Here is a 56,991-nt window from a genome sequence, read left to right on the forward strand (position 1 = left end):
GCGAGGTGTTCGTCGCCAGGCGCTCCGGGTCGGAGGCCGACTGGCAGATGCCGCAGGGCGGCGTCGACGACGGCGAGGATGCCCGTACCGCCGCCTTCCGCGAGTTGGAAGAGGAGATCGGCACCGCCAAGGCGGAGTTCATCGCCATGACCGCATCCCCCCACCGTTACGACCTGCCCGACGACCTGCTGGGGAAGGTGTGGAAGGGCCGCTGGCGCGGGCAGGAGCAGATGTGGATGCTGGCCCGTTTCACGGGAACCGAGGCCGACATCCGGCTCGACACCGATCATCCGGAATTCGACGCCTGGAAATGGATCGACGCGGAAGAATTGCCGGGTCTGATCGTCGCCTTCAAACGGCCGGTCTACGAATCGGTGCTGGCGGAATTCCGTCCGCTGATCGCACGGGCAAAGGGCTGATCCACATACCTCTGTACTGGCCCCTGCACCGATCCCGGCGGCATGTCCCAATTTTGACTGCGGTTATCCCCAACTTCCCAACGATGCCCGGTCCATCCACCACGTCCGCTTAACGAATCCTTGAGACGCCTTCTGGCAACGTCGCTCCTGCAACCGGAGTGCGCAGGAGCGGGCCGGCATTGGACGGAGGGGTGGCGTGTCGCTGATCAAGTGGACGGAGGAGGATGACGGGCGCATTCGCCTGGGCCTGCCGAGCGACCTCGATTTGCCCATGGCGCAACCTCTGCTCGACAGCCTGCGCGCCGCCTTCAAGGCGTCGGTGGACATCAGCGTCCAGGCGGACGCGGTGGAACGCATCAGCGTCGCCTGCGTCCAGGCGCTGGTCGTCGCCGCCCGCGATGCGGCGGAACAGGGAAATTCCTTCGCCATTCTGCGCCCGTCGGAGGTCCTCGCCGATGCCTGCGAGGATCTGGGGCTGGCCGGCTGGCTGAAGCAGTGGAGGCGTGCGTGAAGAAGAAAGTGATGACGGTGGACGACTCGCGGACCATGCGCGACATGGTGTCCTTCACCCTGCGCGGCGCCGGTTATGAGGTGGTGGAGGCCGCCGACGGCCAGCAGGCGATGAGTGCCATCGCCGCCACCAAGGTCGATCTGGTCATCACCGACCTGAACATGCCGGTGATGGACGGGCTGACCCTGATCCGCAAGCTGCGCGCCATCCCGGCCCACCGCACCCTGCCGATCCTGATGCTGACCACCGAAGCGGACGAGAGCAAGAAGGCCGAGGGCCGCGCCGCCGGCGCCACCGGCTGGATCGTGAAGCCCTTCAACCCCGACAAGCTGGTGTCGGTGGTGCAGAAGGTCTGCGGCTGACCGCGAGCCGTCAGCGAAGGAAGGGGTACAGCCGTGGACGATCTCAGCCGCTTCAAGCAGACCTACTTCGACGAAAGCGCCGAATTGCTGGCCGTCGCCGAGGCCGGGCTGCTGCGCCTCGCCCCCGGCGAGGTCGACATGGACGAGGTGAACGCGATCTTCCGCGCCGTCCATTCGATCAAGGGCGGCGGCGGCGCCTTCGGATTCAACGATCTCGTCGCCTTCGCCCATGAATTCGAAACGGTGATGGACGGCGTGCGCAACGCCGAGATCCCCGTCACCACCGAACTGGTCGACACACTGATCCGCGCCAACGACCTGCTGGCGCGCCTGCTGTCCCATGCCTCCGACGAGACGGAGGCGCCGGCCGGCACCACCGACGACACCGTCGCCGCCCTGCGCCGCTTCCTGGGCAAGGCCGACGCGCCTGCGGAGAAGGCGCCCGCAGCGCCGCCACCCGCCACGGTCTATCCCGACGACGAGGATGACGAGGCCGGCATCTTCGGCGACGCGCTGGCCGCCATCCAGGCCGCCCGCGACGATCACCCGGCCCCCTCCGGCCCGGTCCCGGAGGGCAAGGTCCGCTGGACCATCGTCTTCCGCCCGAAGGCCGAACTGCTGCTGTCGGGCAACGAGCCGACCTACATGCTGCGCGCCCTGCGCCGGCTGGGCGAGGCGGAGGTGGTCTGCCATCTGGACCAGCTGCCGTCTCTGCGCGACCTCGACGCCGAGTTGCTGCACCTGTCCTGGACGGTGACGCTGCTGGCCGACCCGCAGGTCGACCGCGCCCAGATCGACGACGTGTTCGAATTCGTTGCCGACGATTGCGACATCCGCATCAGCGCAGAAGCGCCGCCGCCCGCGATCATCGCGCCGGCGGAACCCGCCCCGGTCCCTCAAGCGGCTCCCGTCCCGGCCGCCGCCAACCTGCCGGAACCGGCCGCCCCAACGGCTCCGCCGACCACCCCGGCCGCCACCACCTCCGGTTCGGCGAAACCCGGCGACGGCGCCAAGCGCCCCAATGGCGGTGCTGGCGGCACGGGCGGCGGCGACCATACCGGGCCGACCACCCACACCATCCGCGTCGACCTCGACAAGATCGACCGGCTGGTCAACATGGTCGGCGAGATGGTCATCACCCAGGCGATGATCGCGGAGCATCTACGCGACCTGCCGCCGGGCCAGTTCCAGGAGCTGCTGGAAGGGCTGGAAGGCCTCGCCCAGCACACCCGCGAACTGCGCGAAAGCGTGATGTCGATCCGCGCCCAGCCGGTCTCCAGCGTCTTCTCGCGCATGCCGCGGCTGGTGCGCGAATGCGCCGCCATGACCGGCAAGGAGGTGATGCTGGTCACCTCGGGCGAGACGACGGAGGTCGACAAGACGGTGGTGGAGAACCTCGTCGATCCGCTGACCCACATGATCCGCAACTCCATCGACCATGGGCTGGAAGGCCCGGAGGAGCGGGAGCGCGTCGGCAAGCCGCGCGCCGGCACCGTGCATCTGTCGGCCGCCCACCGGTCCGGCCGCATCGTGATCGAGGTGACCGACGACGGCCGCGGCATCAACCGCGCCAAGGTGCTGTCCAAGGCCATCGAGAAGGGGCTGGTCCAGCCCGGAGCCAGCCTGTCCGACGAGGAGATCGACCACCTGATCTTCCTGCCCGGCTTCTCCACCGCCGACCAGGTGTCCAACCTGTCGGGCCGCGGCGTCGGCATGGACGTGGTGCGGCGGAACATCTCCAGCCTGGGCGGGCGCATCGGCGTCTATTCGACGCCGGGCGAGGGCTCGCGCTTCGTCCTGTCGCTGCCGCTGACGCTGGCGGTGCTGGACGGCATGGTGATCTCGGTGGGGGAGGAGCGCTTCGTCCTGCCGCTGACCAACATCGTGGAAAGCCTGCGGCCGAAGCCTGCCGACCTGCATGGGCTGGTCAACAAATGCGACGTCATGATGGCGCGCGGCGAATATGTCCGGCTGGTCCACCTGCACCGGCTGTTCGGCATCCCCAAGGCCATCGACGACGCCACCAAGGGGCTGGTCGTTCTGGTGGAGACGGAGGACGGCTCCCGCCTCGGCCTGGTGGTGGACGAGGTGCTGGGCCAGCAGCAGGTCGTCATCAAGAGCCTGGAAGCCAACTTCCGCCGGCTGGACGGCGTCGCCGCCGCGACCATCCTGGGCGACGGCCGGGTCGCCCTGATCCTGGACGTGGCGGGCCTGCGCGAAATGAGCCGCCACGGCACCGGCGGAGAGGCCGCCGGCATGGCGGGCGGCACCTCGAACCAGTCCAATCCCCCGTCCCTGCCCGCCCCGGCGGACAGGTCCGATCAGCGTCAACGCCAAACGGTTTGAGGCCCAGCGATGAGCAGTTCCACCGCAATCGCCCCCGTCAGCTCCCGCACCGATCTCCAGTCCGCCGGCGCCGCGAACGGGATCGAGGAGCAATACGTCACCTTCACGGTCGGCAGCGAGGAATATGGCGTCAACATCCTGGCCGTGCGTGAAATCCGCGGCTGGACACCGGAAAGCCGCCTGCCGAACCTGCCCGACTATGTCCGCGGCGTCATCAACCTGCGCGGCATCATCATCCCCATCTTCGACCTGCGCGCCCGCTTCGGCGGCGGCCTGACCCAGGTGACGAAGCGCCATGTCGTGGTGGTGATGCAGGTGGGCGAGCGCACGCGCGGCATCCTGGTCGATGCGATTTCCGACATCCTGGCCATCGGGCATGACGCGATCAAGCCGCCGCCCGACGTCGACAGCGGCCTGATCGACGCCGAATATCTCAGCGGCCTCTACACCGCCGAGAACCGCATGGTGACCCTGCTGAACGTGGGCAAGCTGTTCGCGGGCGAGCATGTCGACCAGGACGCCATCCCCCGCGCAGCTCTGGAAACGACCTGACCGCTGCAGGCTGCCGCGCCCCCGGCAGGCAAGCCGCAACGAAAAGCAATAAAATGAGGGAACGTCACCGATGGCCACCGACGGTACGATCGCCAAAGCCGGCACCTTCCTCAGCAACATGCGCATCGCCAAGCGGCTGTGGCTGGCCTTCGGCCTGCTGCTGGTGCTGATCGCCGCCCAGTCCGGCACCGGCATCTACGGGCTCGACGGGCTGAACCGCCGCGTCGACGGCGTCATCGCGTCGGGCGACCTCGCCGTCTTCGCCAAGGATCTGGAAAGCCGTCTGGCCGCCGAACGGCTGCAGACCCGCGAGTACATCAACATCGGCTCGACCGAGGCGCTGGACCGGCTGCGCGTCCTGCGCGGCGAGTTCGACCAAGCGATGGCGGCCCGGCAGGCCAAGTTGAAGGCCTCGCCCCAGGCCGCCGCCTTCGCCGAACTGAGCAGCCTGCACACCGGCTACCATCAGCGGTTCGAGGCTGTGCGCGCCGTGCGCGAACGCGCCGACCGCCTGCTGCACGAGCGCATGGACCCGCTGGGCGCCCAGGTGACCAAGCGGCTGGAGGACATGGTGTCCGCCTCCGAGACGTCGGGCGACAAGGACTTCGCCTTCGGCGCGCAGGAGGTGGAGAACCGTTGGCTGATGACCCGCTTCCAGGCCAACCGCGCCATCGGCCTGCGTGACGCCGCCGCGGCGGCGCAGGTCGAGGCGGTGGGCAAGGCGATGAGCGAAAGCATCGCCCGGCTGTCGTCGGTGGTCCGCAGCAATGGCGACCTGCTGGCGGCCCTGCGCGAGATCGACGCCCGCGCCGGCGATTACCGTGCCGCCTTCCGCGACGCGATGGCCGCCAACGACGAGGCGAAGCGGCTGACCGACGACCTCGCCGCCGCCGCCACCGCGATCAACCGCGCCATCGACGGCATCGTCGCCTCCATCGCCGCCAGCGCCAAGGTGACGGAGGCCGAGGCCGAGACCGAGGCCACCTTCACCATCCGCCTGACGCTGGGTCTTGGCCTGCTGTCGCTGGTGATCGGCATTGTCGCCGCCAACCGCATCGCCGCCTCGATCATCGGGCCGGTCACCGGCATCCGCCGGGTGATGGCAGACCTGACCGAAGGCAAGCTGTCGGTCAGCGTCCCCCACACCGGCCAGCAGGACGAGCTGGGCGACATGGCCCGCGCCGTCGCCGCCTTCAAGGACGAGGCGGTGGAGGCCCTGCGCTCCCGCATCGCGCTGGAACGGGTATCGGCCAACATCATGATGGCGGACGTCGATGGCCGCATCCTCTATGCCAACGATTCGATCATGGCCATGTTCCGCCATGCCGAGGCGGACCTGCGCGTGTCCCTGCCCGGCTTCGACGCCAACACGCTGGTCGGCCGCAACTTCGACGTCTTCCACCGCGATCCCGGCCACCAGCGCCGTCTGCTGGCCGACCTGACCCAGACCCACCGCGGCTGGGCCAAGACCGGCGGCCGCAGCTTCCAGGTCATCGCCAACCCGGTGGTCAGCCGCCAGGGCGAGCGGCTGGGCACCGTCGTCGAATGGCGCGACCTGACCGAGGAGCTGGCGATCGAGGCGGAGATCGGCGCGATGGTGGAGAATGCCGTGCGTGGCGATTTCACCCACCGCATCGAGCTTGACGGCAAGACCGGCTTCTTCCGGCTGGTCAGCGAGGGCATCAACCGGCTGTCGGAGAACATCGCCGGCGTCACCGAGGAGCTGGCTTCGGTGCTGGAGGCGCTGTCGCAGGGCGATCTGACCCGCCGCATCGACAAGCAGTATGAAGGCGTGTTCCAGCGGCTGAAGGACGATTTCAACGGCACGGTCGGCCGTCTGTCGGAGATCGTTCAGCGCATCGATCAGGCCGCCGGCTCCATCGCCGTCGCCAGCCGCGAGGTGGCGGAAGGCAGCCTGGACCTGTCGGAACGGACCGAGCAGCAGGCCTCCTCGCTGGAGGAGACCGCGGCCAGCATGGAACAGCTCGCCGCCACCGTGCGCTCCAACGCCGACAACGCCCAGCAGGTCAACGGCTATGCCACCGAGGCGCGCGGCGCGGCCTCGCGCGGCGGCGAGGTGGCGACCAGCGCGGTGGAGGCGATGCGGCGGATCGAGCAGTCGTCGCAGAAGATCTCCGACATCATCGGGGTGATCGACGAGATCGCCTTCCAGACCAACCTGCTGGCCTTGAACGCGGCGGTGGAGGCGGCGCGGGCCGGCGACGCCGGGCGCGGCTTCGCCGTGGTGGCGCAGGAGGTGCGGCAGCTCGCCCAGCGCTCCGCCCAGGCGTCGAAGGAGATCAAGGCGCTGATCATGGACAGCGGCGGGCAGGTGCGCGACGGCGTCGATCTCGTGCGCTCCGCCGGCAGTTCCCTGACCGAGATCGTGTCGGGCATCGGCCGGGTCGCCGATCTGGTGTCGGAGATCGCGCGGGCGACCGCCGAGCAGGCGTCCGGCCTGGACGAGGTCAACATCGCCATCGCCCAGATGGACGAGATGACCCAGAAGAACGCCGCCCTGGTGGAGGAAAGCACCGCCGCCGCCCGCTCGCTGGAGGAACAGGCCGACCAGTTGCGCCACCAGATGACCTTCTTCACCCTGGACCGCCAGTCCGCCTCCCGCCAGTCTGCCTGAGGACGCCACCGGTGCCGCGATGACCGACCGCTCGCCCGCCTTATCGACCGAACCCGCGACGCCGCGGCGCTCACCCGCCGCCCCTCCGGCCGCCCCACCGGCCGCGGTGTTCGGCGGTGCGCGCGAGTTCCGGTTCGAGCGGCACCATTTCGACCTGATCGCCGGGCTGCTCTATCAGCTGGCCGGCATCGCGCTGGCCCCGCACAAGGCCGAGATGGTCTATGCCCGGCTGGCGCGGCGCCTGCGCGAGTTGCGCCTGCCCGACTTCGACGCCTATTGCGCCCTGCTGCAGAGCGAGGACGTGGCGGACGAGATCGGCTTCCTGGTCAATGCGCTGACCACCAACCTGACCAGCTTCTACCGCGAATCGCACCATTTCGACTTCCTCGCCTCCACCGTCCTGCCGGAGGTGCGGGAGCTGAACGCCCACCAGTCGAAACCGCGCCTGCGGCTGTGGTCGGCCGGCTGTTCGTCGGGGCCGGAGCCCTACACCATGGCGATGGTTCTGGTCTCGACCATGGGCGCCGATCTGCGCCGCTGGGACGCCCGCATCCTCGCCACTGACATCGACACCCACATGGTGGACACCGCCCGGCGCGGCATCTATCCGCTGTCGGGCGCCACCGGCATCCCGCCACAGGTCCGCCAGCGCTTCACCCAGGACGTGAAGCTGGACGGCGAGCCGGCGGTGGCGATGGGCGAGGAGCTGAAACGCCTCGTTACCGTCAAGCCGCTGAACCTGCTGGAACATTGGCCGATGTCCGGCCCCTTCGACGCGATCTTTTGCCGCAACGTGCTGATCTATTTCGACCGCCGCGGCCGGATGCAGGTGATAGAAAACTTCGCCCGGATGCTCCGCCCCGGCGGGTATCTGTTCCTCGGCCATTCGGAGAGCCTGTATGGCGTGTCGAACCTGTTCCGCCAGGCCGGTCCGACGATCTACCGGAGGGACTGAGCGATGAACGCCGTCCCCCTTCCCCGATCCGGATCCAACCGGTCCGCGACGCACCGGCGCCTCGGCAGCGGGCGCTACTTCAACCAGGAATTCAAGGTCGACACCGTCAAGATCGCGCTGGGCCAGCAGGCGGTCAGCGACCGGCCCGACCTGATGATCGCGACGACGCTGGGGTCCTGCGTGGCGGCCTGCATTCACGACCCGGTGCGCCGCATCGGCGGCATGAACCATTTCATGCTGCCCGACCTGCCGGAGATCGAGCTGGAGGGGGCCGGCGTCGCCGCGCGCTACGGCTCGGTGGCGATGGAGCGGCTGATCAACGCGCTGCTGGCGGCGGGCGCCGAACGCCGGCGCCTGCAGGTCAAGCTGTTCGGCGGTGGCCGGGTCATCGAGTCGAGCTACGACATCGGCGGGCTGAACAGCCGTTTCGCCCTGGATTACGTGCGGGCGGAGGGGCTGACGCTGGCAGGCCAGGACCTGGGCGGCGGCTCCGCCCGGCGGCTGCATTACTTCCCCCACAGCGGCCGGGCGCTGCGGCGCCTGCTGCGGCCGGAGGCGGCGGCCGACACCGTCACCCGCGAACGGCGCTTCATCACCCACCTGAGCCAGAGCCCCGAGGAAGGCGAGGTCGAACTGTTCGCGCCCGCCGATCCGGGAGGGAGCTGACCGATGCCCAGACCGATCCGTGTCGTCATCGTCGACGACAGCGCCCTGATGCGCGAAATGCTGAAGGATATCCTGAGCCGGGAGGCGGGGATGGAGGTCGCCGGCGTCGCCCGCGACCCCTTCGAAGCGCGCGAGGTCATCAAGGCCACCAACCCCGACGTCATCACCCTGGACGTCGAGATGCCGAAGATGGACGGCCTGTCCTTCCTGGAGAAGATCATGACCCTGCGGCCGACGCCGGTCATCATGGTCTCCTCCCTGACCCGCGAAGGCTCCGACGCCGCCATCCGCGCGCTGGAGCTGGGGGCGGTGGACTGCGTCGCCAAGCCCGGCGGCTCCGACGGGCACGGGTTCGAGGCGACGGCGATGGAGCTGGTCTCCAAGATCCGTGTCGCCGCCACCGCGCGCCTGACCATGCGCCGCCCGGCCGCCGTGCATGGCGTGCTGCCGACGCCGCGCCGCGCCGGGTCGGGGAAACGGCTGATCGCCATCGGCGCCTCGACCGGCGGGGTGGAGCGCATCCGCGACGTGCTGGCCGCCATGCCGGCCGATTGCCCGCCCATCGTCATCACCCAGCATATGGGGCCGAGCTACGTGCCCAGCTTCGCGGCCCGGCTCGACCGGCTGTCGGCGCCCACCGTCCGGGTGGCCGTCCATGGCGACCGGCCGGCCCAGGGGCTGGTCCTGATCGCCCCCGGCGACCGCCATCTCGCCATCGTCCGCGACGCCACCGGCTTCGTCTGCCACATCCAGGACACGCCTGCGGTCAGCGGCCACCGCCCGTCGGTCGACGTGCTGTTCGCCTCGGTCGCCAAGGCGGCCGGCGGCAATGCGGTCGGCGTCATCCTGTCCGGCATGGGCCGCGACGGCGCCATCGGCATGAAGGCGATGCATGAGGCCGGCGCCTTCACCATCGGCGAGCAGGAATCGAGCTGCGTCGTCTATGGCATGCCGCGGGCGGCCAAGGAGGCCGGCGCGGTCGCCGTCGAACTGCCGCTTACCCAAATTCCCGCCGAAATGCTGCGCGCCTTCGACGCCGTCGGCGAGCGCCCCCGTACCGCCTGATCCGACCGGGCATCCGGGCAGAGTATTCCCGGGCAGAGTTTCTAAGGAGCACCAGTATGTTTACCCCCGCTTCCCCCGATGCCGTGCCCGCGACGCCGGACAATTTCCAGGACGGAGCCCAAGGCGGAAACGCCAAGGTCGCGGTCACTGCGGAGCTGCTGTCGACATGGCTCGGTTTCGCCGATGTGCAGCGCCGCACGCTGGACGTCGTGCAGGGCGAGCTGACGCGGACCTCGAACCATGTGGAGACCTCCACCCTCGACCTGTCGGACCGCTTCCGCGAGCTGGCCCAGAAGGCGCTGGAACAGTCGGAACGGGTGGCCCAGATCGTCGCCATGGCCGGGTCGGTCGACATCGACGGCGAACGGGTGCCGCTCGACACGCTGGTCGTCGGCATGCAGGACGTCATCACCGACATGGTGACCAACATCGTCACCCTGTCGCGTCACGCCATGAGCATGGTCTATCTGCTGGACGACGTGCAGAAGGACGTGGCCGAGCTGGAGAAGTCGATCGGCGACATCGACGGCATCAACCGCCAGACCAACTTCCTGGCGCTGAACGCCACCATCGAGGCCAGCCGCGCCGGCGAGGCCGGGCGCACCTTCGCCGTGGTGGCGCAGGAGGTGCGCCACCTCTCCCGCTCCACCGGCGAGCTGGCCGAGCGCATGCGCAGCAAGGTCACCGCCGTGGTAAAGGGCGTCCGCAACGGCCACGACATCCTGCGCCAGATCGCCAACACCGACATGTCGCCGCAGATGCTGGCCAAGGAGCGCGTCGACAAGACGATGGACAGCCTGGTGGCGCAGACCAACCATTTCCAGTCGGTGCTGGAAACCGCTGCCTCGGTGTCGTCCGACATGTCCGCCACCATCGCCCATGTCATCACCGGCATGCAGTTCCAGGACCTGACCAAGCAGCGGATCGAGGCGATCAACGACAGCCTCGCCATCATGGGCGCCGGGCTGGGAGAGCTGGAAACCCAAATCCGCGCCCAGGTGCCCGCCGGCATCGGCGCGCGGGAGCCGGAGGAATGGCTGAACCAGCTGATGGGTCGATTCACGCTGAGCGAGATGCGCGAGCGCTTCGTCCGCAAGCTGCTGCTGGAAGGCACCGCGCTGGACGAAAACGGCGTGCTCGACCTCAATGCCGCAGGGGGAAGCGGCTCGGGCGGTGATATTGAACTCTTCTAGCGCGGTGCGCCCGCCGCCTGTACAGTGAACCACTTTTCCGGAAAGACGGGCCTATGGATTACGGCATAGAAGTGCGCGACCAGGAGGCGGTCGTCCGCCTGCGCGGCCGGCTGACCTTCAACGATCATGCAAAGTTGCGGACCCTGATCGGCGAAATGGGGCAGAACAAGCTCAAGCGCCAGGTGCTCGACCTGTCGTCGCTCGAGTTCGTCGATTCCGCCGGCATCGGCATGCTGCTGATCGCGCGGGAGGAAATGGACCGCGCCGCCAAGCAATTCGTCCTGCGGGGCGCCGCCGGCCAAGTGAAGCGGGTGCTGACCGTGGCGCAGATCGCCAAGATCGTTGCGATGGAGGACTGATCCCGGTGAGCGACGGGACGGCCCAGAGCATGGCCCAGAGCGCGGCCGACAGCGCGGCCCGGGGCGCGACCGGGACGGTCGGATGCCGCACCCGCTTCGCCGGCCTCGCGGCTCCGGGGATGCCGGCCGAACGGCTTGGGCGGCTGGCTCAGGGTCTGGGTCTGGCCCCGGTTGCGGAGCCCGCCGGGCCGGCGGCGCTGGCTGTCCTGCTGACCGGAGCGGACCCCGGCGCCGACGAGCTGTGGCTTCCCCCGGTCGCCGCCTGGATCGAACCGCCGGACGGCAGCGATGCCGCGGGGCTGGTCCCGCTGCTCGCCGAAGCGGCGGGCAACGACCTCTACCTCAACCTGACCACCGCGACCGCCCATGACATCCAACTCGGCGGGCGGCTGCTGGCCGCGCTGAACGCGCGCCATCGGCTGGACGGGGACCGCCGCGACGATCTGGAGCTGGCCCTGCACGAGGCGGTCAGCAACGCGCTGGTCCATGGCAACCTGGGCGTCGCCGGCATGAAGGAGCTGAGCGCGCAGGAACTGGAACGCTTTTCCCGCGACCTGGGCGATCGTCTGGCCGACCCGACCCTGGCCGCCCGCCGCATCGTCATCGCGTTGCGGATCGATCCTGCGGAAGATGGGCTGGCAGAAGATGACCGCGCGCTGGCGACGGTGGAGGTCACCGACGAAGGCGAAGGCTTCACCCCCGGCCCGCGCACCAGTTCCGGCGCCTCCGGCCGCGGTCTGGACCTGATCGGCAACATCGCCGAAGAGCTGGAGATCGCAAATGGCGGCCGCAGCATCCGCCTGAGGTTCCGGCTGTGACCGCGGTGGGATGGCATAGCCCCGGCTGCACGGCCGTGTCGGCGCCGCCGGACGGGCTTGCCAATCCGCAGCGACCGGACGGCCGCGCCTGCGAATACCAGGACCCCGACTGCACCATCCTCGATTGCCCGATCCTGGTGGTGGACGACACCGCCTTCAACCGCACCCTGATCGGCGCCTTCCTCGCCGAGGCCGGCTTCCGCAGGGTCTCCTTCGCCGCAAGCGGGCTGGAGGCCCTGGCGATGATCGAGGCCGCCCTCCCCGACCTGCTGATCCTCGACATCATGATGCCGGGAATGGACGGGTTCGAGGTCTGCCGCCGCCTGCGCGCCATGCCGGAGACCGCCGACCTGCCGATCCTGGTGCAGACCGCGCTGTCGTCCGGCGAGGACCGCAACCGCGCCTTCGCTGCCGGCACCACCGATCTGGTGTCGAAGCCGCTGGAGCGCACCGAGTTGCTGGCCCGCGTGCGCATCCATCTGGAAGACCGGGTGCTGATCCGCCGTCTGCAGGCCTATCGGGCGCGGGTGGAGGCGGAACTGGCCATCGCCCGGTCGATGCACGAGCACCTGCTGCCGACCCCGGCGCAATGCGACGCGGTGGCCGCCGCCGCCGGCTGTCGCCTGCGGGCCCACAGCGCGATCTCCCCCCATCTCGGCGGCGACCTGTGGGGGCTCCTGCCGCTCGGCGGAGGGCGCTTCGGCGTCTATCTGCTGAATGTCGCCGGCCGCGGGGTTTCGGCGGCGCTGAACGCCTTCCGCCTGCATACCCTTCTGCAGGAGCTTGGACCCGTTCACGGCCAGGATGCCTCCGGCCTGCTGACCGCGCTGAACGACCGCGCCGCCGGGCTTCTGGCAGCGGGGGAAAAGGCGACCATGACCTATGGGGTGGTGGACGGCAAGGCCGGCCGCTTCATCCACGCCTCGGCCGACGGCGCCCCGCCGATGATCCTGGATGGTGACGGCGGGCCGCATTTCGGCCTGGCCACCGGCCTGCCGATCGGCATCGCCCCCGGCACCCGCTATCGCAGCGAAATGATGGAACTGCCGCGCGGCGGCGTGCTGGCGCTCTACTCCGTCGCTGTGCTGGAAGCGCTGGACGCCGGCGGGACCGGAATCGGGCTTGGCTGGATGATCGCCCGCGCGGTGGCGGAAGGCGAGGGTTTCGACGCGGTGGTCCGTTCGCTGGGCTTTGCCCTGGGCCGGGCCAGCGGCGACGACCACACCTTGCTGTGGATCGAGCGGGAGTCGGCGCCATGACCGGTTCGCCGCCACCCGGCCTGCTGCCGGTCGAGACGCGCGATGCCTTCGACGGGCTGGCCGGCGCCCGTGTGCTGGTCGTCGACGACAACCGCATCAACCGCCATCTGCTGCTGGCATTACTGGAGCGCGGCGGCATCACCCTGATCGAACAGGCGGAGGACGGGCACGACGCCCTGGTCCGGATCGAGCGGTTCAAGCCCGACCTCGTGCTGCTCGACCTGATGATGCCGCAGATGGACGGGTTCGAGATGTGCCGGCGCCTGCGCGCCGATCCGCGCTGGAAATCGCTGCCGGTCCTGGTGCAGTCCAGCCTGAACCGGGCGGAGGATCGCGCCCGCGCCTTCGCCGCCGGGGCGACCGACTATGTTACCAAGCCGATCAACGCGGTGGAACTGCTGGCCCGCGTCCGCATTCATCTGCGCAAGCGCACCATGCTGCGCGACCTGCAGCAGTATCACGGCCGCACGGAAGCCGAGCTGGAGCTGGCCCGTGCCATGCAGGCCCGGATGCTGCCCGGCCCCGACCGCCTGGCGGAGCTGGAGGCGGCGACCGGCATCGCCATCCACACCCATTTCGCCCCCTCGTCCGAGCTGGGCGGCGATTTCTGGGGAATCAATCGGCTGCCGGACGGCCGGGTGGCCATCTATCTGGTCGACTTCTCCGGCCATGGCGTCGGGGCGGCGCTGAACACCTTCCGGCTGGACGCCATCTGTCGCCAGATCGGCAGCACGGAACTGAGCCCGGCGGAGTTCCTGGCCGCCGTCAACCGCCGGCTGTGCGGGCTGCTGCCCTGCGGCCAGTTCGCGACGATGCTGACCGGCGTGATCGACCCGGCGGCCGGCCTGTTCCACTATGCCTCGGCCGGATCGACGGCGCCGATGATGTGGCATCCGGGCGATGAGGCGCCGCGGCTGGGCGACGGTAGCGGCCTGCCGCTCGGCCTGCTGGCGTCGGCCAGCTACGACAGCCGCCTGATGCCGATGCCGCCCGGCGCCCGCCTCTTCCTCTATTCCGACGCCGCCATCGAGATCCCGATCGGCGGCGAGGACAGCCACGAGGTTCTGGACGAATACGGTCTCGCCACCCTCTTCGCCCGCCGTCTGCAGGAGCCGGACGACGCCGCCCTGCTGTCCGGCTTGCTCGGCGACCTGAAGGCGACCGGCCCCATCGACGACGACCTGACGGCGCTGCTGCTGACGCGGCGGAAATAACACCGCATGCGGGAGGGACCGCATTGGCAAGCGACCAGCTGAAAAGCAAAAAGGCCGCTCCCGAGGGAGCGGCCTTTCGCGTTCGGCGGGAGCCGACCGATCAGCGCGAGTAGAACTCGATGACCAGGTTCGGTTCCATCTGGACCGGGTACGGAACGTCGGCCAGCAGCGGGGCGCGGACGAAGCGGCCCTTCAGCGCGCTGCTGTCGACTTCCAGGTAATCGGGGATGTCACGCTCGCCGGAAGCGGAGGCTTCCAGGATCAGCGCCATCTGCTTGGACTTGGCGCGCACCTCGACGGTGTCGTTGTCCTTGATGCGGGCCGACGCGATGTTCAGGCGGCGGCCGTTGACCAGGATGTGGCCGTGGTTGATCAGCTGGCGCGCGGCGAACGGGGTCGGCGCGAACTTCATGCGGTAGACCACCGCGTCCAGACGACGCTCCAGCAGACCGACCAGGTTCTCGCCGGTGTCGCCCTTGCGGCGGACGGCCTCGGCATAAATGCGGCGGAACTGCTTCTCGCCGATGTTGCCGTAGTAGCCCTTCAGCTTCTGCTTGGCCATCAGCTGCAGACCGTAGTCCGACGGCTTCTTGCGGCGCTGGCCATGCTGGCCCGGGCCATACTCGCGCTTGTTCAGCGGGCTCTTGGCACGGCCCCACAGGTTGACGCCAAGGCGGCGGTCGATCTTGTACTTGGACTCTTGACGCTTGCTCATAACTCTCAGGCCTCGTTGGACACGAGTTGATGTTGTCCCGGTAGTTCCGTCCGCCTTGTTACAGGCGGCGGACGGGGCGTCAAAGATTGCGCGCGCCCGCTTTCCCAGGAGGTGAAGGCGCGCACAATACCCATTGGCGGGCCGGAGTCAAGCCTGACGGCATATCCGGAACTTCTTGCGCACGCCCCTTCTTTGCGCTCCCCTTCCCGGCACAAGATTCGGCAGGCAGGAATAGGCGCGATGGAACGGGTGGAGTGCGTGGTCGTCGGCGCGGGCGTGGTCGGGCTGGCGGTGGCGCGGCGGCTGGCGCAGGCCGGGCGCGAGGTGATCGTGCTGGAGGAGGCGGACGCCATCGGCACCGGCACCAGCTCCCGCAACTCCGAGGTTATCCATGCCGGCATCTATTATCCGACCGGCAGCCTGCGCGCCCGGCTGTGCGTGCCCGGCCGCGACGCGCTCTATGACTATTGCGCCGCCCATGGCGTCGAGCATCGCCGCGTCGGCAAGCTGATCGTCGCGACGGAGGAGAACCAGTTGCCCAAGCTGGCGGCGATCCGCGCCCAGGCCGCCGCGAACGGCGTCACCGACCTGACCGAGATCGATGCCGCCACCGCGCGGGCGTGGGAGCCCAACCTGCGCACCGTCGGCGCCCTGCTGTCGCCCTCCACCGGCATCATCGACAGCCACGGGCTGATGCTGGCCCTGCTGGGCGACGCGGAAGAGGCCGGGGCGATGCTGGCGCTGCTGAGCCCGCTGACGCGCTCGCACCGAACCGCCACCGGCTTCGAACTGGAGGTCGGTGGGGCGGAGCCGATGCGCATCGCCTGCTCCACCCTGGTCAATGCCGCCGGATTGGGCGCCTGGGGCGTGGCGCGCGGGCTGGAGGGGCTGGATGCCGCCCATGTGCCGCCGCGCGTGCTGGCAAAGGGCAATTACTATGCGCTGGCCGCCGGCCGCTCGCCCTTCTCGCGGCTGGTCTATCCGGTGCCGGTGGAGGGCGGTCTGGGCGTGCACCTGACGCTGGACCTCGCCGGACAGGCACGATTCGGTCCCGACGTGGAGTGGCTGGGCGATGTGGAGGGCAGCGTTGATTACGCCGTCGATCCCGCCCGCGCCGACTCCTTCTATGGCGCGGTGCGCGCCTATTGGCCGGGGCTGCCGGACGGCGCGCTGGTGCCGGCCTATTCCGGCGTGCGGCCGAAGCTGAGCGGGCCGGGGCAACCGCAGGCCGACTTCCTGATCCAGGGTCCGGACACCCACGGGGTGGACGGTCTGGTCAATCTGTTCGGCATCGAATCGCCGGGCCTGACCTCCTGTCTGGCCATCGCCGACGCGGTGGCGGTGGCACTCGGCGAGGCGCCTGAGATTCTTAACCATTCCTGAGGCTCACAGGGTTCTTGACCGCGACCTCGGCTCTCCCAATCTATAGGCATGGCGGCGCCGGCCGATGCTGGGCCGCCGACCCGCCGGGCGCCGGAAACGGGCCCATCTTCCGCAACTCGCTCCCGTCGTGAGGAGGATGCGTCGTGACGACTCGCCTTTCGCTCTTCAACAGCCCGCTGCTGCTTGGCTTCGACCAGTTCGAGCGCACGCTCGACCGGATCGCCAAGAATTCGGCCGAAGGCTATCCCCCCTACAACATCGAGCAGATCGGCGACGACGGCCTGCGCATCACGCTCGCCGTGGCCGGCTTCACCTCCGATGACCTGTCGGTCCAGATAGAGGACAACCAGCTGGTCATCCGCGGCCGCCAGACCGACGACAAGTCGCGCGTCTACCTGCACCGCGGCATCGCCGCGCGGCAGTTCCAGCGCAGCTTCGTCCTGGCCGAGGGGATCGAGGTGGTGGGCTGCTCGCTCGACAACGGGCTGCTCAACATCGACCTGACCCGCCCGATGCCGGAACCGAAGGTCCGCACCATCAAGATCGAGCAGCCGAAGAAGGCCGCCGGCGGCGCCATGCCCCGCACCATCGACGTGTCCGCCGATGGCCGGGACGACTGATCGCCGGAAAGTCTGATCCAGGTCACAGCCTTCACCCCCGTTCTCCGACACTCTACCCCCGACACTCTGCACGCGCGGTCGCCCATGACGGGGAGCCGCCGGGAGATCACTATCATGATGAACGATACCCACACCCAGCTGCGCCAGCTGTCGCCCCAGGATTTCGCCAGCTTCGGCCTGGGCGACGTGGCCTATGTCCGCCCGGTCGAGATGGACGGAACCGCCGCCTTCGCCATCCACGCCGCCGACGGCACGCCGCTGAGCGTGGTGGCCGACCGCGAACTGGCCTTCGCCGCCATCATCCAGAACGATATGGAGCCGGTCAGCGTCCATTGACCGGTTCGGCCGGGGCGCCGCCGCCATCGGCGGGCGCCCCCCGCCGGTTGCGCTGCAATCCGCCACATCTCGATCCTTGTCAGCCCTGACTCCTGTTGTAAGGTGCGCTCTGCGATAATCGCCGAGACAAGACGCGAAGAGGCAGTGGGGGACGGTCGGTTGGACGGCGGGGCAAGCGAAACGGCGGCGGATGCGAAGTCCGCTCCCGATACGGAAAAGCGCAGGGCCTGGGATGACGAGGCGCGCGATTCCCTTCACATCCTGCCCTTGTCGGCGATCCCATTGGAAACGCCCGGCCTCCAGCATGCGCGCCTGATCAAGAATGTCCGGCTGCAGACGGTGGTGGAGATGTTCCGCGATGCCCAGACCGGCAGCGGGCAAGTCTCCCCCCGTCACATCCCCGCCTATTTCGAATCCTACAAGGACGAGGTCGAACGCGATCTGGTGAAGCTGGAGAAGATCGGCGCCGCCTCCAGCTTTGACGTCTATTCCTCACGGATCGAACTGCGCCGGCTGAACATCGACGTCAACAATGTCGAATCGCTGACCCTGTCCGACCGCAAGAAGGCCGAGCTGACCAACTACATGCGGGTCTTCACCCGGCCGCTGATGGAATATGTCTATGGCACGGAGGAGCTGCAGGTCTCCGACGTGACCGACATCATCCAGCTGTTCGCCAATCCCAACCGGGACGAGGCTCTGCGCAACCTGCGCATGATGGCCGACCGGCTGGACATTGGCCTGGGCGAGATCCCGCAATTTCTCGAGGAATACGGCGACGTCTTCCTGTCGCTGGCCTATTTCCGCAAATGCCTGGACGAGATCGTGCCGGAGGTGCAGCGCTTCGTCGGCTGGATGGGCGAAATTCGCAGCTCCGCCGAGGTCAAGCGCGACCCCCGCCAGATCAGGATGCTCGACGACATCGCCCGCGACCTGACCGACATCTCGACCTCCATCACCGGCCGGTTCGAGAGCTTCGACAACCGATCGAAGGACTTCTGGAGCGACATCAACGCCGACACCTTCCGGTCGATCCGCGAACTGATCTCGTCCCACCACGTCACCATCGGCGGGGTGCTGTGCGGTCTGGCGGTGAAGATGAATCTGTGGAAGCACCGCTTCGCCCGCGGCGGCGGCGGCCCCAACCGGCGCATGGAGTTCGTGAAGTCGGAGATCCTGCCCGGCCTGTCGCACATCAAGGCGCTGGAACAGTCGGCGCGGACCGGCCACCTGTAGTCGCCGGCCGCTCTCCGCCCGATCCCCACCAGCCTTCAATCCATCGACAGCATCTTCCCCATGCCGTTGTCCAGCAGGATGGTGGCGAACAGCGTCAGGATCGGGATCAGAAACATCAGCCCGATGACGCATCGCACGATCAGGTCCTTGCGTCGGGCGGAGCGGCACAGCGGGCAGTCGTCGGGACCATGCCCGTAATCGGACCCGCAATAGGGACAGGCTGTGGTGTCGACCATGGCAGACGGGCTTTCAGCATGGGCGGGAGGCCCTGGAACCAAGGCCATTCTGGACCCGCGCCCCCGCCCGTCGTCATGAAATCCCTGTCATACTTAAGGCTTTTCCCGTCCTGTGGCGAGCCAGCCGCTCAGGCCGCATGATCCATCGGCACCAGCCCGCCGACGCTGCGGCCGAACTGCGCCGCGAACCGGTCGCGCTCGGCCCCGGCCAGGGTGAAGGTGACATGCAGACGGCCGGCAGCACCGCGTTCCAGAGCGCGCACGACGGCAGGCACCGGCTCCAGCCCCGGCAGCGCAACGCGCAGCGCGGTGCCTTCCGCCAGTCCGTTCCACGCCTCCTGTGGCAGGCCACTCAGTTGGGCACCGCCTTCCGAGGCGTTGTCGACCGTCACCGGCACATCGCGCCCGGCCACCGTCAGCCGGCCCGGACGGTTCAGCGGATAGCGCGGAGCGGCCCGGCGGTTCACCTCCGGCGTCGCCGTGCGGATCGCCTCGATCAGGACGCGGCGGAGCTGGTCGATGCTGGTGGCGACGCGGGTGGACAGCGCATTGACTTCGCTGGCCCGCTCGCCGGTGGCCGTGGCCTCCTGAGACACGGCGGCGATGCGGGCCGCCACCTCCTGCGCGGCGTTGGAGGTCTGGACGACGTTGCGGGCGATCTCGCCGGTCGCCGCCTCCTGCTCCTCGATGGCGGCGGCGACGGTGGCCGACACCGATTCGACGCCGCGCACCCGCTCGGCGATGGCGCGCACGGCATTCACCGCCTCCGCCGTGGTGGCCTGGATGGCGGCGATCTGGCTTTCGATCTCGTCGGTCGCCCGCGCGGTCTGGCCGGCCAACTGCTTCACCTCGCTCGCGACCACGGCGAAGCCCTTGCCCGCCTCGCCAGCCCGCGCCGCCTCGATGGTGGCGTTGAGCGCCAGCAAATTGGTCTGGCCGGCGACGTCGTTGATGAGGTCGGTCACCTCGCCGATGCGGGTCACCGCCTCGGCCAGACGCTGGATGGTCTCCTCCGCCCGGACCGACGCGCCGACGGCGTCGCCGGTCATCGTGGTGGCGGTGCCGATCTGGGCCGCGATCTCGCGGATGGAGGCGCTGAGCTGCTCCGACGCGGCGGCCACGGTCTGGGCGTTCGACAGCGCCTGGGTCGCGGCGGCGGCGACATTCTGGCTGTTGTCGCTGACCGCACGGGCCGATTCGGCCATGCGGGTGGCATTGCCGGCCATCTGGCTGGTCTGGCTGGCGACCACGTCGACCGCGTTCGACGCCTCGGTCTCCACCGTTTCGGCCATGCGCTGCAGGGCCGCCTGCTTCTCGCGCTCCGACCGCTCGCGCTCCTCGTCGCGCAGACGGCGCAGGCGCTCGGCCTCCTCGGCATTCTGCTTGAAGACGTTGAGCGCCTGGGCCATCGCCCCCACCTCGTCGCCGCGGTCAGCGCCGGGAATGGCGACGGCGAGGTTGCCCTGGGCCAGGGTCCGCATCGCCACCGTCAGTTCACCCACCGGCCGCACCACCCGGCGCCGGATGCCCAACACGCCCAGCACCACGACCACCAGCACCAGGGCCGACACACCCCACACCGCGGTCATGAACAGGCTCTCGCGCCCGGCGGCATAAACCTCCGTCTCGCTGTTGTAGCGGGTGGTGTCCTCGACGATCCGGTCGACGACGGCGCGGTGGGCGGCATAGGCCTCGGCGATGGCGGCGTAGGAGGCGCGCGCCGCCGCCTCGTCCTTGCGGGCCAGCGCCGGCAGGAATCTCGTCTCGATTTCGCTCCAGAAGCGCATCACCGGCGCGTGGGAGGTCCGGGTCAACTGGTCGACCAGCGCCGGCTCGAAGCCCTCCTTCAGCCAATACTCGTGCCGCTCGTCATAATCCTTGCGCAGCTGCGCCAGCCGCGTGCGGCGCTGTCCGACCGACGCCGGGTCGTTCATCGCCAACGTCGCCTCAAGATAGGCTTCGATCACATATTCCGGCGGCGGCAGGATGTCGGCGATCAGGTCCTTGCCCAGGACGATGCGCTGGTAGATCGGCCCCCCCACCTTCAACTCGCGGATCGCCAGTGCGCCGGTGACGACCACCGCCAGGAAACCCAGCGTGACCACCACCCCGAACAGATTGGTAAGCGCGGCAATCCGGAGGTTTTTCAGCATGGTGCAACCCCTGCGCAAAGACGACAGCATAGGGTTGCTTCTCAAAATAAACCTAATGTGACAAGCAAAAAACTTGCTCGATTATCGGGTCTATTGGAAATGATGTTTCGTTAAGCGTTTTGCATACGGATTGTGCAGGGTCTGCGCAAGGGTCGACCAAAGAGCTGGACGCGATCTCAGGTCAAGACCAAGGTGCCGACCCAGCCAACCAGGGCAAGAATCACCAGCATCACCAGCAGAGCCACGATCACGGCATTGGTGCGCCGAATCGAACGGCAGCGCGGGCACCCCTCCTCGGCGGCGGGATAGCGGTGGGCGCAGCGGTCGCAGCGGACGGTCTGGTCGGTTGCGGTCTGGTCCGACATCGGCGGGTTCCATGCGGTCGAAGGGCGGTAACGCCGCATGGATAGCACGCCCGCCGCCGCACCGCAGCGTCGATGAGCGGCGGCCGGGCGCCGTCGCCGGTGGGGCGAAATGCCGCATCAACCGGCCGGACGCCCATCAATCGGCTGCGGTGGTCTCCACCGGCGGCACGGCGCGCAGTTCGGCCGCCTGCAAACGGCGCGGGCTGTGGTCCAGCGGTTCCAGCAGCGGCATCTCCGCCCCTTCCGGCGCGGCGTGCAGATCGCGGAAGCGGCGTGCGCTGACCAGAACGCGCGACTCCAGCGTCCCCACCGCGCTGTTGTAGCAGCCGACGGCCTTGTCCAACTGCCCGCCCAGCTTTTCCATATGGCCGCCCAGGTCGGACAGCCGCTTGTAGAGTTCAGCGCCCAGTGCGCTGATTTCGCGGGCATTGTCGGCCAGCCGCTCCTGCCGCCAGCCGTAGGCGACGGCGCGCAGAAGCGCGATCAGGGTGGTCGGCGTCGCCAGGATGACGCGATGGTCGATGCCGGCCTCGATCAGCGCCGGGTCCTGCTCCAGCGCCGCGGAGAAAAAGTTCTCGCCGGGCAGGAACAGCACGACAAATTCCGGGCTGTCGTCGAACTGGTCCCAATAGCCCTTGGTGCCGAGTTGCTTCATATGCTCGCGCACATGGCGGGCATGGCGGACCAGACCGTCGCGCCGCGCCACCTCCTCCACCGCCTGGATGCCGTCCAGATAGCCTTCCAGCGGCGTCTTGGCGTCGACCACGATGGTCTTGCCGCCGGGCAGCGTAACGATCAGGTCGGGGCGCAGCCGGCCGCTGTCGACCGACACCTGCTCGACGAAATCGCAATGGTCGAGCATGCCGGCCATCTCGCAAACCCGGCGCAACTGGATTTCGCCCCAGCGCCCGCGCGCCGCCGGGGTGCGCAGCGCACGGACGAGGTTGCCGGTCTCCGCCCGCAGTTGGGTCTGGGTTTCGACCAGCGACAGCACCTGCTGCTTCAGCCCCTCATAGGCGCCGGCCCGCGTGCTTTCCAATTCGCGGATCTGGCGGTCCATCGCTTCCAGCGACTGGCGCACCGGGTCGACGATGGCGGCGATGGCGGTCTGCCGCTTATCCAGATCGCCCTTCGCCTGTTCCTGGAAGCCGGTCAGCGTCTCCCGCGCCAGATCGAGGAAGCTGCGGTTGTTCTGGTGCAGCGCCTCCGCCGACAGGGCCTTGAAGCTGTCGGCCAGCGCCGCCTGGGCGCGCTCCAGCAGCGCCATCTTCTCCGCCGCAGCGGTGCGCTCCGCCTCCAGCCGGGTGGACATCTGGGCATGGCGTTCGCGGGCGTCGGCGACCTCGCCATGCAGACGGGCGATCTGGTGGTCGCGCGCCTCGATCTCCTCGCGCAGGTCGTCCTCGGTCCGTTCGGCGAGGTCGAGACGGGTGGCGAACTCCGCATGCAGGGCGGCGGCGGCGGCTTCCGCCCGGCCGGCGGCGGCGCGCATCACCGCCCAGGCGACGGCGGCGCCCAACAGCAGGCCGGCCACCAGCCCGACCGCCAGCGACAGGCCGTCAATCACCATCCCGTTCACCAGGAACTGCGTCACCCCGACCACCCCCACACCACTGGCACCACCGCTGGCCCCACCACCGAAGCCGGCACAGCCTATCGGAACGAATCGCGAATTGGAACAGGCCGCGAACGGACAGAGGGCCGCACCGGCCGAGCCGCCGCTTTCCCCGCTTGCCCAACCAAGGATACGGCGCCATATCGGAAGCCATGCCGAACGACACGCTCCCCGACAAGAATTCCCCCGATTGCGGCCCCGACTGTGGGGGACCGCGCGTCCGCGCCATTCCGCCCGGCGAGGATCGCGAGCGGCTGATGTGCCCGGACTGCGGCTATATCGCCTACCAGAACCCGTTGATCGTGGTCGGGGCGGTGGCGACCTGGGAGGATGGCCGCATCCTGCTCTGCCGCCGCGCCATCGAACCGCGCAAGGGCTTCTGGACCCTGCCCGCCGGCTATATGGAAGAGCGCGAGAGCACCCGCGACGGCGCTGCCCGCGAAGCCTGGGAGGAGGCGCGGGCGCGCATCGACATCGACCATCTGCTGGCGATCTACGACATCCCGCGCATCAGTCAGGTCCAGATGATCTTCCGCGCCCGCCTGCTGTCCCCCGATGTCGAACCCGGCCCGGAAAGCCTGGAGGTCGGCCTGTTCGCCTGGAAGGACATCCCCTGGAGCGAGCTTGCCTTCCCCACCGTCGTCTGGGCCCTGCGCGAGCATCATGAGCGGCTCGGCCGCTCCGACTGCGCGCCGGCGGTCAATCCCACGCCGGACGCGCTCGCGCGGTGGGAGAAGATGCTTTAAGGCGTCCCTGTCTTCTCCGTCGGGAACTTCGCCACCAGTTCCTGCTCCGCCCCGTCGCGTCGGATGGTGAGCGGCAGCCAAGTGCCCGGCGCCTGACGGCGGATCACCGCCACCAGATCGGCCGGCGCGCGCACCGGCGTGCCGGCGGCGATCAGGATGCGGTCGCCGGTGCGCAGGCCGGCTGCAGCGGCGACGCTGCCGTCGCCGACCGCCCCGACCGTGATCCCTTCCGGCCCGGGGTCGAGCTGCACGCCCAGCTTGGGACGTTGCGGTTCGGCATCCTCTCGCGCCGGCCCCAGGCCGAAGACGGCATCGGCGATGCGGCCGTCCAGATCGTCGCAGTCGCGGTCGGCGTCCCAGGGCAGCAGCACGACGGCGTCGCGCATGCCGAGGTCGGCCAACTGGTGCGGCACGCCGTCCCGCCGGGCCACATGCCCCTCCCCCAGGATGCCAACCACGCTGCGGCCGGTGGCGCGGCGGGTCTCGGCGATCTTCTCCGCCATCGCGCGGTCCCAGACGCCTTGCGCCTCGATGAAGCGCTGGGCAGCCTTGTTGGGAGCATCGTCGGGCGCGGCGGCGCGGGCTTCCGAGTGGTCGTGCGCCGCCAGCGTCTCGGTCAGGCGGTTGCGGTAGGCCTCGGTCGGCGGGGCCGGCGTGCCGACACCCTCGCGGTCGGCCTCCGGGATGGCGGCCCAGCCATTGCGGGCGGTGCGGCTGACCAGCGATCGCTCCACATTCAGCGCCACCACCGGCAGCCGGTGCAGACGGGCGAACTGCAGGATCGGCAGATAGAATTGCGGATCGAAGCCCCAGACGCTGCGCCAGTCCGTCTGCTTCAGGAACTCGCCCTCCGTCAGTTCTCCCGCCACCCAGCGGTCGAGCACCGGCTGCAGCCGGCGCGGCAGCATCTCCATCCCGACGGCCAGATCGGGGTTCAGCGCGTGCAGCCCGGCCAGGGTATGGAGCTGCCAGCGGTGATGATCCGGCTTGTCATGCTGCTCCCCCAGCAGGATCACGGGCGCCTCGGCGATCCGGCGCAGCAGCGGCACCGGCTCCACCGCCGTTCCGGTGCCGTCCGCCCACACGCCGGGCGGCACGCAGCCGATGCGCGCGGCGTCCTCGGCCTTGGCCTCCGTGGCCCAAGCGGTGGGAGCGCTCAGGAACAGCGCCGCGACGGTCAGCAGGACGAAGCGGCGGCGCGGAACGGCGGCGGCGGGACGGAAGGGCTGGCGCGGCAAGGGCTGGCTCCGTCGGTGCGGGGATTGCGCCAAGGTTGGCGCTGCCGGGCGCAACGTCAATGGACAAAGCCGGCGATTGCGTCGTTCAGTCGCGCCCAACAGCGGATGGGCGGCCGGCATACTGGCGGATGACAGGCGAAGCGGCGGCGGGTAGGATCGCCGCAGGCGGTGGACCACCGGCGGATACGGGAGCGCCCGGCTCCCGCATCCGTAACCCCGAGGCCGTTCCCAGGGCGTCCGCCTTCCCCGCCGACCGCAATCATTCGTGAAGCGCAGCCCCCCATGCCGCACCGCAAAGTCGTCATTCTCACCGGCGCCAGCCGGGGTATCGGACACGCCACCGTCACCCGGTTCAGCAACGAAGGCTGGCGCGTGATCTCCTGCTCGCGCGAGGAGGTGCCGGACCATTGCCGGCGCGATCCCAACTGGACCCACCACATCCCGGCCGACCTGTCGGACCCGGCCAGCCGCGCCGCCTTCGTGGAGGAGGCGAACAAGGCGCTGGACGGCGCGCCGCTGCACGCCCTGATCAACAATGCCGGCATCTCGCCCAAGACCCCGATCAAGGAGCGGCTCGGCTGCCTGAACGGCTCGATCGAGGGCTGGCACCGGGTGTTCGAGCTGAACTTCTTCGCCGCCCTGGTGCTGGCGCGCGGCTTCGCCGCCCCGCTGTCGCGGGCGAAGGGGGCGATCGTCAACGTCACCTCCATCGCCGGCCATTCGGTGCATCCCTTCGCCGGCTCGGCCTATTCGACCTCGAAGGCGGCATTGTCCGGCCTGACCCGCGAAATGGCGGTGGAATTCGCTGAGATCGGCGTCCGCGTCAACGCCGTCGCTCCCGGCGAGATCGAGACCGCGATGACCGGCCCGGAATACGACGTGCTGATCCCGCGCATCCCGCTGAAGCGCATGGGCACGCCGGAGGATGTCGCCGCGGTGATCTTTTATCTCTGCGGGCCGGACTCCGCCTATGTGACGGGCACGGAGACCTTCATCACCGGCGGGCAGCATCTGTTTTGAGGGATGGACGGGGGCTGCCGCAGCCGCCCCCGTCCAACAGGTCCATTATTTCCCCGCCCGCCAGGCGATCAGCCGCCGCGCCGCCTCGGCGATGGTCTCCTCCGCCCCGGCGAAGCTGAAGCGCAGGAAGCGGCGGCCGCGGGCGGTGTCGAAGTCGATTCCGGGGGTGCAGGCGATGCCCGTCTCCTCCAGGATCTGCTTCGCCAGCGCCTCGCTGTCGTCGGTCATGTCAGACACGTCGGCATAGATGTAGAAGGCGCCGTCCGCCGGAGCCATCTTGGTGAAGCCCGCCTTCGGCAGTTCCTCCAGCAGCAGCGCGCGGTTGCGGGCATAGCGGGCGACGTGACCGTCTAGCTCCTCCGTGCAGTCGAATGCCGCGACCGCCGAGACCTGGCTGAGCGTCGGCGCAGAGATGAACAGGTTCTGCGCCAGACACTCGACCGAGCGCAGCAGGTCGTCCGGCACGATCATCCAGCCGAGACGCCAGCCGGTCATCGAGAAATATTTGGAGAAGCTGTTGACCACCAGTGCCTGATCGTTCACCTCGGCAGCCGTCACCGCGTCGGTGCCATAGGTCAGGCCGTGGTAGATCTCATCCGACACCATGCGCACGCCGTTGGCGCGGCACCAGTCGGAGAGCGCGGTCAGTTCCTCACGGCTCAGCATCGTGCCGGTCGGGTTGGCCGGGCTGGCGACGATCAGGCCCTGCACCGGCTCGTCCAGGGCTTCCAGCAGCTCGACGGTCGGCTGGAAGCGATGCTCCGGCCCGGTCGGCAGTTCCACCGGGACGACGCCTGCCGCGGTCAGGGTGTGGCGGTAGGCCGGGTAGCTGGGTGACGCCATCGCCACCCGGTCACCCGGATCGAAGGCAGCGAGGAAGCCCAGCTGGAAGGCGCCCGACGACCCGGTGGTGACGACCACGCGGCGCTCCGGCACATCGACGCCGTAACGGTCCTTGTACCATTTGGCGATGGCCGCACGCAGCGGCGGGATGCCGAGCGCGCCGGTGTAGCCCAGCGGGTCGGCGCCCACCACCGCGGTGGCCGCCGCCTGCACCACGCCCTTCGGCGCCCCGGTGGAGGGCTGCCCCACCTCCATATGCAGGACCTCCAGACCGGCGGCTTCGCGCTCGGCCGCGGCGTGCATCACTTCCATCACGAAGAAGGGCGGAATCGCGCCCCGCTTGGAAACCTTGGGCTGCTTGCTCATGATCGTCCGTCTCTAACTTTCTTTGGGCGGGCCGTTTTCCGGTTGGATCATTCCCGCTTGCGTTCGCTTTCGACCGTCAGCCCCAGGCTGCCGGCGCGCGGGTCGATTGCCGTCTGGCAATAGCGGACACCATCCTCGATCAAAACCCGGCAACCGACGAAGCTGACCCGTCCGGGGATGGATTGCGGACGGGCCGCCTGGATCTGCGGGGCGGTGGACTTGTCCTCCAGACCGGCTGGAAGGGCGGCCGACAGCAGTGCGGCCGGGCCGGCGGCCGGGCCGTCGTCGCCGTTGGCGGTGCCGACCCCGGCGAACAGGGTGCGGCCGATGATGGAGTTGGCGATCAGCGCCGGCGCGCCGAAGCCGCCGCGGTCGACCCCCTGGGCCACCAGCATGCCGGTGCCGGGGATACCGCGGCCGGTGCCGAAGGGCGCCCCCTGGGTGAAGGCGCAGGCGGCGCCGTTCTCGTCCGGATCGATCACCATCACGCCGGCACCGGCGGCGGTCGCGCCCTTGCCGGTGGTGCCCAGCAGCTGGGCGGCGCGGGTGGCGCGCTCGCCCGGCGGCAGGGCGGCGACCGCCTTCCAGGTCTGGATCAGGGCGGCGCCGGCCTCCGGTTCGTTCAGGTCGGGCACATGCAGGTCGCTGATGTCGAAGGGCACGGTCAGCGTGCCGGCGACGCGCGGCTGATAAGCGCGCAATTGCGCCGGATCGATGCCGGTGCCCTGGGCGACCGTGGCGGCGAGCGGCCCGCTGTAGAAGGCGCCCACCCCCTGCCGGCGCAGGACCGACAGGGTCGCAGCCAGCTCCGGCTGGCCGACCACCGCGCCGACGGCGGGAGTACCTGTACCGAGGAAGCGGCGCCGCGTCTCCGAATCGGAAGCCAACCGCCCGCCGAAAGCGGTCAAATCCTGCACCAGCGCGCGGCTGAGACCGGGGGAGAACTGGGCCAACTGTTCGGCCGGGGAGACGACCTGCTCCCACCGCATCACGCCGGCGGAAGCCTGGACGGCGAACAGGCCGCGCGCCATGGCGGGCATGGCGGCGCCGGCGGCGCCAGCCGGACGCGGCAGGAAATCGATGGTGCGGGCCTTCTTCGAGGCGGCATCGAACAGCACGCAGACGCCGCCGCCGGCCAATCCGACGCGGGACGGCAGGCTGGCGGTCATCGCCAGCGCCATCGCGGCCACGGCGTCACCGGCCTTGCCCCCCTGGGCGATGATGTCGCGCCCCACACCGGCGGCATAGGGTTCGTCGGCGACGACGAAGCTCTGCACCGTGGCGTCGGTCTTGAACTTGGTGTTGACGCAGCCCGCCAGCAGTGATGCAGCTATGGCAACTGCGCCCAACCGTTGCCAGATTTGCAAGCGAGTGTGTCGCGGTCCGGAGTTCCGCCGGTCGCGCGCGGGAATCCGCTGTTCCAAGCCGGAGGTCGTCACGGTGCGCAAGCCCAGCAGGCTGGTTTCGGTCGTCGCCATCATGTCCGTTTGTCTGATGTCGCTGGTGTGGGGAGCGCCACCGGCGAGCGCGCAGCGCCGCTCGGAGATGCAAATCCTCAGCGACGCCGAGACGGACCATATCATCCGCAAGATGGCCCGGCCAATCTTCCAGGCGGCAGGCGTCGACCCGGATTCGGTGCAGATCCTGCTGATCAACGACCCGTCGGTAAACGCCTTCGTCGCCGGCGGGCAGAACATCTTCATCCACACCGGTCTGTTGCTCGACGTCGACAATGCCGACCAGTTGCTGGGCGTGATCGCGCACGAAACCGGCCACATCTCCGGCGGCCATCTGGTGCGCGGGTCGGAGGCGATGGACAACGCGTTCCTCTCCTCGCTGCTCGGCATGGGGCTGGGCGTCATCGGCGGTTTGGCGTCGCGCAATGCCGGGGCAGGTGCCGCCGGCGTCATGCTGGGCCAGCATCTGGCGGAGCGGAACTACCTGTCCTTCTCCCGCACGCAGGAGGCATCGGCCGATCAGGCCGGCCTGTCCTTCCTGGAACAGTCGGGCATCTCCGCCAAGGGAATGGAAACCTTCCTGGAGAAGCTGGGCGTCGGCGATCCACTGATGAACGACCGCGACGCCGGTTACCGCCTGACCCACCCGCTGACGCGCGAACGCATCGACGCGGTGAAGTCCTTCGTCTCCCGCTCCCGCTATGCCAACGCCCATCTGCCGGCGGCGACGGAGGCCGATCTGCGGCGCATCCAGGCCAAGCTGTACGGCTATCTCGATCCGCGCGGCGCCCTGCAGCGCTACAAGGCGAACGATCCCTCGCCCGCCGCCCGCTATGGCCGCGCTTATGCCTATTTCCGCCAGGGCGACATCAAGCAGGCGACGCCGCTGATCGACGGGCTGATCGCCGACGAGCCGAAAAACCCCTACCTGTATGAGATGAAGGGCGACCTGATGCTGCAGACCGGCCGGGCGCCGGATGCCGCGGCCCCGTATCGGAAGGCGGTGGAGCTGGCTGGTTCCGAAGCCGGAACGATCCGCGTCTCCCTCGCCCACGCCCTCTTGGAACAGCATGATCCCCGTCTGGCGGACGAGGCGCTGAAGAACCTGCAGATCGCCTCGAAGGGCAAGGCGCAGTCAGCCTTCCTGTGGCGGCTGACCGCGCAGGCCTGGAGCATGAAGAAGAATGACGGCATGGTCGCCTACGCCACGGCGGAGGAGGCGCTGGCGCGCGGCGACATGCCGATGGCCAAGGCGCAGGCGGAGCGGGCTGAGAAGCTGCTGCCCGCCGGATCGCCGGGCTGGCTGCGCGCCCAGGACATCCGCGGCCAGACCGGTGGCGGCCGACAGTAACGTCAGCAGATCGTAACGCCAGGCTGGGGGTCATATGACGAAAGCGTCCTTCCGGTAACGCAACGGTCACCGAACCGTCCCGGCCACGTCATCGCCGCTTGCTATTCCGCGGACATCGAGCGCGCCCCGCCAGCCGGGCGCGCGGTTCCGTCCACGGAGTACACCGCATGTCGTCCGTCCGTCCCCAGCCCTGGCGCGGCCCCCTGCTCGCCACCGCAGCGCTGCTGTCAGTTAGCCTCGCCGCCCTCCCGGCTCTGGCCCAGGAGCAGCAGGCCAAGCGCTATCCTGCCACGCTCGCCGGACATGCGGTGCTGCCGGCCGACACGCTGGTGCAGCCGCCGGCCGATGCCGGGCCGCTGTTCGCCAGCGCCGGCAAGTTCACCAACGCCGACCGCAAGCGGGTGGACGCCGTGGGCAGCATCCGCGCCACCTCCTTCGCCGCCGATCCCAAGGCGCCGCGCGGGACGGAGATCATGCTGCCGGTCGCCGGTCAGGCGGTACAGGGCTTCTCCGCCATCGTGCCGCAGGGCAACGGCGAGTTCCTGGCGCTGACCGACAACGGCTTCGGCAGCAAGGTGAACTCGGTCGACGCCCTGCTGATGGTCCACCGCGTCAAGCCGGACTGGCAGAGCGGCGCCATGCAGCGGCTGGAGACCATCTTCCTGCGCGATCCCGACCGCAAGGTCCCCTTCGCCATCGTCAACGAGAACAGCACCAGCCGCTACCTGACCGGCGCCGATTTCGACCCCGAATCGCTGGTGGTCCAAGGCGACCGCCTGTTCATCGGCGAGGAGTTCGGCCCCTATATCCTGGAGCTGAGCCGCGACGGCGTGGTCATCGCGGTGCATGAGACGGTGATCGACGGCAAGCCGACCCGCTCGCCCGACCATTACCGCAACAACGGCCTGCCGGCGGTCCCCGGTGCCGTCACCTTCGAGGTCCGCCGTTCCCGCGGTTTCGAGCCGATGGGCGTGTCGCCGGACGGCAAGACGCTGTACCCGTCGCTGGAAGGCCCGCTTTGGAACGCCGCCGCCAACGGCTTCGAAAACAAGGACGGCCACGCGTACACCCGCATCCTCGAGTTCGACGTCGCCAGCCGCACGTACACCGGCCGCTCCTGGAAGTACAGGCTGGAGGACAACGCCAACGTCGTCGCCGACTTGGCGATGATCGACGCCGGCAGCGCCCTGGTGATCGAGCGCGACGACAGCACCGAAGGGGCGAAGACCCAGGCCTGCCAGGGTGAGGCCAAGCCGGACTGCTTCAACGCTCCCGCCGCCTTCAAGCGCATCTACAAGATCGACATCGCCGGGGCCGATGCCGAGGGTTTCGTCCGCAAGGTCGGCTACATCGACCTGACCGACATCGCCGATCCCGACCACAAGGCCCGTGCCGGACAGGCGCCCGAAGGCCGCTTCGTCATGCCCCATTTGGGGCCGGAGGGGGTGAACGTCGTCGACACCGACCACATCGTCGTCGTCAACGACAACAACCTGCCCTATTCCACCGGCCGGACCATCGGCAAGGCGGATGGCGACGAGATGGCGCTGCTGTCGGTGGGCGAGCTGCTGCGCGCCCGCTGATCGCCAATCGCAGATTACCGATCGCTAAAACGTGAGGTCCGGGCAGGCGCTTTGCACTTGTCCGGACCGGATTGTCGGTCCAGTGTGGGCGGCCTTCGGCCCAACTCCCTTCGTGTTTCGGAGACCGCCCTCATGCGCCCCGCCCTGCCGTTCCTGCGTTCCGCCCTGCTCGCCCTGCCCGTCGCGGCGCTGGCGCTGTCCGCCGCCGTCCCGGCCCGTGCGCAATCGGCGAGCTTCGACAGCACCCAGAAGACCGCCATCGAGAAGATCGTCCGCGACTATCTGATGGAGCATCCGGAGGTGATCCTGCAGGCCGTCGACGCCATGCAGGAGCGCCAGAAGACGGCGGAAGCCGAACAGGCCCGCAAGGCCCTGGTGGAGAACAAGCAGGAGCTGACCCGCAACCCGGCCGACCCGGTCGCCGGCAACCCGCAAGGCGACGTCACGGTGGTGGAGTTCTTCGATTACCAGTGCGGCTACTGCAAGGCGGTACAGGCCGACACCCAGTCGCTGATCAAGGGTGATCCCAAGCTGCGCTTCGTCCTGAAGGAATTCCCGATCCTGGGTCCGGCCTCCGTGGTCGCCTCCAAGGCGGCGCTCGCGTCCCGCGCGCAGGGGAAATACATGGAGTTCCACAATGCCCTGATGGCGCAGCGCGGCCAGTTGGACGAGGCCGTCATCATGCGGCTGGCCAAGTCGGTCGGGCTCGACACCGACCGGCTGAAGAAGGACATGGAGTCGCCGGACGTGCTGAAGGTGATCGCCGCCAACCAGGCGCTGGCCGAGAAGCTGAACATCCGCGGCACCCCCGCCTTCATCTTCGGCGACGAGCTGGTGCCCGGCGCCATCCGGCTGGACGACATGAAGCGGCTGACCGAAGCCGCCCGTGCCAAGGGCTGAGGCGGACCGTTCCATGACCGGAATGACTGAGCAAACCAAGCCGTCCGCCGTCATTTTCGACGTCGGGCAGGTGCTGATCGAATGGGACCCGCGGCATCTCTACCGCGAGCTGTTCGACGGTTACGAAGACCTGATGGAGGATTTCCTCGACCGGGTCTGCACCCCCGCCTGGAACCTGGAGCAGGACCGCGGCCGTTCCTGGTCGGACGGGGTCGCCCTGCTGATCGAGGAGCATCCGGACTGCGCCGAACTGATCCGCGCCTATGACGACATGTGGGAACGCATGGTGCCCGGCCCGATTCCCGGCACCCCGGAAATCCTGGCGGAACTGAAGGCCCGCGGCGTTCCCGTCTATGCCATCACCAACTTCTCGGTCGACAAGTTCGAGCTGACGCGCAAGCGTTTCGACTTCCTGAACGGCTTCGACGGGATCATCGTTTCGGGTCAGGAACGACTGGTGAAGCCGGACCCGGCGATCTATCGGCTGCTGATGGATCGTTACGGTCTCGAACCGAAGGACTGCTACTTCATCGACGACAATCCCGACAATGTCGAGACGGCGCGATCGGTGGGAATGTCGGCGCACCTGTTCCTGGGCGCCGAGGCGCTGCGGCGCGATCTGGAGGCGCTGGGGCTGATTTGACGCAGCCCCCTACTCCGCCGCAGCCTCGCGATCCGTCGCGGAATTGAACGCGTAGGTCTTCCAGGTCGGCTCATACCCGTCGTCGGCCTGATTGCCCCAGACCGACCAGTTGGGCCGGGCGCCGCGGGCGAACATCTCCAGATAGGGGCCGGGGCTGCAGGACTCGATCAGTTCATACTGCTCGTCGGGCTTGCGGCTGTGCTCGCGCTTGCGGCTTTCGATCAGGTTGACCTGGGTGCGGCCGGGCGGCAGCGTGCGGGCCTTCTTGCCGCGCACGCCGAACAGGATCAGTTCGGTGACGTTGCGGAAGTAGAAGCCCACCCCGCGCCCGTCCGACCCGCCGTCCTTGCGCACCTTGTGCCAGATCAGGTTGGTCTTGTACTCGAACCCCCAGCTGCGCATCACCTGCAGCCCTTCCGGCAGCAGGGCGTTGGGGACCCAGAGATAGAGGTGCGCGGTCGGGGCGGCGATGTCGGCGACCGGCAGGGCGCAGATGTCCTCCACCGTCATGGTGCCGTAGCGCGACAGGCGGCGATGCTCCGGCGCCATCTTGCCAGTGCGGTTGACGAAGCGCCAGGGCGGGTCCGCCATCACGGTGGCGAAGCGCCGGTCACCGGCGAAGGCCACCAGATCCTGCGCCGGATCCGATGCCGTCGCCACCGTCTTGCTGTCGCCCATCGCTGCCTCGAAATCCTGAACAAATGCGGTACCGGGAGGGGTGCAAACTCGCACCTTGTGACAGCGCCGTCAATCGGGTCTGAACCGCCGCGCCGACGCTGTCACAAGGCGCCGGCCCGGCGGCTTACCGGTCACTCCTCCTCGCCGGCCTCGGCCATGGCGCGCAGGGCGGCACGTTCGGCGACGCTGACGGTCAGCCCTTGGGTTTCCACGCCCACGGGGCGCAGCTTGGCCAGCGCACGCGACAGGGTTTCCGGCTGCATGCCCAGGCGCCGCGCGATCAGCGCCTTGTCGAAGGGAAGCTGGAACTGCGCCGGTCCGTCGCCCGGCGGGCAGACGCGCATCAGGAAGGCAGCGACCCGCTGCGGCGCCGGCTGGACCTGGAGTTGCTCGATCTGCGTCACCAGATGGCGCAGGCGGACCGACAGGGAACCCAGCATGCCGAAAGCGATGCGGTCGTCCTCGCGCAGGCAGCGGGCGAAGCCGTCGGCGGTCAGGGTCAGGACGCGGGCGTCGGTCACCGCCTCGGCGCAGACCGGGAATTTGCCATCGGCGAACATGGCGGCCTCGGCGAAGCTTTCCGCCGGGCCGATGACATGGACCACCGCCTCCGTCCCGTCGCGGGTCAGGCGGTACAGCTTCACCCAGCCGTCGAGCAGGACGAAGAAGCGGTCGGCCGGCTCGTCCTGCAGGAACAGGGTGGTGCCGCGCGACACCGGGCGCACGATGGCGACCCCGCCCAGCAGCGACACCGCCCGGTCGGTCAGCTTGGCGAACAGCGGGATCGCGCGCAGTGCGGCGGCGTCTTCCGCCGACAGATTGGAATGGTTGACGGTCATGACAGCTTCGCCTCCCCGGCCGCCGGCGGCATTGCTGCTGCAGCCGGTGGCGTTGGTGTTGGTGAGGGCAGCGTCAGCCCGGTGCCGCGCAGCAGCATCCAGGCATTGACGGCGATTCCGGTCACGTCCGAGATCATTGCCGGCACCGACCCCACCAGACTGTTGTGCACGAACCAACAGGGCAAAGCCACCAACATGATGCCGCGGAAGGGTGCAACCCGCGTCTGGTAGCGGGCAAGGCTGATCGCCGCCATCCCGGCTGCCGCGAAGACGGACGGCAGCCCGGTCCAGGTGACGGCCATCACCGCGGCGATCACCGGAAGGATTGCCAGATAGACGATTCGGAAGGCGGGCCGTGCGCCGATCGCCAGCGCCGCCACCACCTGCAGCGCCGCAAGCCCGTTCAGCGCCGACGCTGTCGGAGCGCCCATCATGGCGTAATGCACGGCGAAGCACAGGCAGGGCACCAGCTGCACCAGCAGCATGCCGGCCCGGCTGCGGAAGAACGGCCAGAGCATGCCGCCGACGGTGCCGCAGAAACCGATCAGCTGCGCCGTGGACCATCCACCGCCCGCCACCCCGCCCCCACCGGCCAGGACGGCAACCAAGTCGGTCAGCACCTCGCTCATGCCGGATCGGACCTTTGGCAGCAAGGGGGGCAACAGAAGGGAGACGTGGCGCCGGCCGCCCCGGAGGGCGGCGCAGAGGAACAGGCGTCACGAAGAAGGCAGGAACGAAGGAAAGAGCGGAAGACACACGCAAAGAACAGCCGGGCCGAACAGCGCCACGGCCGGATCGCTCACGAGCCAGGACCGCAAAAATAGCAGAACAAAAGACAGGAACGCACGGCGCGCCCCCGAAGGGAGGCACCGTGCGCTGAAAGTCCGGATTTCCACCGGGAGGCCCGGAGCCGGTACGGCTCAGGACCTCAAGAGGCTATTCAGCCAAGCGGAGCCGGCCGGTGTGGCGTGCGTCCGGAGAGGACGAACGCCGCGCGGCCGAGGCCCGGGAGTCCCGGAGCCTTACAGGTACTCGACCTTGCCCGCTTCCGGACCCTTCTGGCCCTGGCGAACGGTGACGCGCACCTGATCGCCTTCCTGAAGGGTCTGCATGCCCGAACGGCGCAGCACGTTGACGTGGACGAAGACGTCCTTGCCACCGGTGCTGGGCGTGATGAAGCCAAAGCCCTTGTCGGCATTGAACCACTTCACGGTGCCGTCGACTTCTTCGCCACCGGTGCCGCCGGCATCGTAGCCGCCGCGGTCAAAGCCGCCACGGTCGAAGCCGCCGGTCCGCGGACGGGCCGAACGCTGAGCGGTCGACGCATCGACCGTGTGGATGGAGGCCACCTGCGGACCCTTCGGCCCACGGGCCAGGTCACAGGTGATGGTGGTGCCTTCGTCCAGCGCGTCGTAGCCGGCGGCCTGAACCGCAGAGACGTGCAGGAAGGCATCGGGCGAACCGTCCTCAGGCGACACGAAGCCGAACCCCTTGGTGGGGTTGAACCACTTCACGGTGGCGGTGACGTTGGACTTGGTGATCTCGGGAGCGCGGAAGCCCTGGCGGGGCGGGCGGTCGAACATGTGTCTTCAAGCTCATAGAGTGTGCCGAATGTCTTTTGTCACAGGGATCGGGTCCCAGGTCAAGCCTTCCAAAGGAAAGATGGCCGAATCGCCGTTAATTGCCCCACCCCTGGCTCACGCTTGACGCGCGCGCCCTCCCCCTTGGGGCCTCGGATGGACGGAAACGGCACTGAAGTGCCGCACCGCCACCCCTTTTCGGCACCCCCTGCTTCCCGGTTCGGCCGCGACTCGGCAATCTTTTGCACGCGAACCGTGCGTCACGGATCAGGCCGCCGACTGGTTCAAGGTCAGATAGTCGGTGTAGCCGTGGCTGTCGCCGCCATAGAAGGTCTTCTGGTCCGGCTCGGCCAGCGGGGCGTCGATGCGCAGCCGTTCCACCAAGTCCGGGTTGGCGATGAAGGGCCGGCCGAAGGCGATCATGTCGGCATGGCCGCTGGCCGTCGCCTGGATCGCCATGGCGCGGTCATAGACGTTGTTGGCCATGTAGCGGCCCTTGTAGAGCCCGCGCAGCTCGGCGAGATCGCCGCCGAATCCGGGATGCGGGCCGCGGGTCACCCCCTCGATCATGTGCAGGTAGGCAAGGCCGTAGTCGTTCAGGCGGCGGATCACCGGGCTGAAGGTGCCGACCGGGTCGCTTTCCTGGGCGTCGTTGGCCGGGCTCAGCGGCGACAGGCGGATGCCGACGCGGTCGGCACCGGCCTCCGCCACCACGGCGTCCAGCACCTCGAACAGGAAGCGGGCGCGATTCTCCACCGAGCCGCCATAGGCGTCGGTGCGCTTGTTGGTGCCGTCGCGCAGGAACTGGTCGATCAGATAGCCGTTGGCGGCATGCACCTCCACCATGTCGAACCCGGCGGCCAGCGCGTTGCGGGTGGCGCGGCGGTAATCCTCGACGATGCCCGGCAACTCGGACAGTTCCAGCGCGCGCGGGGCCGGGATGTCCTTGAAGCCGTCGACGGTGAAGGCCTTCATCTCCGGCTTCACCGCGGAGGGCGCCACCGGCAGGGCGCCTCCCGGCTGCAGGTCGGGGTGGGAGATGCGGCCAACATGCCAGAGCTGCAGGCACATGTGCCCACCCTTCGCATGGACCGCGTCGGTCACCAGCTTCCAGCCCGCCACCTGTTCGGCGCTGTGGATGCCGGGGGTATAGGCATAGCCCTTGCCCTGCGGCGAGATCTGCGTCGCCTCGGCGATGATCAGGCCGGCGCTGGCGCGCTGGGCGTAATATTCGGCGTTCATCGCGGTTGGCACGCCGGTGGCGTTGTCGGTGCGGCTGCGGGTCAGCGGCGCCATGGCGATGCGGTTGGGCAGGGTGTAGCGCCCGACCGTCACCGGCTGGAACAGGGGGGCCGCGTCCTGGCTGTCCGTCATGTCCGATCCATTCTGTATGATTGAAGACTGGCTGCTGGTTGGAAACTGGACAGGAAAGTGTGGCCCGGCCGGCGCCAGCGGCAAGGTGCCGCGTCGCCGCAGCGGCGGAACGGGCAGCATGGCTGCCATACCGTGACCTGCACGGCGGAGGGACCTTTCGGCCCGCCCGGCGGTTATTTCCGGCAGCCTCCTCCACCAGAAAACGGGATCGCCGATGCAACAGCGCTGGCCCGACCGATTGTGGATCGTCCGCCATGGCGAGAGCGCCGGGAACGTCGCGCGCGACGCCGCTCACGCCGCCGGGCATGTCCGCATCGCCATCGACGAACGTGACGTCGACGTGCCGCTCAGCCCGCTGGGCGAGCGGCAGTCGGATGCGCTCGGCCGCTGGTTCGCCGCCATGCCGGCGGTGGAGCGGCCGGACGTGGTGCTGACCTCGCCCTACCGGCGGGCGCTGCGCACGGCGGAACGGCTGCACCAGTCGGGCGGGCTGCCGATCGACCCGGCCGATTTCGTCATCGACGAGCGGCTGCGCGAGAAGGAGTTCGGCGTGCTCGACCGGCTGACCACCGCCGGCATCCGCCAGGAATTCCCGGAACAGGCCGAATTCCGCCGCCTGCTCGGCAAGTTCTATCACCGCCCGCCGGGGGGCGAGAGCTGGTGCGACGTGATCCTGCGGCTGCGCAGCGCGCTCGACACCGTCAGCCTGCATCACGGCGGCCGGCGGGTGCTGATCGTCGGTCATCAGGTGGTGGTGCTGTGCCTGCGCTATCTGCTGGAAAACATGACGGAGGAGGAAATCCTGGCCGTCGACGCAGCCGGCGACGTCGCCAACTGCTCCGTCACCGAATACCGCTTCGATGCCCAGGCCGGGCCACGCGGCGGACTGCAGTTGCACCGCTACAACTTCGTCGCTCCGTTGGAGGCGGCCGGCGCCCCGGTCACCGCCGAGCCGGATGCCGCCGTTGCCGCCCGTTAAATCATCGCCCGCCGAGGGCCGCCCGCCGAGGAGAGCCGATTGGACGCCGAGATCCCCGTCACCGCTGAACTTCTGCGTGGCATGCCCCTGCCCCAGCCGGATGGCGACGGCGACAAGGAAACCCGCGGAAGGGCGCTGGTGGTGGCCGGCAGCGTGCCGGTGCCGGGCGGCGCCCTGCTGGCCGGGATCGGCGTGCTGCGGGCGGGTGCCGGCAAGCTGCAGATTGCCACCGTGGCCAGCGTCGCCCCACATCTGGGCCTCGTCCTGCCCGAGGCCCTGGTCGCCGGCCTGCGTGAGACGCCGGAGGGCGGAATCGCCGCCGAGTCGGCCCAGACGCTGGCCGAGCGCGCCTCGCGTTGCGATACGGTGCTGATCGGCCCCGGCATGATGGACGAGCCGGCAACCGCGGCCTTGACCGCCGACCTGCTGAGGCGGCTGGATTCGAGTGAGGAAGGCCCTCGCTTTGTTTTGGATGCCGGGGCGCTGGCCGGGCTGGGGCAGGACCCGGCGCCGCTGCACCGGCATGAAGGCCGCGTGGTCATCACTCCCCATTCCGGCGAAATGGCTGGACTGCTGGGCTGCCCGCGCGAGCAGGTGGACGCCGACCCGCTCGGCAGCGCCAGGCAGGCGGCGGCCCGGCTGAAGGCGGTGGTGGCGCTGAAGGGGGGCTGCACCCGCATCGTCGCACCGGACGGCCGCAGTTGGGCCTATCGCGAGGGCACGGTCGGGCTGGCGACCTCCGGTTCGGGCGACACGCTTGCCGGGATCGTTACCGGCCTGCTGGCCCGCGGCGCCAGTCCGGAACAGGCCGCCATCTGGGGGGTCTACCTGCATGGCGAGGCCGGCAACCGGCTGAGCCGCCGAATCGGCCCGCTGGGATTCCTCGCCCGCGAACTGCTGGCGGAAATCCCGGCGGTGATGGCGTCGCTGGCGGAGGGGACGGGCGGCTGAGCCTCACTGCGCCGGAACGCTTGCCGGGGCGGGTGCCGGCGGCAGGGCCGGAGCGGCGGGCGGAGTTGCGCTGCGGCGCGGCTGGGCCGCGACCACGTCGGGCGACAGGACGGCGTCGCGGTCGCGGCAGCGGTCGACCACCTTCTGGCCGCAGGCGACGAAGCCCAGATCCTTGTTCAGGCAGACCCGCACCTCCGCCACATCGCGGCGGGAACAGATGACCGCCACCCCCTCCGCCGTCAGGCCGGGATTGGCCTCCAGAAACAGGCGCTCCACCTGCGTCGCCGGCACCGTCGGGCCGGGAACCTTGAGCTGCTCCGGGATCGCCACCTTGGACGCCGCGGCGCGCAGCTTGGCGAAATAGTCGGTGGCGTTCAGACCGGAGCAGGTCCCGTGCTTGCGCCATTCATGCATCATCAGCCCGACGCTGGGCATCACCGGCATGGTCTGGTCCACCACCGCCTTGGGCAGGTTGCGGTCGCGGGTGCAGGTGGCGGGATAGCTGCCGTCATTGTATTGCGGCCACAGGCCATGGACGACGAAACCGTATTTGCGGTCGCCGCACTGGTCGGGATCGGGGCCGTACTTGTCGCGGGCGCAATAGGTCGGCGTCCACGACAGCGACAGCAGGTAATAGTCGAAGTTGCCCGGCTCCGCCCGCCTCTGCGCCCAGGAGGGGCTTGCGGTGAACAGTCCGGCAACCATGACGGACAGAATGGCGGCGACGGCGCTTCGCATGACGGTCTTCCCCATGGATGTGCTTCCCTGCGTTGCATACCATGGAAGGAGATTGCTGTCGCGGGGTCTCGACACCAGTATCACTCAGCCAAACTCCGGCCGAACGTTTGCGCGTTCCGCCCCATCAGCGGGTATAGTGACCGGCATGTTCACCCTGTCCGCACCGATCCTGCTTCGCGCCTACGCCGCCGGCATCTTCCCGATGGCCGAAAGCGCCGAATCGCGGGAGCTTCACTGGTTCGACCCGGAACTCCGCGGCATCCTGCCGCTGGACGGTTTCCATGTGCCGCGCAGCCTGCGCAAGACGCTGCGGCGCTGCCCGTTCGAGCTGCGCTTCGACAGCGCCTTCCGCGCGGTGATCGAGGGCTGCGCCGAATCGACGGAGGACCGGCCGAAGACCTGGATCAACGACGACATCGTCCGCCTCTACGGCGACCTGTTCGATTCCGGCTTCGCCCACAGCGTGGAATGCTGGCGCGACGGCCGGTTGGTCGGCGGCCTGTACGGGGTGTCGATCGGCGGCGCCTACTTCGGCGAGAGCATGTTCAGCCGCGAGACCGGGGCCAGCAAGGTGGCGCTGGTCCATCTGGTCGCCCGGCTGCGCGCCGCCGGCTTCGCCCTGCTCGACACCCAGTTCGTGACCGAGCATCTGAGCCGCTTCGGCGCCGTCGAGATCCCGCGCACCGAGTACCGCCGCCGCCTTGCCGCCGCGATGGAGCGCAAGACCGACTTCGGCGGCGTCGACCAGCAGGCGGCGCTGGCCGATCTGCTGGAGTCGACCGCCACTCAACACCCCTGACCTGCCACCGGGGGTTATGCCGGAAGCGTCACCCGCAGCCCCGCCCCTACCACGCCCGACTCGTTGTGCATTGCAGCGGGGACGGCCATCCTCCGGTCATCCATCGCTATGGCCGGAAGGCGCCCATGCGCTTTTGGAACGCATCCTGGATTTCGCCGGCCCTGACGATCGTTCTGGCCGGCCTGCTGATCGGCGCACCGCTGCTGGTGCTGAACGGCTTCCCGCTGACCTTCGACGACACGCCGGGCTATCTGGAACCGGCTTTCAACATCCTGCACCGCGCCGCCCAGCCAGCCTGGACTCCCCCGCCGGACCAGTCGCCGCACGGTCCCGCCTCGGCCAACATCTTCTTCCTGCGGCCCTTCGGGTACATGCTGTTCCTGCTTCCCTTCGCCAGCGGCTGGGGCGTGTGGCTGATCCCGCTGGCCCAGGGGATCCTGGCGGCGGCGGTCCTGCGAGCGGCTTTGACTGCGGCGGGGGCGCCGGACCGGCCGGGGATATTCCTCGGCATCGCCGCGGTGCTGGGGCTGGCCACCAGCCTGTCGCTGCATGCGGCGACGATCATGCCGGATTTCCTCACCGGGCTGCTGATCCTGCTGGTCTATGTCGTCGTCGTCCGCTGGCAGGCGCTCAGCATGGTGCAGCGATCGCTGACCGTTGCGGCGCTCACCGGCATGATCGTGTCCCATCTCAGCCATCTGGCGATCCTGGGCGGGATGGTCGTCCTGCTCGCGCTTTGGGCGCTGTGGAAGGATCGCGGGATCCTCCGGCCGCTGGCTTTGGGAGTGCTGCTGCCGGTGGCGCTGGCGGCCGGGCTGCTGACCACCTCCAACAAGCTGACGGCCGGGCGGATGGTGCTGTCGGAAAGCTCCCCCGTCTTCCTGCTGGCCCGGCTGATCGGCGATGGTCCGGCCCGCGACTATCTGGCCGAGGCCTGCCGCACCCGCGACTATCTGCTGTGCGGCAGCCTGGACACGCTGGGACGCAGCGCGCCGGGCTACGTCGCCTCCGACTATTTCCTCTGGCATCCCAACGGTGCCCGACGCCGCTTCGGCGACCAACCGTGCTTCGTGGCCGAGGCGGCGGAGATCGCCCACAACACCATCGCCAGCCGCCCGGCCGCGGTTGCCGAGCATGGTCTCGCCAACGCCGTAAGCCAGTTCCTGAAGGTCCAGTCCGACGACACCCTGAACGACCCGGTCAAGCCGCTGACCCGCCGGCTGTTCAGCCGCTTCCCCGCGGCGGTCTATGCCGCCTTCGACCACTCGCTGCAGACGCAGCAGCGCTTCCCCCGCAGCGGGCTGGCGCTGGTCGAGGATCTGTCCCTGTCGCTCGGCGTGCTGGGGCTCGCCACGATGGGGCTGGGCCGCTGGCGGCGGGTCGGCGACCGGGTACGGATGCTGCTTCTGGTCATTGGGCTGGGGCTGGTGCTGAACGCCATCGTCACCGGCGGGCTGTCGGCGGTCCATGACCGCTATCAGAACCGCGTGATCTGGCTGGTGCCTTTCGCCGCCCTGGTACTGCTGGCGACGGCCCGCAGCCGCGACGCACTGCCCGCCGAACGGACGGGACGCACAGGGTCCGGTCAGCCGACCGGGTGGAACACACCGCCCGGCATGGGCACCGGCACGCCGGTGGTGGCCGGCAGGCTGAGCGGCAGCCCCAGCCGGCTACGCACCGCCAGATAGCCGAATGCCTGCGCCTCCAGCGCGTCGCCATCCCAGCCGACGAGATCGGCCGACTCGACGGGCACGCCCAGCCGGTCGGACAGCATCGCCATCAGCGTGGCATTGTGCCGCCCGCCGCCGCAGACCAGCCAGCGCACCGGCGCGGCCGGCAGATGGGGCACGATTCGGGCGACCGATTCGGCGGTGAAGGCGGTCAGGGTGGCGGCGCCGTCCTCCGGCGGCAAAGCCGCCACCGGCGCCGGATCGAAGGCGTCGCGGTCCAGCGACTTGGGCGCCGGACGGCCGAAATAGGGATGGGCCATCAGGGCTGCCAACGCCGCGCCATCCACCCGCCCCGCCGCCGCCAGCGCACCACCGGCATCAAAACGGCCGATCCCGTGGCGCAGCACCCAATCGTCGATCAGGGCGTTGCCCGGCCCGGTGTCGCAGGCGACGACGTCCGCCTCCCCGTCCGCCGATTCGGGGCCGATCCAGCTGACATTGGCGACGCCGCCGATGTTGAGGACGGCGAGCGGACGCGGCAGCCCATGCGCCAGCGCCCGGTGAAACAGTGGGACCAAAGGCGCCCCCTGCCCGCCTGCGGCAACGTCGGCGCTGCGGAAGTCGTTGACCACGGCGATGCCGGTCGCCGCGGCCAGCCGTGCGCCGTCGCCGATCTGACGGGTGATGCGCCGGTCCGGGTCATGGTGGATGGTGTGGCCGTGGAAGCCGATCAGCTCGACCGCCGCCGCCGCGACGCCCGCCTTGTCGAGCAGGCGGCGCACCGCGTCGGCATGGGCGTCGGTCAGGTCGCGCTCCACCGCCGCCACCGTCCCGTCGCTGTCTTTCCGTCCCAGGCAGCCGCGCAGACGGGCACGGAAGCCATCGTCATAGGGGATGGTCAGGAAGTCCAGCGCCTCCACCCGGTCGCGGCCGTCGGTGCGCAGCAAAGCGGCGTCGATGCCGTCCATCGAGGTGCCGCTCATCAGGCCGACGACCGTGCGCAGCCCGTTCTTCGCTTCCATCATCCGTTCCGCATCCCCTGTGACGATGCGGCGCAGTCTAGCTCAGCTGATCCAGAGCTGCAGCATCAGCCGCTCGCGGCTGACCGGCGGGGTGGCGCGGTGGTAGCAGGAGGTGTCCTCGATGAAGCCGGTGCCGGCCGGCCCCTCCACCACCAGGATGCGGTCGCGGGCGAAGCGGGTGAACAGCTCCTCGTCGCGGGCGTTGGCGGAACCCAGCAGCATGCGCAGCGACTTGCCGTGATGGCTGCCGCGGACCAGCGCATGCTCCCCCGCCCCCGGCCCGACATCGGTCAGGTAGAACTGCGCCGAGCAGAAATGGAAGTCGTGGACGTCGTAATGCCAGTCGATGGTCTGGCCCAGCTGGCGCCGCTCGTCGTCGGTGGCGTCGGTGACGAAGCTCCAGAACAGGCGCGGGATGATCTTGGTGGCGGGAAAGCCCAGGAACGCCCCGGCGCATTGCATCAGCAACGGATCACGGCAGACCCGGCGCACCGCCGGGCAGTCCAGCGGATCGGGGACAATGCCCATCACCGCGGGCGATCCATCCTCCAGCCGGCCCTTGCGGACGTTGTGGCGATAGAACACGCGGTCGTCGCGCAGCCGCCGCTGCAGGGGGGAGTGGGTGGCGAACTCCACCATCTCCTCCACCATCGCCCAAGGCAGATCGAAACCGAGCGCGATCGAGTCGCGCCGCAGATCGGCCAGCGCGCGGTCGATGGCCTGGCCGGGAAACAAGCTGACCGAAAGCGGAGGCAGGGATATGGGCGGGCCGGCCGGCGCCCGCTGACGCGACCGGGGAGACAGACGGCGCAGGGCACTGTAGCCGCGCCGCACCGATTCGAACCGGCCCAGCGCATAGTGAAGCTCTCCGGCGACGAGGCGCCGGGCAATGTTCGCAACGTTCATGGCGTGTGCATCCCTGGGGCAGCCGAAGGACCAAAACCGCGGTGGGTTGCGCGGCCTCTGGTGCCGGAATGCACGAAGTGTAGGCTTGTTTGGGGCGATTCTAAAAATACCCTTCGGGCGTAAATCCGCACGCCAGGGGAATAGCCGGGTCGGCAGGGCGCCCTTCCCGTCCGGTCCATACCGGGAGAAAAAGGCGCCCCACCTTCCCGTTGGAGGTTACAGCGCCTGCACGGCCTTCAAGACCGCGGCGACATGGCCGGTGACCTTCACCTTGCGCCAGACGTTGCGCACCACGCCGTCCTTGTCGATCAGGAAGGTGGCGCGGTCGATACCCATGTATTTGCGCCCGTACATGCTCTTTTCAACCCAGGTGCCATAGGCCTCGCACACGGCGCCGTCGGTGTCCGACGCCAGGGTGAAGGTCAGCTCGTGCTTGGCCTTGAACTTGTCGTGGCTGGCGACGCTGTCCTTGGAGACGCCGATCACCACCGCATCCACGGCGGAGAAGTCGGGCAGCTGGTCGCGGAAGCCGCAGGCCTCCGACGTGCAGCCCGACGTGTCGTCCTTCGGGTAGAAATACAGCACCACCGGCTTGCCGCGCAGGGCCGACAGCGTGACGCTGCCCCCGCCATCGGTCGGCATGGTGAAATCCGGGGCGGGCGATCCGACGTCTACGGTCATGGCTGCTCGAATGTCCTTCTTCTTGCCGGCGGCGAAGCGAGTTCTCAGGCCGGAGGCGTGTTGGGTGGGGCCAGACGGCCTGCCGGTTCCTCGACCAGGATCTTGAAATGACCATGGGCGCGGGCGGCGACGGCACGGATTCTGTGGTCCAGTTCCGGGAAGTCAACACCGCCAGGCTCACGCTCGTCAGGAAAGGCGGCGCGGACCAGCCCGGCCAGCAGGCTGGGCGACACCTGGTTGGGGTCGAGCACCCCGGCGGTGGTCAGCCGCAGGAAGCCCTGCACCCGCCGCCACAGCCGCAGCGTCGCCTCCAGATCCTCCGCCACCCCCGGGTCCAGCGCCCCCGTCCGGGCGGCGCATCCCAGCGCCTTGGCGGTGCCGATGTGCAGGATGTCCGGCCGCTCGTGCCCATGGCGCAGTTGCAGGTACTGGGCGATGAACTCGATGTCGATCAGGCCGCCGCGGGCGTATTTGACGTTCCAGACGTTGGTCGTCCCGAATTCCTTCTCGATTCGCCGCCGCATGTCGGCGACATCCCACAGCAGCCGGTCGGCATCGCGCGGGGCGGTCAGCACCGAGCGGATCGCCGCCGACACGCGGTCCGCCAGCGCCGGATCGCCACCAATCACCCGGGCGCGGGTCAGGGCCATATGCTCCCAGGTCCAGGCGTCGGTGGTCTGATACTTGAGGAAGGCGTCCAGCGAGGTGGCGAGCGGCCCGGCATTGCCCGACGGGCGCAGCCGCATGTCCACCTCGTAGAGCCGCCCGTCGCCCATCGGTGCGGTGATGGCGTTGGTCAGGCGCTGGGTCAGCTTGATGTAATATTCGTTGGGCGACAGCGGCTTGGTGCCGTCCGACAGACGCGGCCCTTCTCCGGGCGCCACGTCATAGATGACGATCAAGTCGATGTCCGACGTGATGGTCAGCTGCCGGCTGCCCAGCTTGCCCATCGCCACCACCACCCAGGCGCCGCCGGGAATGTGGCCGTGGCGCTGGGCGAACTCCTCCTCCACCCGGCGGGCGAGGTCGGGGACGACGATGTCGGCCAGATCGGCCAGGAAGGCGCCGCAGCGGTCGCCGTCGGTGATGCCGCGCAGGATATGCACCCCGGCGCGGAAGCGCTGGTCGTTGGTCCAGCGCCGCGACAGGGTAAGCGCATCCTCGAAATCACGAGCCGCCGCCATGACGCGGGCATGGTCGTCGGCCAGCCCGTCCTCCTTGCCCGGCAGCGGGTCGAAGAAGTCCGGCGACAGCACGGCATCCAACAGCGACGGGTTGCGCGACAGCGTCTTCGCCATCTGCGGCGCGATGCCCATGATCTCCGCCACCAGCTCCAAGAGCCAGGGATTGGCGACGAACAGGGAAAACAGCCCGACACCGGCCGGCAGCTTGCCCAGGAAGTCGTCGAAGTTCATCAGCGCCGAATCGGGCGCCGGCGTCTTGGCCAGCGCGCTCAGCAGGGCCGGCGTCAGCTCGGTCAGCAGTTCCCGCGCGCGACCCGACCGGGTGGCGCGGTAGCGGCCACGGTGCCAGGCCGACACCACGCTGATGACGCGCGCCGGATCGGCGAATCCCATGCCCGTCAGCGTCTCCACCGTGCCGGGGTCGGGGTCGGTGCCGGTGAAGACCAGATTCCCGGGACCGGACAGCGACGGCGCCTCCTCGAACAGCTCGGCATAGCGGTCCTCGACCTGCCCCAGCGTCGCCAGCAGCTCCGCCCGGAAGGCGGCGGGGTCGTCATAGCCGAGGAAGGTCGCCAGATGCGCCACCCCGGCATCGTCGGCGGGAATGCGGTGGGTCTGCTGGTCGTCGATCATCTGGATGCGGTGTTCGACACGACGCAGGAAATGATAGGCCCCGGCAAGCTCCTCCACCGTCTGCGGCGGCACCCGGCCGACGTCGCGCAGCGCCTCGTTCGCCATCAGGGTCGGGGCGATGCGCACGCGCGGGTCGCGCCCGCCGAAGATCAGCTGCTGGGTCTGGGCGAAGAATTCGATCTCGCGGATGCCGCCGCGGCCGACCTTGATGTCGTGGCCGTTGACCGTCACCTCGCGGTGGCCCTTGTGGGCGTTGATCTGGCGCTTGATCGAATGGATGTCCTGGATGGCGGCGAAATCCAGGTTGCGGCGCCAGACGAAGGGCTCCAGGAAGCGCAGGAAGGCGGCCCCCGCCTCCGGATCGCCGGCGATGGGGCGCGCCTTGATCATCGCCGCGCGTTCCCAGTTCTGCCCGACGCTGCCGTAATAAATTTCGGCTGCGGAGACGGAAACCGCCAGAGGCGTGGCACCGGGATCCGGCCTAAGCCGAAGGTCGGTGCGGAAGACGTAGCCGTCCTTGGTCCGTTCATCCATAATGCGGACAAGATCGCGTGCGAGCCTGATGAAGGTTCGCGCGAGGTTGTCCGGCTGGGGCGTCTGCACAACAGCGTCGTCGTACAGGACGATCAGGTCGATGTCGCTGGAATAGTTGAGTTCGCGCCCGCCAAGCTTACCCATGCCCAACACGATCAGGCCCGAACCGACCCACGGTCGCTGCGGATCCGGCAGCGTCAGCGTCCCCGCCTCCCCGGCGCGGCGCAGCAGGAAATTCGCGGCCAGCTGGACCCCCGTCTCCGCCAGCTCCGACAGCGCGCCGGTGACGCGGAACAGCGGCCACGCACCGGCGATGTCGGCCAGCGCGATCAGCAGCGCCGCCCGCCGCTTCGCCACCCGCAAGCCCGCCATCAGCCGGTCCATCGACTTTTCCTCGTCATGCTCGGCATGGAGGGCGGCGATCAGCGCGGCGAAGCTGTCGTCGAACCCGTCCTGCACCGTCCGGGCGACGAAGGGCAGCTCCCGCGTCAGGCTGTGGCCGAGATACGGGCTGTTGCCGCACACCGCCTCGATCAGCGCCCGGCCGGTTTCCGAATCGGCGAAGGCCTCCGCCCAGGCACGGGTCTCTGGCTCCGCCGCGGCGGCCTGCTGGCGCCAGCGCTCCATCCCCAGCGACGCCTGCGCGGCGTCGAAGGGCTTCGGCAAGGGGCTTGAGAACGCGATGGGGCTGGGCATGGCAACCGTCTTTCCTGCTCAAATCATGGGCAGAAAGCTGCACGTGTCGGGCGTGAAGGTCAATCGGACCAATTATCCTTCTTTTTCCGACGGTGACCGATGATCCGCCGCACCGCGAAGATCCTCGGCCTGACGCTGACCGGGGTCGGCGCCGTGGCGCTTGCGGCCGGCGGGCTGTTCGCGTGGCGGCTGTCGCAGGGGCCGATCGCGCTCGACCCGTTGATCCCCTATGTCGAGCAGGCGCTGAGCGACCGCGACGGCCGCTTCCACATCGACATCGGCGAACTGGTGCTGTCGCTGGAGGACGAGGACGGGCTTGAGAACACCGGCGGACGGCGTCTCGACCTGCGCGCCCGCCGGGTACAGGCGCTGAATGCCGGGGGGGCGGAGATGGCGGCGGTGCCGGAGATGGGCATCGGCTTCTCCATTCCGGCCCTGTTCCGCGGCACGCTGTCGCCGACGCGCCTGGATCTGGTCCGGCCGCGCCTGACCGTGCTGCGCCGCGCCGACGGCGGCCTCGCCTTCGACGTGCGGGCCGACGCCGAATCCGCCGGCAGATCCGACAATGCCGGCCCCGACCTGATGGACGAGGCGTTGGACAGCCTGCGCCGCCCGCCCGACATCGACCGGCCCCTTGGTCTGCTGCGCCGGCTGTCGGTGGTCGGTGCTGACCTGCGGGTCGAGAACCGCATGCTCGACCTGTCCTGGCACGCCACGCGCGCCGACATCGTGCTGACCCGCGACTCCCAGGGCGCCCAGGGCCGCGCCCGCGTCACGCTGGACCTCGGCAATACCGGCGGAACGGGGACGCCCCAGGCGGTGACCGTCGCCGCCACCGGCCATTACAGCATCGCCGACGCCACCACCGACCTGACCTTGTCCGTCGACGGGCTGGAACCGGCGGCGCTGGCGGAGGTCGGGCCGGCAATGGCGCCGCTGTCGGCGGTGAAGCTGCCGCTGTCCGGCACGGTCACGGCGCGGCTCGACCCGCGCTTCGAACCGATGACGGTCGATCTGAACCTGCGCGGCGGCAGCGGCAGCATCGCCCTTCCCGCCGCCCTGCGGCCGGAGCCGGTCGCGGTGCGGAGCCTGGAGCTGCGCGGCAGCCTGGACGTGCCGGGCCGGCGGCTGCGGATCGACGATCTGTCGCTGGACGCGGCGGATGGCGGCGAAGCGCTGGCCTTGAGCGGCCGGGGCGAGCTGGTGGAGACCGATGAGGGGCGCGACCTGCAGGCCGCCCTGTCGCTGACCGCCGGGGGCCGCACCGCCGGGCTGGAGCTGTCGGGACGGCAGGGGCCGGACAAGGGCGGCCGGGCGACCGCGCGGCTGACCGGTTTCACCCCCGCCGCCGTCGCCGGCCTCGCCCCGCTGCTGGCGCCGCTGAAGGCTGCCGACCTGCCGCTGTCGGGAACGGTGGAGGTCGCCTTCGACTCCTCGCTTCAGCCGACCGGCGGCAAGGCCGACATCGCCGCCGGGCGCGGGCATCTGCTTCGCCCGGACCTGTTCGAGGGGCCGCTGCCGATCGAGTCGGCGCGGCTGCGCCTGCATGGCGACCGCGACCGCGTCGAACTGGACGGGCTGAACGCGGTGCTGGGCGACGCCGGCGGGCCTCAGCCGAAGGTGGAGGCCAGCGGCACCGCGCTCCGCCAGGGCGACCGCATGGCGGTGGAGGCGCAGGCGGCTGCCCGCGGCGTGGCGCTGGACGAGCTGCACCGCTATTGGCCCACCGTCGCCGGCCCCAACGCGCGGGAATGGGTGACCCGGAACCTGTCGCATGGAACGGTGACGGAGGCGCGGGCGGAGGTGGACCTTTCGGTACCGCTCGACGGGTCGGGACCGCCCGAACAGACGCGCTTCCTCGCCACCATGGCCGGGCAGGACATCAGTGTCCGCTATTTCCACGACCTGACGCCGGTCACCGGCGCCGGGCTGGAGGCGACGACCGACGGCAAGACCTTCACCGTCCTGACCAAGGGCGGCCGGATCGCCGACCCGAAATCCGGCGACATCGAGGTCGGCGACGGCAAGGTGGTGATCGGCGGGCTGGACATCGGCAAGGAGACGATGGACATCCGCCTGCCGGTCCAGGGTCCGGTGCGCTCCATCCTGACCCTGATCGACATGCCGCCGCTGGGCTATCCGACCAAGCTGGAGATGGACCCGAAGCGCACCCAGGGCACCGCCGACGCGCAGCTGCATTTCGCCTTCCCCCTGCTGGCCGACCTGAAGGTGGAGCAGCTGGAGCTGGACGTCACCGGCAAGCTGCACAAGGTGGCGGTGGAGAAGGTCGCGGCCGGGCTGAACGCCACCGACGGCGAGCTGTCGCTGGCGCTCGACCTCAAGGCGATGCAGATCAAGGGCGCCACCAGGCTGGACGGCATTCCCGTCACCGTCGATTGGAACGAGTCCTTCGACAGCGCCGCCAAGGGTCCGCGCACCCGCATCGCCGTGAAGGGCGACGCCACCGCCGACGATCTGCGCGCCCACGGCATCGACCTGGAAGACCGGGTGCAGGGTCCCTTCGGCGCCGACATCCTGTTCACGGTGGACCGCAAGCACAAGCTGCTGCTGACCGGCAACCTGAACCTGGAGAAGACCCGGCTGTCGATCGAGGAACTGGGCTGGGCCAAGCCCCCCGGCAAGCCCGGCACCGGCAAGCTGACGCTGGAGTTCGACAAGGACCGCCCCACCCGCATCAGCAACCTGACCATCGACGCCGGCGGCCTGAAGAGCGTCACCAATCTGGAGCTGGCCGACGGCGGCAAGCGGGTGGCGCGGGTGCAGACCCCCAGCTTCAAGCTGGGCCAGACCGATCTGCGCGCTGACCTGACCGTGCTGCCTCCCGCCAAGCCGGGCGGTCCGTCCGGCGGCTATGCCGGCACCATCACCGGCGCCAGCCTGGATGCCCGCGGCCTGACCGGCAAGACGCCGTCCGGCGAGGGCGCCGTCGCGCCCCCGCCCAAGAAGCCGCCCTCCCCCACCGACGACGGCCGCAAGACGCCGCTGGACGTCACCATCAAGTTCGATTCGGTGGTGTTCGGCGAGGGCCGGCGGCTGCGGCAGGTCTCGGGAGCCATGCGGCGGAACGCCACCGCCTGGACCCTGCTGGACCTCACCGGCCGCAGCGAAGGCGGCGGCGTGTCGATGAAATGGCGGCCGGGTCCGCAGGGCATCTACGACCTCGCCATCACTGCCGACGATCTCGGCTCCGCCCTGCAGGCGATGGATCTGAACGACCGCATGCGCGGCGGCCGGCTGACCCTGACCGGCCGGTCGGCGGAGCCGCGGGCCGACGCCGCCATCGTCGGCAAGGCCGAGATCCGCGATTACACGCTGATCGACGTTCCTGCGCTGGCCCGCATCCTGAATGCCATCTCGCCATCAGGATTTGCTGAGCTGCTGGGCGGCGGCAAGGGCATCGCATTCGGCCGCATGGTGGCTGACTTCCGCAAGGAGGGCCGGCTGCTGAATCTTAAGGATCTGCGCACCTCGGGCTCGGCGCTCGGCCTGACGCTGGAGGGTCAGATCGATCTGGAAACGGAAACCGCCAACCTGCAGGGCACCATCGTCCCGGTCTATGGCCTGAACCGCCTGATCGGCCAGATCCCGCTGCTGGGCGACATCCTCAGCGGCGGCGAGGGTCAGGGCATCTTCTCCGCCACCTGGCATGTGCAGGGACCGCTGTCCGATCCCGACGTGTCGGTCAACCCGCTGGCGGTGCTGGCGCCGGGTTTCCTGCGCAACCTGTTCTTCCTGGGCGGCGACGGCACGCCGATGCCGGACACCAAGGCGCCGCCGGAGGCGCATACGCGCTGAGGCGGCAGCCCGCCGCACCAGTACCAAGCGTTGCTTCATGCAAAAGGGGCAGGATCGGGGGGAGAACCCCGAGCCTGCCCCTCCAGCAACTTTACCTTACAGTACAGTCTTACAGAGCGCGGACGTCGGCCAGATGGCCGGTCACCGCCGCCGCCACGGCCATCGCCGGGCTGACGAGGTGGGTGCGGCCGCCGCGGCCCTGACGGCCTTCGAAGTTGCGGTTGGAGGTCGAGGCGCTGCGCTCGCCCGGAGCCAGGCGGTCGGCATTCATCGCCAGGCACATGGAGCAGCCGGGCTCGCGCCACTCGAAGCCGGCCTCGGTGAAGATCTTGTCCAGACCCTCTTCCTCGGCCTGCTCCTTGACCAGACCCGAACCGGGGACCACCAGGGCGCGCACGCCCTCGGCGACCTTGCGGCCCTTGGCGACCTCGGCGGCGGCGCGCAGGTCTTCGATGCGGCCGTTGGTGCAGGAGCCGATGAAGACGGTGTCCACCTTCACCTCGGTCAGCGGCTGGCCGGGAGTCAGGCCCATGTAGGCGAGCGAGCGCTCGACGGCGGCGCGCTTGCCGGCATCGGCGATCTCGGCCGGGTTCGGCACGGTCGCGGTGATCGGCAGCACGTCTTCCGGGCTGGTGCCCCAGGTGACCTGCGGGACGATGTCGGCGGCGTTCAGCACGACGGTGGCGTCATAGACCGCGCCCTCGTCCGACGGCAGCGTCTTCCAGTACTGGACGGCCTGCTCCCAGGCGCCGGCCTTCGGAGCCAGGGCGCGGCCCTGGACGTAGGCGAAGGTCTTCTCGTCCGGGGCGATCAGGCCGGCGCGGGCGCCGCCTTCGATCGCCATGTTGCAGACGGTCATGCGGCCTTCCATCGACAGGTCGCGGATGGCTTCACCCGCGAATTCGATGACGTAGCCGGTGCCGCCGGCGGTGCCGATCTTGCCGATGATGGCCAGCACGATGTCCTTGGCGGTGACGCCCGGGTTCACCTTGCCGTCCACGCGGATCAGCATGTTCTTGGCCGGCTTCTGCAGCAGGGTCTGGGTGGCCAGCACATGCTCCACCTCCGACGTGCCGATGCCGAAGGCCAGCGCACCGAACGCACCGTGGGTGGCGGTGTGGCTGTCGCCGCAGACGATGGTGGCGCCGGGCAGGGTGAAGCCCTGTTCCGGACCGACGATGTGCACGATGCCCTGGCGGACGTCGTCCATCGGGAAATAGCGGACGCCGAAGTCGCGGGCGTTCTTGTCGAGCGTCTCCACCTGGATCCGGCTTTCCTCCTCGGTGATGCCCTTGGAGCGGTCGGTGGTGGGGACATTGTGGTCGGGCACGGCGAGAGTGGCTTCCGGACGCCGCACCTTGCGGCCGGCAACGCGCAGTCCTTCGAACGCCTGCGGGCTGGTCACTTCATGGACCAGATGACGGTCGATATAGAGGATGCAGGTGCCGTCGTCCTGGCGATGCACGACGTGGCTGTCCCAAATCTTGTCGAACAGAGTGCGCGGCTTGGACATCGGAAAAACTCTCTCTCGCGGTACGACAGGCGCAGAACAATCGGAGGCCGCACCATAGCCTTGTGTCGCGCCGGGGACAAGCGCGGCCATACGTCTTTCGCCGCAAGCCTGTCCCCCGCAATATTATGACGCGGGCGGCCGGTGAGGGGGGTGTTCAGGGAAGCATCTTGCCGGGGTTCAGCAGGCCCTTGGGGTCCAGCGTCGCCTTGATGGCGCGCAGCATGTCGAACTCCACCGGACCCTTGATGACCGGCATCTCGTCCTTCTTGAAGCGGCCGACGCCATGTTCGGCGGAGATCGAACCGTCGAGCTTGAAGATCACCTCGTTGACGACGTGGCAGATCTCGTCCCAGCGGTCGAGATAGGCCTTGGTGTCGGCGCCCTCGGGCTGGCTGAGGTTGAAGTGGATGTTGCCGTCGCCGACATGGCCGAAGGGGGTCGGGCGGATGCCGGGGCAGGCCTTCGCCACCGCGGCTTCGGCCAGTTCAATGAACTCGGCGACGCGGGAGACCGGGATCGACACGTCGTTCTTGATCGAGCCGCCTTCGAACTTCTGCGCTTCGACGATGGCCTCGCGGATGAACCACAGCTGCTTGGCCTGGGCGTCCGACTGGGCCAGCGTGGCGTCGGTCGCCAGCTCGGCCTCGAACGCCTCGCCCAGCGCGGTCTCCACCGTCTCCTGGAAGGCGTCGGACTGTGTGCCGGCGGTCAGCTCGGTCAGGACATACCAGGGCGACGGCTCCGACAGCGGGTCGATGGTGCCGGCGACGTGTTTCAGGGCGAAATCCAGGCAGCGGCGCGACATCAGCTCGAAAGCCGACACGGCATCGCCGGAGGCGGCGCGCAGGCGGGCCAGCAGCTCGATGGCGGCGGCGGGGCTCGGCACGGCGACGAAGGCGGTGATCGACTGGCGCGGGCGCGGGAACAGCTTCAGCACCGCGGCGGTGATGATGCCCAGCGTGCCTTCGGCGCCGACGAACAGGTTCTTCAGGTCGTAGCCGGTGTTGTTCTTGCGCAGCCGGCGCATGCCGTCCCAGACGCGGCCGTCGGCCAGAACCACCTCCAGCCCCAACACGAGGTCGCGGGTGTTGCCGTAGCGCAGGACGTTGATGCCGCCGGCGTTGGTGGAGATCAGGCCGCCGATCTGCGCCGTGCCCTCCGCCCCCAGGCTGAGCGGGAACAGGCGGTCGGCGTCGGCCGCGGCCTCCTGGATGCTGGTCAGCACCACGCCGGCCTCCACCGTCATGGTGTAGTTCAGCGTGTCGATGTCGCGGATGCGGTTCATGCGCGACAGGCTCAGCACGATCTCGCGCCCCTCCTCATACGGGATGGAGCCGCCGACGAGGCTGGTGTTGCCGCCCTGCGGGACGATGGGGATGCCGGCCTCGGCGCAGACCTTGACGACCGCCGCGACCTCCTCGGTGCTGGCCGGGCGGACCACCGCCGGGCTGTTGCCCTTGAAGCGCCCGCGCCACTCCGCAAGGTAGGGAGCCATGTCGGCGGCGTCGGTGAGGATGCCGGACGGGCCGACGATGGCGCGGATCTGGTCGAGGGCGGCGGCGATGTTGGTCATGGCGCTTGAGGTCCGGCAGGTGGAGGTGTCGCAATGAAACGCGACACTTCTACAATCTAGCCGCCCCCATTTCCATGCACCTGTTGCGCAGACCAGCCGCCACGGCAGGATTTAGCTGCGCGGGGCGGCGGCACGGCGCAGGCGGTCGTTGATCGCCATCCCGAGACCCACCTCCGGGATCGGCATCACGGCGATGCGCTTGGCGCCGCTCTGGTCCAGGCTGCGCAGGTGCGAGAACAGGTTGGCCGCCGCCTCGTTCAAGTCGCCTTCCAGGCTCAGGTTCAGGCGGGTGGTGCCGCCGAAGACGAAGCGGTCGGGGCCGAAGGTCAGGAAAGCCTCGTCCTCCTCAGCCGACGATGCGTTGAGGCGCACCGCCGCATTCGGGGCGTAGTGGCTTTCCAGCTGGCCGGGCGATTTCGGCGCCGTCGGGTCGCCGGCCGACAGGCGGATCGGGCCGATCAGCCGCTCCATCTCGTCGGGCAGCACGGCGCCGGGGCGCAGCAGCACGGCTTCCGGGCCGGTCAGGTCGATGACGGTGGACTCAAGGCCGACCATGCATTTGCCGCCGGTGACGATGGCGTCGACCCGGTCGCCCAGGCTTTCCAGCACATGATGCGGCGTGGTCGGGCTGACGGCGCCGGAGCGGTTGGCGCTGGGCGCGGCGATCGGCTTGCCGACGGCGCGCAGGATCGCTTGCGCCACCGGGTGGTTGGGCACGCGGATGGCGATGCTGTCCAGCCCGGCGCTGACCAGCAGCGACAGGGCGGAATTGGCCGGGCGCGGCACCACCATGGTCAGCGGGCCGGGCCAGAACTGCGTCGCCAGATCGTGGGCGCGGTCGTCGAACAGGCCCCAGGAGTGGGCGGCGACCAGATCGGGCACATGGACGATCAGCGGATTGAACTGCGGCCGGCCCTTGGCGGCGAATATGGCCGCCACGGCGCGGTCGTCGGTGGCGTCGGCGCCCAGGCCATAGACCGTCTCGGTCGGGAAGGCGACCAGACGGCCGGCGCGCAGCAGCTCGGCCGCGCGATTGATGCCGGCGGGGGTGGCCGGGATCAGCGCCGGGCGCTTCTCACCGGTATCGGGTGCGGAATGGTCGGTCACGGCGTCTTTCTAGCCAGTGCAGCACCGGTGTCAATTCGCGCGGTTGCACCGGTGCCATGCCCAAGGTTATGAGGGGGATGCGCAATCACCGAACACAACATGATGGGTGCGGGCATGACGGGCAAGGTCTTCACCGTGGCGCAGCAGAAAGGCGGCGCCGGCAAGACCACGCTGGCCGCCCACCTCGCCATCGCCTGGACTCAGCTCGGGTACAAGGTCGCCACCGTCGACATCGACCCGCAGGGCAGCCTGACCCGCTGGCACGCCGTGCGGGCCGAGGCGACCGGCGGGCAGCCCGGCTTCACCCATGTGCAGATCACCGGCTGGCGCACCCAGGCGGAGGTGGAGAAGCTGGCGCGCGCCCACGACATCGTGGTCATCGACAGCCCGCCCCATGCCCAGACCGAGGCGCGCATCGCCGTCCGTGCCGCCACGCTGGTGATCGCCCCGGTGCAGCCGAGCCCGATGGATTTGTGGGCGGTCCATCCGACCATCGATCTGGCGGCACAGGAGAAGCGCCGGCTGCTGCTGGTGCTGAACCGCGTGCCGCCACGCGCC

General features: G+C 69.2%; 50 protein-coding genes and 1 pseudogene (2 of these 51 cut by a window edge). 30 read left to right on the top strand and 21 right to left on the bottom strand.

The features are described from left to right. From ACCD06_RS14115 to ACCD06_RS14180, 14 genes and pseudogenes are all read left to right on the top strand, one after another. Nucleotides 1-419, top strand: the 3' portion of a protein-coding gene (locus tag ACCD06_RS14115) for an RNA pyrophosphohydrolase (protein WP_413341349.1). It extends 73 nt beyond the left edge of the window; only the last 419 of its 492 coding nucleotides appear in the window; its start codon lies off the left edge, out of view; its stop codon occupies nt 417-419. A gap of 196 nt (nt 420-615) precedes the next feature. Beyond that, nucleotides 616-930: a lipid asymmetry maintenance protein MlaB gene (locus ACCD06_RS14120; RefSeq protein ID WP_109075571.1), complete on the top strand. Its 315-nt coding sequence runs from the start codon at nt 616-618 to the stop codon at nt 928-930. Then, nucleotides 927-1,292 carry a response regulator gene (locus ACCD06_RS14125; RefSeq protein WP_199230985.1) on the top strand — a complete coding sequence of 122 codons (366 nt, stop codon included), beginning with the start codon at nt 927-929 and terminating at the stop codon, nt 1,290-1,292. Before ACCD06_RS14120 ends, ACCD06_RS14125 begins: the two co-directional genes overlap by 4 nt. Nucleotides 1,293-1,325: 33 nt before the next feature. Next, the gene (locus ACCD06_RS14130) at nt 1,326-3,638 is read left to right on the top strand and encodes a chemotaxis protein CheA (RefSeq protein ID WP_413341351.1); all 2,313 of its coding nucleotides are present in this window, start codon (nt 1,326-1,328) and stop codon (nt 3,636-3,638) included. 9 nt (nt 3,639-3,647) lie between these two features. Further along, entirely contained in the window at nt 3,648-4,190 is a 543-nt protein-coding gene (locus ACCD06_RS14135) for a chemotaxis protein CheW (RefSeq protein WP_109153789.1), read from the top strand. Nucleotides 4,191-4,260: 70 nt separating this feature from the next. Continuing rightward, nucleotides 4,261-6,825, top strand: coding sequence for a methyl-accepting chemotaxis protein (locus ACCD06_RS14140; protein ID WP_413341354.1), 2,565 nt, complete (start codon nt 4,261-4,263; stop codon nt 6,823-6,825). Between the two features lie 19 nt (nt 6,826-6,844). Further along, complete coding sequence (locus ACCD06_RS14145) at nt 6,845-7,780, top strand: CheR family methyltransferase (protein WP_413341356.1); 936 nt, start codon at nt 6,845-6,847, stop codon at nt 7,778-7,780. Nucleotides 7,781-7,783: 3 nt separating this feature from the next. Next, nucleotides 7,784-8,446, top strand: a complete 663-nt coding sequence (locus ACCD06_RS14150) for a chemotaxis protein (protein WP_413341358.1) — start codon at nt 7,784-7,786, stop codon at nt 8,444-8,446. A 3-nt stretch (nt 8,447-8,449) separates the two neighbouring features. Next, nucleotides 8,450-9,511 (top strand): protein-glutamate methylesterase/protein-glutamine glutaminase, encoded by a 1,062-nt coding sequence (locus ACCD06_RS14155; RefSeq protein ID WP_136704494.1) that lies wholly within the window; start codon nt 8,450-8,452, stop codon nt 9,509-9,511. Nucleotides 9,512-10,023: 512 nt separating this feature from the next. Further along, nucleotides 10,024-10,704, top strand: a pseudogene (locus ACCD06_RS14160) (methyl-accepting chemotaxis protein); the annotation flags it as partial. Between the two features lie 53 nt (nt 10,705-10,757). Next, nucleotides 10,758-11,063 carry an STAS domain-containing protein gene (locus tag ACCD06_RS14165; protein WP_109153489.1) on the top strand — a complete coding sequence of 102 codons (306 nt, stop codon included), beginning with the start codon at nt 10,758-10,760 and terminating at the stop codon, nt 11,061-11,063. 5 nt (nt 11,064-11,068) lie between these two features. Further along, nucleotides 11,069-11,881: an ATP-binding protein gene (locus ACCD06_RS14170; protein ID WP_413341361.1), complete on the top strand. Its 813-nt coding sequence runs from the start codon at nt 11,069-11,071 to the stop codon at nt 11,879-11,881. Nucleotides 11,882-11,916: 35 nt separating this feature from the next. Beyond that, nucleotides 11,917-13,140 carry a response regulator gene (locus ACCD06_RS14175; RefSeq protein WP_413341363.1) on the top strand — a complete coding sequence of 408 codons (1,224 nt, stop codon included), beginning with the start codon at nt 11,917-11,919 and terminating at the stop codon, nt 13,138-13,140. Next, on the top strand, nt 13,137-14,354 hold the full coding sequence (locus ACCD06_RS14180; RefSeq protein ID WP_413341365.1) for a PP2C family protein-serine/threonine phosphatase: 1,218 nt from the start codon (nt 13,137-13,139) through the stop codon (nt 14,352-14,354). The genes ACCD06_RS14175 and ACCD06_RS14180 overlap by 4 nt, the downstream gene beginning before the upstream one ends. Before the next feature lie 100 nt (nt 14,355-14,454). On the opposite strand, the gene rpsD is transcribed toward ACCD06_RS14180, so the two are convergent. Then, nucleotides 14,455-15,069 (bottom strand): 30S ribosomal protein S4, encoded by a 615-nt coding sequence (gene rpsD, locus ACCD06_RS14185; RefSeq protein ID WP_014248629.1) that lies wholly within the window; start codon nt 15,067-15,069, stop codon nt 14,455-14,457. Nucleotides 15,070-15,309: 240 nt separating this feature from the next. Between rpsD and ACCD06_RS14190 the strand changes: the two genes are divergently transcribed. The 4 genes from ACCD06_RS14190 (at nt 15,310) to ACCD06_RS14205 (ending at nt 18,644) form a co-directional block, all read left to right on the top strand. Continuing rightward, entirely contained in the window at nt 15,310-16,452 is a 1,143-nt protein-coding gene (locus tag ACCD06_RS14190) for an NAD(P)/FAD-dependent oxidoreductase (protein WP_413341367.1), read from the top strand. Between the two features lie 143 nt (nt 16,453-16,595). After that, nucleotides 16,596-17,072: an Hsp20 family protein gene (locus tag ACCD06_RS14195; RefSeq protein ID WP_042689584.1), complete on the top strand. Its 477-nt coding sequence runs from the start codon at nt 16,596-16,598 to the stop codon at nt 17,070-17,072. A gap of 114 nt (nt 17,073-17,186) precedes the next feature. Beyond that, nucleotides 17,187-17,408 (top strand): DUF1150 family protein, encoded by a 222-nt coding sequence (locus ACCD06_RS14200; RefSeq protein WP_109153517.1) that lies wholly within the window; start codon nt 17,187-17,189, stop codon nt 17,406-17,408. Nucleotides 17,409-17,567: 159 nt separating this feature from the next. Then, nucleotides 17,568-18,644: a hypothetical protein gene (locus ACCD06_RS14205; RefSeq protein WP_109157035.1), complete on the top strand. Its 1,077-nt coding sequence runs from the start codon at nt 17,568-17,570 to the stop codon at nt 18,642-18,644. Nucleotides 18,645-18,679: 35 nt separating this feature from the next. On the opposite strand, the gene ACCD06_RS14210 is transcribed toward ACCD06_RS14205, so the two are convergent. The 4 genes from ACCD06_RS14210 to rmuC form a co-directional block, all read right to left on the bottom strand. Then, on the bottom strand, nt 18,680-18,880 hold the full coding sequence (locus ACCD06_RS14210) for a hypothetical protein (protein WP_244560865.1): 201 nt from the start codon (nt 18,878-18,880) through the stop codon (nt 18,680-18,682). A 128-nt stretch (nt 18,881-19,008) separates the two neighbouring features. Then, complete coding sequence (locus ACCD06_RS14215; protein ID WP_413341371.1) at nt 19,009-21,033, bottom strand: methyl-accepting chemotaxis protein; 2,025 nt, start codon at nt 21,031-21,033, stop codon at nt 19,009-19,011. Between the two features lie 176 nt (nt 21,034-21,209). Beyond that, nucleotides 21,210-21,398: a hypothetical protein gene (locus ACCD06_RS14220; protein ID WP_109153504.1), complete on the bottom strand. Its 189-nt coding sequence runs from the start codon at nt 21,396-21,398 to the stop codon at nt 21,210-21,212. 136 nt (nt 21,399-21,534) lie between these two features. Beyond that, nucleotides 21,535-22,992, bottom strand: a complete 1,458-nt coding sequence (gene rmuC, locus ACCD06_RS14225) for a DNA recombination protein RmuC (protein WP_247882817.1) — start codon at nt 22,990-22,992, stop codon at nt 21,535-21,537. Between the two features lie 173 nt (nt 22,993-23,165). On the opposite strand from rmuC, the gene ACCD06_RS14230 reads away from it, so the two are divergent. Beyond that, nucleotides 23,166-23,759 carry an NUDIX hydrolase gene (locus ACCD06_RS14230; protein WP_109157033.1) on the top strand — a complete coding sequence of 198 codons (594 nt, stop codon included), beginning with the start codon at nt 23,166-23,168 and terminating at the stop codon, nt 23,757-23,759. On the opposite strand, the gene ACCD06_RS14235 is transcribed toward ACCD06_RS14230, so the two are convergent. Beyond that, nucleotides 23,756-24,997, bottom strand: coding sequence for a ChaN family lipoprotein (locus ACCD06_RS14235; RefSeq protein WP_413341373.1), 1,242 nt, complete (start codon nt 24,995-24,997; stop codon nt 23,756-23,758). The two genes, ACCD06_RS14230 and ACCD06_RS14235, sit on opposite strands and share 4 nt — an antisense overlap. Nucleotides 24,998-25,279: 282 nt before the next feature. On the opposite strand from ACCD06_RS14235, the gene ACCD06_RS14240 reads away from it, so the two are divergent. Continuing rightward, nucleotides 25,280-26,017 carry an SDR family NAD(P)-dependent oxidoreductase gene (locus tag ACCD06_RS14240; RefSeq protein ID WP_109153506.1) on the top strand — a complete coding sequence of 246 codons (738 nt, stop codon included), beginning with the start codon at nt 25,280-25,282 and terminating at the stop codon, nt 26,015-26,017. Nucleotides 26,018-26,062: 45 nt separating this feature from the next. Here the strand turns inward: ACCD06_RS14240 and ACCD06_RS14245 are convergent, their stop codons facing one another. Beyond that, nucleotides 26,063-27,226 (bottom strand): pyridoxal phosphate-dependent aminotransferase, encoded by a 1,164-nt coding sequence (locus ACCD06_RS14245; RefSeq protein WP_413341376.1) that lies wholly within the window; start codon nt 27,224-27,226, stop codon nt 26,063-26,065. Between the two features lie 47 nt (nt 27,227-27,273). Continuing rightward, nucleotides 27,274-28,707 carry a gamma-glutamyltransferase gene (locus ACCD06_RS14250; protein WP_413341378.1) on the bottom strand — a complete coding sequence of 478 codons (1,434 nt, stop codon included), beginning with the start codon at nt 28,705-28,707 and terminating at the stop codon, nt 27,274-27,276. Here ACCD06_RS14250 and ACCD06_RS14255 point away from each other — a divergent pair. From ACCD06_RS14255 to ACCD06_RS14270, 4 genes are all read left to right on the top strand, one after another. Further along, nucleotides 28,667-30,034, top strand: coding sequence for a M48 family metalloprotease (locus ACCD06_RS14255; protein WP_109157029.1), 1,368 nt, complete (start codon nt 28,667-28,669; stop codon nt 30,032-30,034). The two genes, ACCD06_RS14250 and ACCD06_RS14255, sit on opposite strands and share 41 nt — an antisense overlap. A 167-nt stretch (nt 30,035-30,201) precedes the next feature. Further along, nucleotides 30,202-31,617 carry an esterase-like activity of phytase family protein gene (locus ACCD06_RS14260; RefSeq protein ID WP_413341380.1) on the top strand — a complete coding sequence of 472 codons (1,416 nt, stop codon included), beginning with the start codon at nt 30,202-30,204 and terminating at the stop codon, nt 31,615-31,617. Nucleotides 31,618-31,749: 132 nt separating this feature from the next. Then, nucleotides 31,750-32,517 carry a DsbA family protein gene (locus ACCD06_RS14265; RefSeq protein ID WP_109153514.1) on the top strand — a complete coding sequence of 256 codons (768 nt, stop codon included), beginning with the start codon at nt 31,750-31,752 and terminating at the stop codon, nt 32,515-32,517. A 13-nt stretch (nt 32,518-32,530) separates the two neighbouring features. After that, a complete protein-coding gene (locus ACCD06_RS14270; RefSeq protein WP_247871503.1) occupies nt 32,531-33,160 on the top strand; it encodes an HAD family hydrolase in 630 nt (209 codons plus the stop codon). 9 nt (nt 33,161-33,169) lie between these two features. Here the strand turns inward: ACCD06_RS14270 and ACCD06_RS14275 are convergent, their stop codons facing one another. From ACCD06_RS14275 to ACCD06_RS14295, 5 genes are all read right to left on the bottom strand, one after another. Beyond that, on the bottom strand, nt 33,170-33,838 hold the full coding sequence (locus ACCD06_RS14275) for an MT-A70 family methyltransferase (protein ID WP_109150884.1): 669 nt from the start codon (nt 33,836-33,838) through the stop codon (nt 33,170-33,172). Nucleotides 33,839-33,969: 131 nt separating this feature from the next. Further along, on the bottom strand, nt 33,970-34,677 hold the full coding sequence (locus ACCD06_RS14280) for a Crp/Fnr family transcriptional regulator (RefSeq protein ID WP_247871502.1): 708 nt from the start codon (nt 34,675-34,677) through the stop codon (nt 33,970-33,972). Next, nucleotides 34,674-35,306, bottom strand: a complete 633-nt coding sequence (locus ACCD06_RS14285; protein WP_413341384.1) for a YgjV family protein — start codon at nt 35,304-35,306, stop codon at nt 34,674-34,676. Before ACCD06_RS14285 ends, ACCD06_RS14280 begins: the two co-directional genes overlap by 4 nt. A 393-nt stretch (nt 35,307-35,699) precedes the next feature. Next, nucleotides 35,700-36,260, bottom strand: a complete 561-nt coding sequence (locus ACCD06_RS14290; RefSeq protein WP_109157026.1) for a cold-shock protein — start codon at nt 36,258-36,260, stop codon at nt 35,700-35,702. A gap of 264 nt (nt 36,261-36,524) precedes the next feature. Further along, entirely contained in the window at nt 36,525-37,631 is a 1,107-nt protein-coding gene (locus ACCD06_RS14295; protein ID WP_413341387.1) for an alkene reductase, read from the bottom strand. A 214-nt stretch (nt 37,632-37,845) separates the two neighbouring features. Here ACCD06_RS14295 and ACCD06_RS14300 point away from each other — a divergent pair, with 214 nt between their 5' ends. Together ACCD06_RS14300 and ACCD06_RS14305 are read left to right on the top strand one after the other, a co-directional pair. Further along, nucleotides 37,846-38,610 carry a histidine phosphatase family protein gene (locus ACCD06_RS14300; RefSeq protein WP_109157024.1) on the top strand — a complete coding sequence of 255 codons (765 nt, stop codon included), beginning with the start codon at nt 37,846-37,848 and terminating at the stop codon, nt 38,608-38,610. Nucleotides 38,611-38,649: 39 nt separating this feature from the next. After that, a complete protein-coding gene (locus tag ACCD06_RS14305) occupies nt 38,650-39,561 on the top strand; it encodes an NAD(P)H-hydrate dehydratase (protein WP_413341390.1) in 912 nt (303 codons plus the stop codon). Nucleotides 39,562-39,564: 3 nt separating this feature from the next. On the opposite strand, the gene ACCD06_RS14310 is transcribed toward ACCD06_RS14305, so the two are convergent. Further along, nucleotides 39,565-40,314, bottom strand: a complete 750-nt coding sequence (locus ACCD06_RS14310; protein ID WP_413341392.1) for a ribonuclease T2 family protein — start codon at nt 40,312-40,314, stop codon at nt 39,565-39,567. A 130-nt stretch (nt 40,315-40,444) separates the two neighbouring features. Here ACCD06_RS14310 and aat point away from each other — a divergent pair, with 130 nt between their 5' ends. Together aat and ACCD06_RS14320 are read left to right on the top strand one after the other, a co-directional pair. Beyond that, nucleotides 40,445-41,098, top strand: a complete 654-nt coding sequence (gene aat / locus ACCD06_RS14315; RefSeq protein WP_136704510.1) for a leucyl/phenylalanyl-tRNA--protein transferase — start codon at nt 40,445-40,447, stop codon at nt 41,096-41,098. 125 nt (nt 41,099-41,223) lie between these two features. After that, on the top strand, nt 41,224-42,786 hold the full coding sequence (locus tag ACCD06_RS14320; protein WP_413341394.1) for a hypothetical protein: 1,563 nt from the start codon (nt 41,224-41,226) through the stop codon (nt 42,784-42,786). Here the strand turns inward: ACCD06_RS14320 and ACCD06_RS14325 are convergent. The 4 genes from ACCD06_RS14325 to ACCD06_RS14340 form a co-directional block, all read right to left on the bottom strand. Next, on the bottom strand, nt 42,684-43,793 hold the full coding sequence (locus ACCD06_RS14325) for an anhydro-N-acetylmuramic acid kinase (protein ID WP_413341396.1): 1,110 nt from the start codon (nt 43,791-43,793) through the stop codon (nt 42,684-42,686). The two genes, ACCD06_RS14320 and ACCD06_RS14325, sit on opposite strands and share 103 nt — an antisense overlap. A 39-nt stretch (nt 43,794-43,832) precedes the next feature. Then, a complete protein-coding gene (locus ACCD06_RS14330) occupies nt 43,833-44,696 on the bottom strand; it encodes a hypothetical protein (RefSeq protein ID WP_109157020.1) in 864 nt (287 codons plus the stop codon). A 216-nt stretch (nt 44,697-44,912) separates the two neighbouring features. After that, complete coding sequence (bcp, locus tag ACCD06_RS14335; RefSeq protein WP_109150874.1) at nt 44,913-45,377, bottom strand: thioredoxin-dependent thiol peroxidase; 465 nt, start codon at nt 45,375-45,377, stop codon at nt 44,913-44,915. A 44-nt stretch (nt 45,378-45,421) separates the two neighbouring features. Then, nucleotides 45,422-48,424: a bifunctional [glutamine synthetase] adenylyltransferase/[glutamine synthetase]-adenylyl-L-tyrosine phosphorylase gene (locus ACCD06_RS14340; protein WP_413341398.1), complete on the bottom strand. Its 3,003-nt coding sequence runs from the start codon at nt 48,422-48,424 to the stop codon at nt 45,422-45,424. Nucleotides 48,425-48,523: 99 nt separating this feature from the next. Between ACCD06_RS14340 and ACCD06_RS14345 the strand changes: the two genes are divergently transcribed. Further along, nucleotides 48,524-52,240, top strand: coding sequence for an AsmA-like C-terminal domain-containing protein (locus ACCD06_RS14345; protein ID WP_413341399.1), 3,717 nt, complete (start codon nt 48,524-48,526; stop codon nt 52,238-52,240). A 109-nt stretch (nt 52,241-52,349) separates the two neighbouring features. Here ACCD06_RS14345 and leuC read toward each other — a convergent pair whose 3' ends face one another. From leuC to ACCD06_RS14360, 3 genes are all read right to left on the bottom strand, one after another. Continuing rightward, nucleotides 52,350-53,753, bottom strand: a complete 1,404-nt coding sequence (leuC, locus tag ACCD06_RS14350; RefSeq protein WP_109157017.1) for a 3-isopropylmalate dehydratase large subunit — start codon at nt 53,751-53,753, stop codon at nt 52,350-52,352. A gap of 154 nt (nt 53,754-53,907) precedes the next feature. Then, nucleotides 53,908-55,326: an FAD-binding oxidoreductase gene (locus ACCD06_RS14355; RefSeq protein ID WP_109157016.1), complete on the bottom strand. Its 1,419-nt coding sequence runs from the start codon at nt 55,324-55,326 to the stop codon at nt 53,908-53,910. 111 nt (nt 55,327-55,437) lie between these two features. Further along, entirely contained in the window at nt 55,438-56,433 is a 996-nt protein-coding gene (locus tag ACCD06_RS14360; RefSeq protein WP_109157015.1) for an L-threonylcarbamoyladenylate synthase, read from the bottom strand. A gap of 114 nt (nt 56,434-56,547) precedes the next feature. Between ACCD06_RS14360 and parA the strand changes: the two genes are divergently transcribed. Beyond that, a protein-coding gene (gene parA / locus ACCD06_RS14365) for a ParA family partition ATPase (RefSeq protein WP_109157047.1) crosses the window boundary here: on the top strand, nt 56,548-56,991 show its 5' portion. 201 nt of this gene lie beyond the right edge of the window; 444 of the gene's 645 nt are visible here — the first part of the coding sequence; the start codon lies at nt 56,548-56,550; its stop codon lies off the right edge, out of view.

The sequence above is a fragment of the Azospirillum sp. CT11-132 genome (assembly GCF_047302835.1).
GTDB lineage: Bacteria > Pseudomonadota > Alphaproteobacteria > Azospirillales > Azospirillaceae > Azospirillum.

Bases quoted from the DNA above. Each gene is read 5' to 3' on its own strand.
- ACCD06_RS14155 (WP_136704494.1), top strand. From the start codon at position 8,450: ATGCCCAGACCGATCCGTGTCGTCATCGTCGACGACAGCGCCCTGATG.
- ACCD06_RS14240 (WP_109153506.1), top strand. From the start codon at position 25,280: ATGCCGCACCGCAAAGTCGTCATTCTCACCGGCGCCAGCCGGGGTATC.
- leuC (WP_109157017.1), bottom strand. From the start codon at position 53,753: ATGTCCAAGCCGCGCACTCTGTTCGACAAGATTTGGGACAGCCACGTC.
- ACCD06_RS14325 (WP_413341396.1), bottom strand. From the start codon at position 43,793: ATGATGGAAGCGAAGAACGGGCTGCGCACGGTCGTCGGCCTGATGAGC.
- ACCD06_RS14345 (WP_413341399.1), top strand. From the start codon at position 48,524: ATGATCCGCCGCACCGCGAAGATCCTCGGCCTGACGCTGACCGGGGTC.
- ACCD06_RS14260 (WP_413341380.1), top strand. From the start codon at position 30,202: ATGTCGTCCGTCCGTCCCCAGCCCTGGCGCGGCCCCCTGCTCGCCACC.
- ACCD06_RS14275 (WP_109150884.1), bottom strand. From the start codon at position 33,838: ATGGGCGACAGCAAGACGGTGGCGACGGCATCGGATCCGGCGCAGGAT.
- aat (WP_136704510.1), top strand. From the start codon at position 40,445: ATGTTCACCCTGTCCGCACCGATCCTGCTTCGCGCCTACGCCGCCGGC.
- ACCD06_RS14285 (WP_413341384.1), bottom strand. From the start codon at position 35,306: ATGAGCGAGGTGCTGACCGACTTGGTTGCCGTCCTGGCCGGTGGGGGC.
- bcp (WP_109150874.1), bottom strand. From the start codon at position 45,377: ATGACCGTAGACGTCGGATCGCCCGCCCCGGATTTCACCATGCCGACC.
- ACCD06_RS14210 (WP_244560865.1), bottom strand. From the start codon at position 18,880: ATGGTCGACACCACAGCCTGTCCCTATTGCGGGTCCGATTACGGGCAT.
- ACCD06_RS14310 (WP_413341392.1), bottom strand. From the start codon at position 40,314: ATGGGGAAGACCGTCATGCGAAGCGCCGTCGCCGCCATTCTGTCCGTC.
- ACCD06_RS14340 (WP_413341398.1), bottom strand. From the start codon at position 48,424: ATGCCCAGCCCCATCGCGTTCTCAAGCCCCTTGCCGAAGCCCTTCGAC.
- ACCD06_RS14180 (WP_413341365.1), top strand. From the start codon at position 13,137: ATGACCGGTTCGCCGCCACCCGGCCTGCTGCCGGTCGAGACGCGCGAT.
- ACCD06_RS14135 (WP_109153789.1), top strand. From the start codon at position 3,648: ATGAGCAGTTCCACCGCAATCGCCCCCGTCAGCTCCCGCACCGATCTC.
- ACCD06_RS14200 (WP_109153517.1), top strand. From the start codon at position 17,187: ATGATGAACGATACCCACACCCAGCTGCGCCAGCTGTCGCCCCAGGAT.
- ACCD06_RS14330 (WP_109157020.1), bottom strand. From the start codon at position 44,696: ATGAACGTTGCGAACATTGCCCGGCGCCTCGTCGCCGGAGAGCTTCAC.
- ACCD06_RS14320 (WP_413341394.1), top strand. From the start codon at position 41,224: ATGCGCTTTTGGAACGCATCCTGGATTTCGCCGGCCCTGACGATCGTT.
- ACCD06_RS14215 (WP_413341371.1), bottom strand. From the start codon at position 21,033: ATGCTGAAAAACCTCCGGATTGCCGCGCTTACCAATCTGTTCGGGGTG.
- ACCD06_RS14250 (WP_413341378.1), bottom strand. From the start codon at position 28,707: ATGATGGCGACGACCGAAACCAGCCTGCTGGGCTTGCGCACCGTGACG.
- ACCD06_RS14290 (WP_109157026.1), bottom strand. From the start codon at position 36,260: ATGTTCGACCGCCCGCCCCGCCAGGGCTTCCGCGCTCCCGAGATCACC.
- ACCD06_RS14265 (WP_109153514.1), top strand. From the start codon at position 31,750: ATGCGCCCCGCCCTGCCGTTCCTGCGTTCCGCCCTGCTCGCCCTGCCC.
- ACCD06_RS14165 (WP_109153489.1), top strand. From the start codon at position 10,758: ATGGATTACGGCATAGAAGTGCGCGACCAGGAGGCGGTCGTCCGCCTG.
- ACCD06_RS14230 (WP_109157033.1), top strand. From the start codon at position 23,166: ATGCCGAACGACACGCTCCCCGACAAGAATTCCCCCGATTGCGGCCCC.
- ACCD06_RS14145 (WP_413341356.1), top strand. From the start codon at position 6,845: ATGACCGACCGCTCGCCCGCCTTATCGACCGAACCCGCGACGCCGCGG.
- ACCD06_RS14295 (WP_413341387.1), bottom strand. From the start codon at position 37,631: ATGACGGACAGCCAGGACGCGGCCCCCCTGTTCCAGCCGGTGACGGTC.
- ACCD06_RS14355 (WP_109157016.1), bottom strand. From the start codon at position 55,326: ATGACCAACATCGCCGCCGCCCTCGACCAGATCCGCGCCATCGTCGGC.
- ACCD06_RS14140 (WP_413341354.1), top strand. From the start codon at position 4,261: ATGGCCACCGACGGTACGATCGCCAAAGCCGGCACCTTCCTCAGCAAC.
- ACCD06_RS14245 (WP_413341376.1), bottom strand. From the start codon at position 27,226: ATGAGCAAGCAGCCCAAGGTTTCCAAGCGGGGCGCGATTCCGCCCTTC.
- ACCD06_RS14270 (WP_247871503.1), top strand. From the start codon at position 32,531: ATGACCGGAATGACTGAGCAAACCAAGCCGTCCGCCGTCATTTTCGAC.
- ACCD06_RS14300 (WP_109157024.1), top strand. From the start codon at position 37,846: ATGCAACAGCGCTGGCCCGACCGATTGTGGATCGTCCGCCATGGCGAG.
- ACCD06_RS14190 (WP_413341367.1), top strand. From the start codon at position 15,310: ATGGAACGGGTGGAGTGCGTGGTCGTCGGCGCGGGCGTGGTCGGGCTG.
- rpsD (WP_014248629.1), bottom strand. From the start codon at position 15,069: ATGAGCAAGCGTCAAGAGTCCAAGTACAAGATCGACCGCCGCCTTGGC.
- ACCD06_RS14150 (WP_413341358.1), top strand. From the start codon at position 7,784: ATGAACGCCGTCCCCCTTCCCCGATCCGGATCCAACCGGTCCGCGACG.
- ACCD06_RS14280 (WP_247871502.1), bottom strand. From the start codon at position 34,677: ATGACCGTCAACCATTCCAATCTGTCGGCGGAAGACGCCGCCGCACTG.
- ACCD06_RS14220 (WP_109153504.1), bottom strand. From the start codon at position 21,398: ATGTCGGACCAGACCGCAACCGACCAGACCGTCCGCTGCGACCGCTGC.